The sequence below is a fragment of the Nostoc sp. T09 genome (assembly GCF_002154695.1).
Lineage (GTDB): Bacteria > Cyanobacteriota > Cyanobacteriia > Cyanobacteriales > Nostocaceae > Aulosira.
In genome coordinates, this window is the sequence record NZ_MTAV01000034.1 from 1 (window position 1) to 57,671 (window position 57,671).

The 57,671-nt window shown below is 40.5% G+C and carries 37 protein-coding genes and 1 pseudogene (1 of these 38 running past the window's edge); 18 read left to right on the forward strand and 20 right to left on the reverse strand.

Translation table 11 applies throughout. The features are described 5' to 3' along the window. The first annotated feature begins 599 nt into the window (after positions 1–599). Positions 600–1,658: a J domain-containing protein gene (locus BV372_RS09380; RefSeq protein WP_086686119.1), complete on the forward strand. Its 1,059-nt coding sequence runs from the start codon at positions 600–602 to the stop codon at positions 1,656–1,658. 40 nt (positions 1,659–1,698) lie between these two features. Here the strand turns inward: BV372_RS09380 and BV372_RS09385 are convergent, their stop codons facing one another. The 7 genes from BV372_RS09385 to BV372_RS09420 form a co-directional block, all read right to left on the reverse strand. Next, positions 1,699–7,302 (reverse strand): ATP-binding sensor histidine kinase, encoded by a 5,604-nt coding sequence (locus BV372_RS09385; RefSeq protein ID WP_086686121.1) that lies wholly within the window; start codon positions 7,300–7,302, stop codon positions 1,699–1,701. A gap of 158 nt (positions 7,303–7,460) precedes the next feature. After that, positions 7,461–8,237 carry an ABC transporter ATP-binding protein gene (locus tag BV372_RS09390; RefSeq protein ID WP_086686123.1) on the reverse strand — a complete coding sequence of 259 codons (777 nt, stop codon included), beginning with the start codon at positions 8,235–8,237 and terminating at the stop codon, positions 7,461–7,463. 310 nt (positions 8,238–8,547) lie between these two features. Further along, complete coding sequence (locus tag BV372_RS09395) at positions 8,548–9,858, reverse strand: response regulator (RefSeq protein ID WP_086686125.1); 1,311 nt, start codon at positions 9,856–9,858, stop codon at positions 8,548–8,550. A gap of 5 nt (positions 9,859–9,863) precedes the next feature. Further along, entirely contained in the window at positions 9,864–13,220 is a 3,357-nt protein-coding gene (locus tag BV372_RS09400) for a PAS domain S-box protein (protein WP_086686127.1), read from the reverse strand. A 625-nt stretch (positions 13,221–13,845) separates the two neighbouring features. Beyond that, a complete protein-coding gene (locus BV372_RS09410) occupies positions 13,846–14,856 on the reverse strand; it encodes an iron ABC transporter permease (protein WP_086686130.1) in 1,011 nt (336 codons plus the stop codon). Between the two features lie 258 nt (positions 14,857–15,114). Continuing rightward, on the reverse strand, positions 15,115–15,801 hold the full coding sequence (locus BV372_RS09415) for a pentapeptide repeat-containing protein (RefSeq protein ID WP_086686132.1): 687 nt from the start codon (positions 15,799–15,801) through the stop codon (positions 15,115–15,117). A gap of 693 nt (positions 15,802–16,494) precedes the next feature. Continuing rightward, a complete protein-coding gene (locus BV372_RS09420; protein WP_086686134.1) occupies positions 16,495–16,977 on the reverse strand; it encodes a hypothetical protein in 483 nt (160 codons plus the stop codon). A gap of 698 nt (positions 16,978–17,675) precedes the next feature. On the opposite strand from BV372_RS09420, the gene aroF reads away from it, so the two are divergent. Together aroF and BV372_RS09430 are read left to right on the forward strand one after the other, a co-directional pair. Continuing rightward, positions 17,676–18,548 (forward strand): 3-deoxy-7-phosphoheptulonate synthase, encoded by an 873-nt coding sequence (aroF, locus tag BV372_RS09425; protein WP_086686136.1) that lies wholly within the window; start codon positions 17,676–17,678, stop codon positions 18,546–18,548. A gap of 1,059 nt (positions 18,549–19,607) precedes the next feature. After that, complete coding sequence (locus tag BV372_RS09430; protein ID WP_179198027.1) at positions 19,608–20,273, forward strand: PEP-CTERM sorting domain-containing protein; 666 nt, start codon at positions 19,608–19,610, stop codon at positions 20,271–20,273. Between the two features lie 663 nt (positions 20,274–20,936). Here the strand turns inward: BV372_RS09430 and BV372_RS09435 are convergent. After that, positions 20,937–21,299 (reverse strand): hypothetical protein, encoded by a 363-nt coding sequence (locus BV372_RS09435; protein WP_086686140.1) that lies wholly within the window; start codon positions 21,297–21,299, stop codon positions 20,937–20,939. Between the two features lie 829 nt (positions 21,300–22,128). Between BV372_RS09435 and BV372_RS09440 the strand changes: the two genes are divergently transcribed. The 3 genes from BV372_RS09440 (at position 22,129) to BV372_RS09450 (ending at position 24,137) form a co-directional block, all read left to right on the forward strand. After that, a complete protein-coding gene (locus tag BV372_RS09440) occupies positions 22,129–23,274 on the forward strand; it encodes a serine/threonine-protein kinase (RefSeq protein ID WP_086686142.1) in 1,146 nt (381 codons plus the stop codon). Between the two features lie 126 nt (positions 23,275–23,400). Further along, positions 23,401–23,814 (forward strand): XisH family protein, encoded by a 414-nt coding sequence (locus BV372_RS09445; protein ID WP_086686144.1) that lies wholly within the window; start codon positions 23,401–23,403, stop codon positions 23,812–23,814. Further along, the gene (locus BV372_RS09450) at positions 23,802–24,137 is read left to right on the forward strand and encodes a XisI protein (RefSeq protein WP_086686146.1); all 336 of its coding nucleotides are present in this window, start codon (positions 23,802–23,804) and stop codon (positions 24,135–24,137) included. The genes BV372_RS09445 and BV372_RS09450 overlap by 13 nt, the downstream gene beginning before the upstream one ends. A 92-nt stretch (positions 24,138–24,229) precedes the next feature. On the opposite strand, the gene gndA is transcribed toward BV372_RS09450, so the two are convergent. Further along, the gene (gndA, locus tag BV372_RS09455) at positions 24,230–25,660 is read right to left on the reverse strand and encodes an NADP-dependent phosphogluconate dehydrogenase (protein ID WP_086686148.1); all 1,431 of its coding nucleotides are present in this window, start codon (positions 25,658–25,660) and stop codon (positions 24,230–24,232) included. Positions 25,661–25,884: 224 nt separating this feature from the next. On the opposite strand from gndA, the gene BV372_RS09460 reads away from it, so the two are divergent. Next, entirely contained in the window at positions 25,885–26,664 is a 780-nt protein-coding gene (locus BV372_RS09460; RefSeq protein ID WP_086686150.1) for a Ycf66 family protein, read from the forward strand. Positions 26,665–27,348: 684 nt separating this feature from the next. On the opposite strand, the pseudogene BV372_RS09465 reads toward BV372_RS09460, so the two are convergent. After that, a pseudogene (locus BV372_RS09465) lies at positions 27,349–27,768 on the reverse strand (hypothetical protein). Then, a complete protein-coding gene (locus BV372_RS09470; RefSeq protein WP_086686152.1) occupies positions 27,761–27,979 on the reverse strand; it encodes a hypothetical protein in 219 nt (72 codons plus the stop codon). The pseudogene BV372_RS09465 and the gene BV372_RS09470 overlap by 8 nt, the downstream one beginning before the upstream one ends. Before the next feature lie 174 nt (positions 27,980–28,153). On the opposite strand from BV372_RS09470, the gene ileS reads away from it, so the two are divergent. Beyond that, on the forward strand, positions 28,154–31,105 hold the full coding sequence (ileS, locus tag BV372_RS09475; protein ID WP_086686232.1) for an isoleucine--tRNA ligase: 2,952 nt from the start codon (positions 28,154–28,156) through the stop codon (positions 31,103–31,105). Positions 31,106–31,177: 72 nt separating this feature from the next. Here the strand turns inward: ileS and BV372_RS09480 are convergent, their stop codons facing one another. Next, on the reverse strand, positions 31,178–32,062 hold the full coding sequence (locus BV372_RS09480) for a ParA family protein (protein WP_086686154.1): 885 nt from the start codon (positions 32,060–32,062) through the stop codon (positions 31,178–31,180). 604 nt (positions 32,063–32,666) lie between these two features. Between BV372_RS09480 and BV372_RS09485 the strand changes: the two genes are divergently transcribed. Then, positions 32,667–34,145, forward strand: coding sequence for an AAA family ATPase (locus BV372_RS09485; protein ID WP_086686156.1), 1,479 nt, complete (start codon positions 32,667–32,669; stop codon positions 34,143–34,145). Continuing rightward, positions 34,145–34,870, forward strand: a complete 726-nt coding sequence (locus BV372_RS09490; RefSeq protein WP_086686158.1) for a ParB/Srx family N-terminal domain-containing protein — start codon at positions 34,145–34,147, stop codon at positions 34,868–34,870. The genes BV372_RS09485 and BV372_RS09490 overlap by 1 nt, the downstream gene beginning before the upstream one ends. Positions 34,871–35,111: 241 nt before the next feature. Here the strand turns inward: BV372_RS09490 and BV372_RS09495 are convergent, their stop codons facing one another. Then, complete coding sequence (locus BV372_RS09495) at positions 35,112–36,059, reverse strand: glycosyltransferase family 2 protein (protein ID WP_086686160.1); 948 nt, start codon at positions 36,057–36,059, stop codon at positions 35,112–35,114. Between the two features lie 551 nt (positions 36,060–36,610). On the opposite strand from BV372_RS09495, the gene BV372_RS09500 reads away from it, so the two are divergent. Then, complete coding sequence (locus BV372_RS09500; RefSeq protein WP_086686162.1) at positions 36,611–37,825, forward strand: glycosyltransferase family 4 protein; 1,215 nt, start codon at positions 36,611–36,613, stop codon at positions 37,823–37,825. 85 nt (positions 37,826–37,910) lie between these two features. Here BV372_RS09500 and BV372_RS09505 read toward each other — a convergent pair whose 3' ends face one another. Both BV372_RS09505 and BV372_RS09510 read right to left on the reverse strand, forming a co-directional pair. Further along, complete coding sequence (locus tag BV372_RS09505) at positions 37,911–38,243, reverse strand: hypothetical protein (RefSeq protein ID WP_086686164.1); 333 nt, start codon at positions 38,241–38,243, stop codon at positions 37,911–37,913. A 1,059-nt stretch (positions 38,244–39,302) separates the two neighbouring features. Beyond that, on the reverse strand, positions 39,303–40,067 hold the full coding sequence (locus BV372_RS09510) for a DeoR/GlpR family DNA-binding transcription regulator (protein ID WP_086686166.1): 765 nt from the start codon (positions 40,065–40,067) through the stop codon (positions 39,303–39,305). A gap of 413 nt (positions 40,068–40,480) precedes the next feature. Between BV372_RS09510 and BV372_RS09515 the strand changes: the two genes are divergently transcribed. From BV372_RS09515 to BV372_RS09525, 3 genes are all read left to right on the forward strand, one after another. Continuing rightward, a complete protein-coding gene (locus BV372_RS09515) occupies positions 40,481–42,400 on the forward strand; it encodes a transketolase C-terminal domain-containing protein (protein WP_086686168.1) in 1,920 nt (639 codons plus the stop codon). A 485-nt stretch (positions 42,401–42,885) separates the two neighbouring features. Further along, positions 42,886–43,332 (forward strand): hypothetical protein, encoded by a 447-nt coding sequence (locus tag BV372_RS09520; RefSeq protein WP_306298961.1) that lies wholly within the window; start codon positions 42,886–42,888, stop codon positions 43,330–43,332. Positions 43,333–43,482: 150 nt separating this feature from the next. After that, complete coding sequence (locus BV372_RS09525) at positions 43,483–44,298, forward strand: Uma2 family endonuclease (protein WP_086686173.1); 816 nt, start codon at positions 43,483–43,485, stop codon at positions 44,296–44,298. Here BV372_RS09525 and BV372_RS09530 read toward each other — a convergent pair. Together BV372_RS09530 and BV372_RS09535 are read right to left on the reverse strand one after the other, a co-directional pair. Then, on the reverse strand, positions 44,295–45,194 hold the full coding sequence (locus BV372_RS09530; protein ID WP_086686175.1) for an alpha/beta fold hydrolase: 900 nt from the start codon (positions 45,192–45,194) through the stop codon (positions 44,295–44,297). The genes BV372_RS09525 and BV372_RS09530 overlap by 4 nt on opposite strands. Before the next feature lie 47 nt (positions 45,195–45,241). Beyond that, positions 45,242–45,739, reverse strand: a complete 498-nt coding sequence (locus tag BV372_RS09535; RefSeq protein WP_086686177.1) for a HugZ family protein — start codon at positions 45,737–45,739, stop codon at positions 45,242–45,244. A 212-nt stretch (positions 45,740–45,951) separates the two neighbouring features. On the opposite strand from BV372_RS09535, the gene BV372_RS09540 reads away from it, so the two are divergent. From BV372_RS09540 to BV372_RS09555, 4 genes are all read left to right on the forward strand, one after another. Further along, complete coding sequence (locus BV372_RS09540) at positions 45,952–47,277, forward strand: Ycf66 family protein (protein WP_086686179.1); 1,326 nt, start codon at positions 45,952–45,954, stop codon at positions 47,275–47,277. Positions 47,278–47,300: 23 nt separating this feature from the next. Further along, positions 47,301–47,561 carry a Ycf66 family protein gene (locus BV372_RS09545; protein ID WP_256973138.1) on the forward strand — a complete coding sequence of 87 codons (261 nt, stop codon included), beginning with the start codon at positions 47,301–47,303 and terminating at the stop codon, positions 47,559–47,561. Positions 47,562–47,706: 145 nt separating this feature from the next. Next, on the forward strand, positions 47,707–49,191 hold the full coding sequence (locus BV372_RS09550) for a CIA30 family protein (protein ID WP_086686183.1): 1,485 nt from the start codon (positions 47,707–47,709) through the stop codon (positions 49,189–49,191). 97 nt (positions 49,192–49,288) lie between these two features. Next, positions 49,289–49,642, forward strand: coding sequence for a hypothetical protein (locus tag BV372_RS09555; RefSeq protein WP_086686185.1), 354 nt, complete (start codon positions 49,289–49,291; stop codon positions 49,640–49,642). 56 nt (positions 49,643–49,698) lie between these two features. On the opposite strand, the gene BV372_RS09560 is transcribed toward BV372_RS09555, so the two are convergent. From BV372_RS09560 to BV372_RS09570, 3 genes are all read right to left on the reverse strand, one after another. Next, the gene (locus BV372_RS09560; protein ID WP_256973139.1) at positions 49,699–50,751 is read right to left on the reverse strand and encodes a CHAT domain-containing protein; all 1,053 of its coding nucleotides are present in this window, start codon (positions 50,749–50,751) and stop codon (positions 49,699–49,701) included. 47 nt (positions 50,752–50,798) lie between these two features. Continuing rightward, positions 50,799–53,612 carry a GAF domain-containing sensor histidine kinase gene (locus BV372_RS09565; protein WP_086686187.1) on the reverse strand — a complete coding sequence of 938 codons (2,814 nt, stop codon included), beginning with the start codon at positions 53,610–53,612 and terminating at the stop codon, positions 50,799–50,801. 530 nt (positions 53,613–54,142) lie between these two features. Further along, on the reverse strand, positions 54,143–57,671 hold the 3' portion of the coding sequence (locus BV372_RS09570) for a non-ribosomal peptide synthetase (RefSeq protein WP_086686188.1). 3,632 nt of this gene lie beyond the right edge of the window; the window shows 3,529 of its 7,161 coding nt (coding positions 3,633–7,161); the start codon falls outside the window, past its right edge; its stop codon occupies positions 54,143–54,145.

The following is a 57,671-nucleotide window of genomic DNA, read 5'->3' on the forward strand; positions in this document are numbered from 1 at the left end:
GCCTCAAACCTAAGCATAAAGACTGTTTTACTTCTGAATTCTGAATTCTAACTCCTGAATGCTGCTGTATGTTTGATGCTTTTGTCTGATACAAGTTTTAACCTTGATAGATGGAAGCCTTAACTAGATGGCTGTAATCAGATTTGGTATAACCACAAATAGCACGCAAAATATCTCATACATCACCTCCTTAAGAATTATTTAGTGGGTGAATTTCTATTTCCTCGGATAGTATTTGCTCTGAAAAGTAGCTACAACTTCTTCCTAGATAATTCTGGAAAATCTGAGTAGATAGTAATCCTAAATCTTTGATAAAATTATTCCTGGCTCTGTAACCTTTACGTCCTCGTTAGTAGCTGGCGATCGCCAGAGCCTTGTTGATATCAAAAATTACTGGTAGTACGCCAATTTTCTAAATCGCTTACACAAATTACTTTTTCCTGCTTCTTTGTTCCTCTAGATTCCTATTTGGAGTATCCAGTCAGAGAAAAAGTATGACGCTAATCATGTATCATTTATAAAGTATTTTCTGTAAGTATTTACCCAAAGACTTAACAGTTCTGTTCTTTATTTAAACTTTAAACGTTTCTACGTCTTTTATGCCGCGAACAACCTCATCTACATCTGGCTCAGTCAAATCAACACCACTAGCTCTGTCTGAACTACATATCCGCTTAGAGGCTCTAGATAAAGAACATCAATCGCTACTGAAACAGATTAAGCGCAAGCGAACTGAACTGAAAAACTTTGTTGAGAAAATGCGTTCTCTAGCCACAGAAATATTTCAACGAGCTACTCCCAGCCTCAACAAAATGACAGACCTCGATCGAGAAATTCATTCTCTGTTTGAGGAAATATTGGCTACAAGAAAATTTGGTAAACAAACAGAGAAAAATATCAAAGCAGTTTACCGTAAACTCCAGTTAGCAGGAATCATCAGTCCAAAACGCGATCGCGAACTAGAAGAGCCAGACTTAGACGAGCTATTTGAAAATCTCCAGCAAGATAACGATTTCTCCCAAGGCGGTGAACAACGGTATCAAAATTGGGGAGGACAACAAGGATTTTCATCTGCTGCTGAAATCAACAAAGATGAATCTCGAAAAATTCGTCAGACCTTTCTTAAATTAGCTGAAATATTTCACCCGGATAAGGTAACAGACAGCGAAACGCAGATGTACCATACAGAAATCATGAAGGAAATTAATAAAGCTTACCAAGAAGGTGACTTGGCAAGGCTTTTGGAAATTGAAAAACAGCATGAATTGGGAGAATATATTGATAATAATAACGAAGATGATTTAACTCGAAAATGTAAGACATTAGAACAGCAAAATCAAATTCTTAAAAATCAATATGAGAATTTAAAGAGGGAACTGCGTCAGGCAAAAAATACTCCTGAAGGTGCGATGGTATCTGATGCTCGTAAAGCTGCTAAACAAGGTATTGACTCTATTGATATGATGTTAGAAACAATAGAAGCACAGATGACTATAGTTACTCAAATCCGCGATTTTGTGCAAGACTTTAAAGAAGAAAAAATAACTATTAAAGAATTTCTAGGCGGCCCAGCAGTTTTACATTCTTTGAACCAGGAAATGATGGAAGATATTTTAGAGCAAATGTTGTCAGAATTAGATAGAGTAGTGATTTTCTAAAGTATGGATATTTGCAGATATTTCCTAATACCTGAAACATTTAACGTCGAATCGGTAAGGTAATAATAAACTCTGCGCCTTTACCTGGTGTAGACTGACATTCTAACTTTCCTTGGTGCTTGTCTACAATGATTTGGTAACTAATAGATAATCCTAAACCCGTGCCTTGACCAACTTGTTTGGTAGTAAAGAATGGGTTAAATATATAAGGCTTAGTACTGGCGCTAATGCCAATACCATTATCAGCAATGCAAATTCTAATTTCATTGGAATTGCAGATTTCTGTACGGATGAAAATTTGGAGTTTGTTAGCAGCTTTTCCCCGAATAATTGACTGTTCCAAAGCCTCAATTGCATTTATTAGTAAATTTAAAAATACTTGATTGAGTTCTCCTGCATAACATTCAATAGCTGGAAGTTGGCTGTATTGTTTAATAACCAAAATTTCTGGATGTTCTGGTTTTGCTTGCAGGAGATTTTGCAAAATCATCAACGTGCTATCAATACCTTCATGAATATCAACGGCTTTGATTTCTGCTTCATCAAGACGTGAGAAATTTCGCAGTGACATGACAATATCTCGAATTCTTTCAGCACCAACTTGCATGGAATTGAGAAGTTTAGGCAAGTCTGCGGTGATGAAATCAAGTTCAATTTTGGCAATTTCGGCTTGTAGTTGTGGTGTAGGGCTGGGATAGTGTCGGCGATAGGTTTGTAATACAAACATTAAATCATCAATGTATTCAGTGGCTGGTGTGAGATTACCATAGATAAAGCTGATAGGATTATTGATTTCGTGAGCAATTCCTGCTACTAGTTGCCCTAAAGAAGACATTTTTTCATTTTGAATTAGTTGAGATTGAGCGGTTTGTAAATTTTTGAATGCTTCTTCTAATTGCTGTGTTTGTGCGTTTAATTGCGATGTCCGCTCGGCAACTTTTTCTTCTAAAGTATGGGAATATTCTGCTAATTGAAAGTTTGCCTGTTTTAGTTCTGCTGTTGTTTTCGATAAATTAGTGTAGAGTTGAGCATTTTGTAAAGAGATGGCGGCTTGCGCTGTTAATAGTTGCACAACTTCTAAACGATCGCGCGTGAAAACTCCTGCTGTCAGTTGATTTTCTAAATACAGCAAACCTATCCACTCACCTTGATTGATAATCGGAGTACACAACACGCTTCTCGGTTGATGTTGGGTAATGTAGGGATCGCTAGCAAATCGAGATTGTGTGGCAATATCATCAATTACTAAGGGTTCTAAGGTACGCTTAACGTAATTGATCACGGTAAGCGGTATCTCCTGACTTTCTTCTAAAGGTATAGCTGAGACATCTGTATGAGCGAAAATTTTACCTTCATCAAAACTCGCTATAGACGCGATCGCTAACTGATTATTTTTGGGCAACAAAAGTACAGATTTTTTCGCTCCAGCATTCTCCAGCATGACTTGCATGAAAATTGACAGGAGTTGTTCGAGTTGAATTTCTCCAGCGATCGCTTGTGAGGCTTTTAAAAATGCTGCAAAGTCTAATTGGGCTGAAAAATTGACGTTACTGCTAGAGAGAGTTGTTTGTTGATGATACTCTATGTCCAGCTGCGATGCAGCTTGATTTTGCTGCAACAGTTGGGGGTAAAGTGCTTCTAATCGCTTAACTTGTGCTGTAGCTCCCCACTGAGTATAGGCATTAACCGCCTCAGTTAAATAAAGTTGGGCAATATGAGTTTTATTTTTTGTCAGCCAAAACTTTGCGGCTAATTCATTAGCTAGCGCTAAATTTTGCGTAAATCCATTGACTTGGGCAGATGCGATCGCGCGATCGTAAAGATCCATCGCCTCTAATTCTTGTTTGCTAATCCGAGCCATCTCAGCTTGAATTAACAAATATTGATGTTCAAAGTTCTCTGGGCAATTATCTGCCCAAATTTTCAGCTGGTTTTGATGGGTAATTAGGCTTTGCCAATATTGGCGTTGTTTGGATGGTGAAACTTGACGATAAAGCGCAGCTAAAATCAAAGAATGGTTAAAGGGATAACTAGCCGAGGTTGTAAAACCTAAAATTGCTGGGAGATAGGCTTCTGCCTGGGTTATATGCTTCAAAGCCAGCTGATACTGTTCTTGCAAATAAGTCAATTGGGCTTGCAAAATGTGGGCGATCGCTATTGCCATTGGTGTGTGGCTAACATGATGGCGTTCTGAAGCATCTTGATAATTGCAGGAGCCAATTAAACCATCTATTACCTTTTGTACTTCCAATAAAATTTCAGATAATAAAGTGTTTTGCGTTTGTTGTGCAAATGGCAGAAATTTATCAATTTCCAAGCGAATACTATTTAGGTTAGTTCCCTGGAAATACTGATTGCATATATTCCCAAAAATATTGTAGCCAGCAAATTGTAACTCTCCAGATTCCAGTCCAGCTTGATACCCGTCATTATTGGTAGAAATTGCTAAATGAGTTGGCTTCATCCAATTATTTAACCAACTACCTAATAACAAATTAACTTGAGATTTCTGACCTTTATGATGAAATTTTTCGGCTATTTGAGTAGCGATCTCTCCAAACTCGTACCCTGTACGATAATCTCCAAAGAAAGAACCAAGAATTAAACCATAATTAGCATAAGCTTTGGCGGATTCGGCAACATTGCCGTATTGAATAGAGAGATTGACAGCCTTCACTGTAATTAAGATATATAAATCAAGTGTGGAAGTAATATAAGTAGGGGGATCTAAATTAATCAATAATTTAATTGCGTAACAATAATTGGGATTTAGATTTTCCGGCAAATCTAAAATAGCAGTTATTTTTTGATTTTCTAAATGGGCTTGAATTGCCGCAATTTCTGCATCGATAGCAGCGTTAAGATTATCTTCTGGTAAATTAATGTCTAATAGTGATAAAGCTTCTTTACCCGCTTGAATAGCTACAGAGTAATCGGCTTGAAGTGTACGCTGTACAATTAATAAGTTATATAATTCAGCTTTTTCTAGTGCTGATTGTGCCTGGAATAATGCTTGTTGAATAAATGCATATGACTGTTCAAAATTGCTGTTAAGATACTCAACTTCTGAACGCTCTTTGTAAAGGGCAAAAGTTAATTCATACTGTTGTAACCAGCTATCTTCAGCCAAGAACTGCATAGCGATCGCTAAATATTGTGATGCTGTAGCGTAAGCTGTAGAGGCTTTAGCTTTACGCCCCGCTTGTAAATTTAATTGAGTAACTTGCTCTTGCTCCTTGGGTTCAGTGAGCAATTGCCAGCCCATATTTAAGTGATTGGCAATCTCAAAAATATGCTCTTCCTGTTCTGCTATCGGAACATTTTGCAGCAGTAATTTTCCAATCTGCAAATGAGTGATTTGTTTTTGTGCATCGTCAATTAGAGAATAAGCTGCTTGTTGGACGCGATCGTGAAGGAATTCGTATACATAATCTTGCGAAGGCAGAACATCTTCTTCAGAAATAGATGCAGACCACTGCTGAATGTCAACTACTAAATGAAGTTCAGTCTTAGTTAAATTTAAGCTTGTATTTTCAGCAGAAAGTTTAGCCTCTGCCTGTATCTGCTCATTTTCTTGTTGAAAAAGTTTATATGTGTGACTAGTTGGAATAATTAACCCTTCAGCTAAAGCCGACCACAAATCACTTGCAGTTTTCTCTAGAGATTTCTCATAGACAATTGCTAGGGTTGCTAAGTCAAAGGTATTACCAATACAAGCTGCTAATTTTAAGACATTTTGTGTTGTGTGGGGTAACTTCTGCAATTGCAGAACCATAAATTCCACAACATTATCCGTTAAGTTTAAAGTCTGTACTTGATTCAAGTCATAACGCCAACTGCCAACCTCTGGTACAAAAGTAATATGTCCCTCTGCATGAAGTGTTTTCAACATTTGAATGCTAAAAAAAGGATTCCCCTGGGTTTTTTGGTAAATTAGTTGTGTTAGTGGTAATGCTTCTTCTAGTTTGCAACTCAAGCTATCTGCAAACAGGTGATTTAGATCTGTGGCAGTGAGAGCAGTTAAAGTAATAGTCGTTATTGCTGCTTGATATTCAGAATTGCGAATTTCTTCTAACGTCAGCATTAAAGGATGGGTATCAGAAACTTCGTTATTCCGGTATGCTCCAATTAATAACAAATGACTGATCTGCTTTTCACTGATCAGCATTTCGAGTAGCTTGAGTGATGCCATATCTGCCCACTGCAAATCATCCAAAAATATCACTAATGGATGTTCTGGGGTTGTAAAAACTTGAATAAATTTGCGAAATAAGCGATTAAATCGTTTTTGTGCTGCATTACCCAAAAGTTCTATTACTGCTGGTTGTGAACCAATAATTTTCTTAAGTTCAGGAATCACATCAATAATTACTTGAGCGTCATCCCCCAACGCAGCCAAAATTTTATTCTTCCATTGAGTAATTTGTGCATCGCTTTGGGTAAGAATCTGTGCCATTAAATCTTGCAATGCCTGTACAAAGGCAAAGAAGGGAATATTGCGTTGAAACTGTTCAAACTTACCTTCAATAAAATAGCCTCTGTGCCGGACGATGGGCTTTTGCACTTCATTAATCACAGCAGTTTTACCAATACCAGAAAAACCTGCTATGAGAATCAATTCACTTTGAAGTGATATATCGGAGTTTTGATTTATTTGCTCTTGATTGCCAGCAACTCGGTCAAATACTGCCAGTAACGTCTCTACTTCATTTTGGCGACCATAAAGTTTTTCTGGAATTAAAAAGCGATCGCTAATGTCTTTTTGCGCGAGTTGGAAGGGTGCTATCGCTCTTTTTTCTTGCCACTGACAAAAACACCACTCTAAGTCATACTTTAAACCGACAGCACTCTGATAGCGGTCTTCAGCATTTTTCGCCATCAGTTTCAGCACAATATCTGAAATTACTTGCGGGATTTCTTCTCTTCTGCCTTCTAATAATGGTGGTTGTTTAGCAATATGACAGTAAACTAACTCCATTGGATCGGATGATTCAAAGGGTAACTGTCCAGTTAATAACTCGTAAAAAGTCACACCTAGAGAATAAAAATCTGTGCGATAATCAATCCCCCGATTCATTCTTCCAGTTTGTTCTGGAGAAATATAAGCTAGGGTTCCTTCTAAAACATTAGGGTTTTGAAGTTGTTGGGTTTCTCGTGGTAATAAAGAAGCGATAGAAAAATCAATTAGTTTAACTTGCTTAGTTTGGGGATGAATCAAAATATTGGCAGGTTTAACATCTTTATAAAGAATGCGTTGTCGGTGCAGTTCACCAAGAGTTGCCGTAATTGCAATGGCTATGGGAAAAAATTCTTCTAGGGTAAATTTACCTGAGGTCGTATGTTGATTAAGGTAACTAGATAAAGAGATACCGCCATAATCTTCCATTACTAAAACATAGCCATTTCCATATTCTTCGAGGCTATATGGTTTGACGATACCGCTGAGATCAAGATTTGCAGTAATAGTGTACTGGTTACGAAACTGGATAAATTCGCTGAAATTGGGGGATTCATTCTGCATCATTTTCAGAATCACAGGGTGTAAATCTTGTTCTCTGATTCCCCGGTAGACAACTGTTCTCGTTCCTACGTAGATTTGTTCATCAATCCGGTACCCTGGAATTTTCAATAATGCAGTCAGCATATCTATGGAACTACTATTAATAATGTTTTAGCTATCAACTAGTGTTCCCACGAGGCTATGCTGTATAACAATGAATAATTCGCCGCCCAATTAGATACTTATCTAGTTGCGACTGTATTCCTTTATTAAGAGCAATTAGTAAATTTTACTCGCTTAACTTACACAGCAGCGATCGCACAAACTTGTAAACCAACAGGCGTATGAATAATTACAGATTCCACGCCAAAGACTTGGGCGATGGTATGCGGCGTGAGAACTGCTTCTGGTGTACCAACCTCCCACAAATGACCTTGTTTTAAAAAAGCAATGCGGGAACTATAGCGGGCGGCTAAATTCAATTCGTGTAACACTGTGACGATAGTTAATTCCTGTTGCTGATTAAGGTTTTTGAGCAATTCTAATAGTTGTAGTTGATAGCTAATATCTAAATAAGTTGTTGGCTCATCTAATAATAAGACTTGCGGTTCTTGCGCCAATGCTAAAGCTAAAAAGGCACGTTGTCTCTCACCACCGGAGAGTTGTTCAACTAAGCGATCGCTCAATTTTTCCAGTTGCGTTTTTGCAATTGCTGCTTCTACTTGCTGTCTATCTTTACCTGTTAATTCCCATTGCCACCAAGGTTGATGAGGTGTACGTCCTAAACTAACTAATTGCCGCACTGTTAAGCCGACAGGAACAGTTTGTTGTTGTGGTAACAATGCCAATTTCTGAGCAACTAAATTCGGTGGTTGCGAGTGAATCGCCTTGCCATCTAGTAGTACTGTTCCCTGTTGGGGGGAGAGAATGCGACTCAGCAATTTCAGTAATGTAGACTTACCAGAACCATTGGCACCCACTAAACTTAACCATTCTCCTGTTTGGAGAGTGAGGTTAATGTTTTGAATAATTGGGGTTGTAGTGTAACCACCAGTCAGGTTTTGTAATTCGAGTGGCATTTGAGGAATGTATAGCAGGATAGGGAACAGGCAATACTTTTAAAAGGCTTTTGCTACCTGTATTGTATGTAATGCAGGTTTACTAATCTATCTGGTAATCGCTATAAGTAAGTCGGTGCTAATATTTAAAGCTAAGTTAAGGAATATAAATGTAGTAAATGTAGGGTGTGTTATGCCGTAGGCTAACGCACCTTGAATCCTTGATTGTGCGTCGGTGCGGCGCTTGGCGACAACACACCCTACTTCTATCTGTATTGTATGTAATGCAGGTTTACTAATCTATCTGGCGATCGCTATACTATTCAAAAATTTACTGTTGAACTGGAATTTTGATCGCGAATTCCGTCCCTTTTCCTGGTGTAGATTGGCATTCGATACTACCACCATGCTTTTCTACTATAATTTGGTGGCTGATAGATAAACCCAATCCAGTTCCTTTACCTACAGCTTTAGTCGTAAAGAAAGGATTAAACAGCTTTGCTTTTACTTCTTCACATATTCCTGGGCCATTATCAGCGATGTGAATGGCAACCCAATCATCTTCGCTCATCATCGTGCGAATTTTAATCAGGCTAGGGTTTTGTTTAATATCTTCCAATGAACGCTGTTGATTATATTCATCTAGGGCATCAATAGCATTAGCAATAATATTCATAAATACTTGATTCATTTGTCCGACATAGCATTCAACTAGCTGAAATAAATTGTAATCTTTAACTACTTCGATTCCAGGATGCTCAGGTTGTGCTTTTAGGCGATGATTCAAAATTGTCAGTGTACCATCAATACATTCATGAATATCAACCTCTGCCAAACGAACTTCATCTACATGAGAGAAAATTTGCATAGACTTGACTATTTCACGAATGCGCCGTGCGCCAAAATTCATCGATTTGAGTAGATTTAACAAGTCATTATCAATAAATTCTATGTCGGTTACTTCTAGTTCTGCTTGAATGCGAGGGGTAGGATTTGGATATTCCTCTTGATACAGATGCAGAAGATGTAGCATTTCTTGAGTATATTCATTGGCATGGATGAGATTACCATAAATAAAATCCACTGGGTTATTAATCTCATGAGAAATTCCAGCAAACATCTGACCTAAGCTTGACAGTTTTTCACCTTGAACTAGCTTGATTTGTAGCTGTTTTAGATCATCATAAGCTTGATTTGCTTCGACAAATTTTTGCTCTAGCAAAGTATTTTTATGTTCTAATTCTTGTCCCAAGTTATGCAGCTTTAAATGCAATTTCACCCGTGACAAGACTTCTTGTTGCTGAAATGGTTTAGTGATATAGTCCACAGCCCCAACTTGAAAACCTTCAACTTTATTGGTGGTGTCAGAAAGTGCTGTCATAAAAATAACAGGAATATCTTGAGTTTGTGGATTTGCCTTTAATTGCCGACAGGTCTCAAATCCATCAATTTCTGGCATCATTACATCTAATAATATTAAATTGGGTAAGGCATATTTGACTCTTTCTAAAGCTACCTTACCGGATTTCGCTACCCATACTTCAAGACCAGCTTGATCCAAGGCATCAGATAAGACACCTAAGTTAGCAGGATTATCATCAACAATTAGAACTGTCGTAGTTTGTGCAGTTGCAAAATTCATAACGCTTACTTGTGAAATTGAAGTAGGGCTAGAATTTCTTGGTCTTGAAATCCTTTTGCTAGTTGGTGCAAATGTTGTGCGAAGGGAATATATTTGTGATCCATTTGTGTAATTAATGTTGCCTGTTTTATAATTCCCTTAAAATTGCCTTTCATTACCAACTCATAGAGAATTTCTATTTCTGATTGCGGTGGTAAGACGAGTTCAGCATTTTCCAGATTTAGCTGATTTTCAGGCTTTTTCTGTTCATAAATCCAGTCTAAATTGAGATAATGCCGCAGTTTTTGAAATAGTACACTCGCTTGTATAGGTTTAGCCATAAAATCATTGCCGCCTGCTTCTATGCTGCGATGTTGATCGCTTTCAAACACGCTCGCTGAAGAAACAATAATAGTAATGTCTTTATATGTTTCCGACTCGCGAATGCGCTTGATCAACTCGAAACCATCAAGTTCTGGCATCAGCAAGTCAGTAATTACGAGATCCGGTTGAAATTCCAAAATTTTCTGCCAACCCTCTTCGCCATCGGTGGCTTCAGTGACATCAAAACCGATGGGACTGAGCAAATTGTTAATTACTGAGCGATTTTCCCATTTATCATCAACAACCACAATCTTCGGTTTACGGTCTTTAATACCAATAATTTGACCATAATCGTCAGCTTGAGAGGTTTTCACCCACTCATCAGCTTCCGGTAAGTGAACCTCAAACCAGAAAATACTGCCAACACCTAGATCGCTCTGAACTTGAATCGTGCTGCCCATCAATTCCACAATTCTTTGGCTGATTGCCAATCCCAATCCTGTGCCCTCGATCTGTCGTCGGCGATCGCCTGCTTGCTCAAAGGGTTGGAAAATCGCTTGCAGTTTTTCTGGGACGATGCCTATACCTGAATCACGGACTTCAAAGCGAATTTTGCCTTCAGAAGCATAGCTAATGGTAAAGGTGACACTGCCAGCATCGGTAAATTTGATGGCGTTGCTGAGTAGGTTGATTAATACTTGTCGCAGTCGTTTTTCATCGGCACGGATCGCAACGGGTAATTCTAAAGCCAATTGATGACGGAACTCAATGCCTTTAAGTTCTGCACGAATGCGACACATCTCAGCTACACCTTGGAGGAATGCGGGGAAGTGGAAGTCGCTAGTCATAAGTTCCACTTTCTGGGCTTCGATTTTCGACAAATCGAGGATGTCGTTAATTAAGGTGAGCAAATGAGAACCGCACTGGTAAATTACATCAATGCGCGATCGCTCATCTTCATTCAGGTGTTTAGAACGCTGGAGAATTTGCGCATAGCCGAGAATACCATTCAGGGGAGTGCGTAACTCATGGCTCATGTTGGCAAGAAATTCGCTTTTGGCATGACTGGCGGCTTCCGCTGCTTCTTTGGCTTGGGCGAGGGCAAGTTCAAATAGCTTGCGTTCGGTAATATCGTTGTTAATTTCCAGTTGAGTAGAAGGCTGTCCTTTGGCATCGCGCTGTAGCGTCCAGCGACTTGCTACAATGATCTGCTGACCATTACAAGTAGTGTGGTGTAGTTCGCCTTCCCAATGTCCCTGCTCTAAAAACTCGCTCAAGATTGTATCTAGTGGTTTGGGAAAGTCTGTTTGCAGGAATGTGTGAATGTACTGCCCAATCACTTCTTCCCTTTTCCAACCGTAGAGGACTTCTGCGCCACGATTCCAGTATGTAATTCGGTCGTCTAGATCTCGAATGATGATACTGTCGCTGGCTGAGTCTAGAACTTCTAGGGTTTGACGTAGTGCATTTTCGGCTTGCTTGCGTTCAGTAATGTCAGCGTTAGATCCTACCCACTCACGAATGCTACCATCTGCTGCTAAAATTGGCACTGCCCGTGTACTCATGTAGCGGTACTCGCCATCATAACGGCGTAAACGATACTCAACTTCATACAGTATTCGATTGCTAAAGGCATTTCCCCAAACCCTGGCCGCGTGAGGTTGATCTTCAGGATGAATAGCATTTAGCCATCCCCACCCGTCTTTCATTTCTTCAAAAGTCTGTCCGGTAAATGCACTCCATTGGGGTTGCTCAGTGACAAATTTGCCTTCTGCTGTGGTATGCCAGATAATTTGGGCGGTAGCTTCAATTAGGGAACGAAATCGTTCTTCACTTTGTTGTAGTGCGCGTTCAGTTTCTTTGCGATCGCTAATATTTCGTGTGGTGGCGATGACGCCCAGGATGTTGCCATGAACATCTTGCCAAGGAGCCTTGGTAGTGAGAAAGGTGCCGCTGATTTCACCATTAGAAACATCTTCCTCATAAGTTTGAGTCACACCTGTAGCAAGAACCTGGCGGTCTTTTGCGATAATTTCACGGGCAACATCTAATGCCAGTATTTCAGTATCATCTTTGCCGATAATCTCCTCAATTGGTTTACCCATGAAGTTGGCTAAATTCGAGTTAAGAGCAACATGACGCCCTTGACAGTCTTTGACGACAATAAAATCTGGTGTACTTTCCAAAATCGAGCGTAAAAGTGCGTTGTTCTCGCGTAGGGCAACTTCAGCTTGTTTGCGATCGTGGATGTCGTTGCAAATACCTACCCATTCGCGGACACTACCATCTGGTTCAAAAAGCGGGATACCCCGCACCTGCATATGACGATACTCGCCATCACATCGTCGCAGACGATATTCTACTTCATATGCACTACCTGTTTTAATGGCTGTTTCCCAAGCCTCGCCAGTTGCTAGGCGATCGTCTGGATGAATTGCATCTAGCCATCCCAGCCCCAAAAATCCCTCTACTGTTTGCCCTGTAAAATTCCTCCAGCTAGGATTATCATCAGTAACGTTGCCATCAGATGGCACTACCCAAACGACCTGAGAGGTTGCAGTAACGAGAGACCGATAGCGCTCTTCATTGTGGCGCATGGCGATTTCTGCTTGTTTGCGCTGGGTGATGTTTTCGCTAAACATCATAATGCCGCCGATTTCACCGCTTGCCATATACCAAGGGCGAATTGACCAACTTACCCACTCTATCGAACCATCTGCCCGCGGGTAGGGATCTTCATCACATTGTTCAATTGCTCCTGCTAAACAACGTTGGTGAATGGACTTCCACTCTTGGGGGATATCAGGAAATATCTCATAGTGAGAGCGTCCAATAATATCTTTGGGTAGACTATATTCTTCCAGCCATTTGTGACTCACAGCAAGATAGCGCATTTCTTGGTCTAATATGGCGATCGCAACGGGAGCATATTCAATAGACTGCTGCAAGTGTACTTCGCTCTGATGCAGGTTGATTCCTGCCTGATTGCGATTTGTATTAATATTCTCTTGTTGCTGGGCACTGTTTTGGGAATTTTCTGATGGTAAGAGATCGCTCATCTTAAACTTTGGCTCTTGCTGGAATTTAGTATTGTTACTCAGGAGTCAGATTCGTCATTTAAGATTGGTTACGTATAACCATCAGTGTTTGCTCTCCTGTAAGATACAGAATTCCCTCTGAACGCGAACAAATAACAGAATTAAGCAAACTTAACGTGAAGCGTATTACTGTCAGGGATCTCATTGTAGATGCGATGTCTTCTTTACCCTTCGGGAACGACTGCGTCGAACGAGACGCTGCGCGTAGCTTGCTTCCCCGTAGGGGTACGACAAGCCCTTCGGGTTCGGTAGTTGCTTCAAGTCGGGGAACCCGCCCAACGCACTACCTCACCGCTCCGCGTCTACGCCCCATAGTGAATTAAAATTGCAGGTCGATGCAATCGCATTGTCACTCGATGCAATGGCATTGTTACTCGATGCAATCGCATTGTTACTCGATGCAATGGCATTGTCACTCGATGCAATCGCATTGTTACTCGATGCAATCGCATTGTTACTCAATACAATCGCATTGCATGTCGATACAATCGCATTGTTACTCAATACAATCGCATTGCATGTCGATGCAATTGCATTGTCAACCTCAAAATTATGGATAATCACCTGCAAACAATATTGTTCCCTGCTAATTCAACCCCGCAGAACGGCGATAAAGTAACCAGATAAATAACGGTGAACCCAGCAAAGCAGTGACGGAGCCTACAGGTAATTCTATGGCTCCCAATCTAGAGAGTAAATCGGCAAATATGAGTAACCATGCACCTGCTAATGCTGAAAGCGGTAAAACAAAACGGTGATCTGTGCCAACAATTAAGCGGACGCCGTGAGGAACTACAAGACCGACGAACCCAATCAAACCGCTGATGCTAACTGCACCTGCGGCGAGTAAAGTAGCAACACCACCAATTAAAAGACGCGATCGCGTTAATGATACTCCCAAACCCAAAGCCAAATCATCTCCCAAAGCCAACACGTTGAGCGATCGCGCCAGCAAACATCCGCCCAGCAATGCCACAATAATGTAAGGGCCAGTAGTGGTAATTTCTTTCCAACCTCGTCCATTTAGGCTACCAACCAGCCAGTTAAGTGCAATTTGAATTTGACCGTCTTCGGCTAACAGCAGTAATGTACTTTGTACTGCACCAAATAAAGAACTCACAGCCACTCCGCCTAAAATTAAGCGCTCAACCGCAATTCCTGACCCCGCACGGCCAAGGAAAATAACTATAGCCGAAGTCAAAATTGCTCCCACCCACGCCGCCAGAGGAATAGCAGCCGGGAAGATTTGCAACACTACCATAACTATGACAATTAACCCTGCACCTGCGGAAATACCTAAGATAAAAGGATCAGCAAGACTATTGCGCAACATTCCTTGCAGTAACGCCCCTGACATTCCCAAAGCTGCACCAACAATCAAAGCAGCAATAATCCGCGGGAGCCGCAAATCCCAGAGAATTGTCTGCTTAACCGGATCGCCTTGGTGAAGAATTGCTTGCCATAATTCACTTCCACTCAAAGGTACTGCGCCTTGCGAGAGGGAAAGCCCTAAGGTCACTACCAGTGCTGTAACTAAGAGTAAAATCGCCCAGAGTAGACGGTGTTTGGTAAAGATTGTCTGCAATGATTTATTCATCTCAACGATTAAGGATGAGTCTAGCGCCCATTGGTGTCAACTGAAGTTTAAACCCCTATCCGAGATATATTTGACGCCAAATTTTTACTACCAAACAAAACATGGGTGGAGCGATCGGCAGTTATTGTAGCTAATTTGGGGCAATTATCTGATAGCGTTTCTATGACCTTGGGAATGCAGACATCACCTTTTTGATAGAAAGCAGTATCAACTATTTTCAATTATGTTTCTTTCTATGGAGTGAGTGACAAAAGCAGATTAAGTGTGAACTGCACCATCAGGCATAATGGCTCCACTTAAATTAGCTCCAATGAGTTTAACCAGAAGGCGCTCGCCAGAGCGAATCCGCGCACCTGTTAAATCAGCTCCCCGCAAGTCAGCGCCACTGAGGTCTGCTCCAATTAAATTAGCAGAGCGCAAATTTGCCTCTCGGAGATCGGCTAAAAGTAGGTTAGCCCGAAATAAATTTGCCTCCGATAAATTTGCACCCCTTAAATTAACTTTGTGCATAAAAGTATCGCTGAGATTTGCGCCACTCAAGTTCGCAAAACTCAGGTTTCTTCCCGATAAATCTTTGTTGCTCAAATTAGCCCGACTAAAGTCTTGACCACTCAAATCGGAGTTTTTCTGTGTTGGTTGATGGTTTGTTTGCGGTGGCTTTTGTGGTTGAGGAGGTGATGGTGAAGAAGGCGGTGAATAAGGCTTGGAGTAAGTTTGTGAGTAAGTTGCTCCTTGATGCTTAACTTTTAGAGAACGCAATTTATCACGTGCTTCATTAATTGCTTTAATTTTGTCTTGTGCCTTTTGTTGTAAACGGAGATTGTCTTGCGGAATGCGATCGGGGTGCCACACAAAAACCAAATCTTTATAAGCCTGGTTCACTTCCTCAAGTGTTGCACCAGGCTCTAATTCCAAGGCTCTATAATACCGTTCCAACTCGCTCATAAGATGTTTTAGTGGACAATCAAGTTAATTATGAGTGATGCATCCCTCTATTGGCTTAATTCTTTATTAAATCTCTATTTACTTGTACTATTTAATAACACATATACTTTGAGTTTTTGAGCGCCAATAGAAGTAGTTTTAGCAATCTGACTAGCTCAATTAATATATTGAGCCACAGTAGCCTTCCTTTCAAAAAAAGTTATATTAATATGCTAACTGATACAGTACGGCAATTTTATCAGGTGTATTAGCTATTGTAAAAGCTACTTGTATAGTGTTTTTGTTGTATTTATCTACTCCTTTAACATTATCTAAAAATGATCGCAAATAGTTTTGTTGTTGAATTTGACGATTAGTGGTTAGTGAAACTCCTATGATTGTAAATAATCAAGCCATATACGATCTTTGCTGAGTGCTGATTCTGAGCGTAAGCGCAGAATAGGCAAATTTGACCCTTTTGCCAAACCTGAAACGAGAGACGGGGTATTTCTGTTGCAACTGCTTGTATAGTGAAGTCTTACAGCAGAATACTTTCACACAGTTATTATACAAGCCAATAGTGACGAACTCAGTCCATCAATAACCTTTCTGCTAGCAAACCACTCTTAGCAGCTGGCATAATTGGGCTGTTCTGGGATTTTCCCTTTAGTCAATAGTTATAATTAATTTTTCTCTATCTTCCTATCTCTCCATCTATCCATTTCTCCATCGATTTATAGCTCTTAAATATGCTGCAACTGGAATTTGATAAACCTCAATAAAAATCCAAACAATAATTGCTAAATGTAACAGAAAAGTTAATATAGTCCAGATATATGGTATCCAAGTAATAAATTGATGTGGAGATGGAGGAAAATTGTAAGCCACAATGCCAATCAAAGTTGTGGGCAAGAGTATAAAAGCAATTGCTGCTAACCCATAGCCCCAACCTAATTCCACGCCTTCTAACTGGGCTTCTGTCCAACTAAAACCATTCCAAGACCAAACTAGCGGCGGTTGGCGGGAAGGCATCTTGATTTGCTGTTGTTCTAGGTTGACAGTAAAAATCTCTTGGCAGAAGTCACAAGCCATAGCTTCCATTAATGGCATCCGAGTAATCTTACCTACACGGCAGACTGGGCAAGGGTAAGCTCCTTGAGAGTCGAAAGATGTGGCTAAAATTTTAGAACGAGGCATCATAAAACCTAGTGGCAATAATAATGTGATTGGGCCGCCGCGGAATTTGACAAGAATGATGAATTGCTAGATTGTTTAGAGTTCATCAATATCCTGTTACCCATGACCCAAAAATAGTTGTAAGTTTATATAATTTCTACTGTTACAAGTCAGGAAAACGTCTTGACAGGCGCAATAGTACTGAGTTTAACCCTTTTTTAAGAGTTGTGGAGCTATTGACTCCACCAACTGGGTCTGTTATCGTGACTTATATATAAGGATTACATCAAAATTATCTAGTTGCGTACACTAAAAATGTTCAACAGCAAATCTTACTTTTATTTTTGGTTTAAGGCGGTTCACCGGCGGTGAATTAGTTTCCTAATGGAAACCGCCAGGTGAACCGCAGAGCAAACTCTGCGGTTTTTGTTTTTTTGGAGCAGGCGCACAGGTGGCGCGCCACCCGCTACGAATGAAATAAACAAGTTAATCCTGTTCGCTGTTCCCTGTTCGCTGTTCCCTTTTTTCTTTAAAGCATTTCATCGTCATGATCTATTTCGGTAGTTGGTTTTATGGTTTTTACTTTTGGCCCAGAGCAAGTTCCGGGTAAATAGCGTCATGTCGATGATTTAGAACGCGCCCGGAACTCTCAAGCTGAGATTCCGGGCTTTTTTGTTATCAACCTCACTCTCATAACCTCATACAAGGAGAATCTCACAATGATTAATGCTCAACTCGCTGCTCAATCTCACCCTAGCCACCAAACAATCGTCAAACTCTCAGAAACAGTCAGCTTCGGAGGAGAAGAAATAGTAATTATCGGTGGTCCCTGCACAGTTGAAAGCTTAGGGCAAATGCAGACAGTCGCGCAAAAGTTAGCTGCTGCACCTGTACAAGCTTTGCGTGGCGGCGTCTACAAACCTCGCACATCTCCTTACGCTTTCCAAGGAATGGGAGAAGAAGGACTGGAAATTTTGGCAGCGGTGCGATCGCGTTACAATATCCCAGTTGTGACTGAAGTTATGTCAATTGCCCAAATTGAAATAGTTGCCGCCCATGCTGATATGCTGCAAATTGGTAGCCGTAATATGCAAAACTTCGATTTGCTCAAAGCTTTGGGACAAGCCGGCAAGCCGATACTACTCAAGCGAGGACTGGCGGCGACAATTGAAGAATTCGTCATGGCAGCCGAATATATTTTGAGCCACGGCAATCCTCATGTGGTACTCTGCGAACGAGGCATTCGTAGCTTTGATAATTATACTCGCAATGTGCTGGACTTAGGAGCCGTAGCTGCTCTCAAGCAAATCACTCATCTACCCGTGATTGTAGACCCATCCCATGCTGTAGGTAAAAGGGAATTAGTAGCACCTATGGCTAGAGCTGCTGTTGCTTGTGGGGCAGATGGATTAATTATAGAGTGTCACCCAGAACCAGAAAAATCTGTTTCCGATGCACGTCAAGCACTATCTTTAGAAGATATGGTGAATCTAGTTAATAGTTTAAAGCCTGTAGCCGCAGCAGTTGGGCGGAATATCTCAGAATCAATCGGGGTGGGTTTAAAACCTGCCCCGATTTTTTGTGCTGCTTAAATTTTGCTGCCAAGCGATGTTTGAAAATATTAATTTTAGAGGCATAGGATGCTATGTCTCTAAATTGTGTCTAGATTTTACTGAGTATAAAGACTTAAACCACCGCTTTTCTTCATCTTGGCATTATCATCTGTTGTGCCTTTTGAAGAAATAGTATCCTTGTGAACTTATAACTCTCAATCCTGCGCAATTTTCAATATAGCAATTGGATTATTGCGATCGCAGTCTGTATTACCAAGTAGGTATGCTAACCGATTTCTACAGTTTGAAGAGCATGATGCTTTAGTTAACCTGCCTTTCCAAAAATTCTGCCATTAGCATTAAATCATAAAGCACAGTTCGCTTGCCTATTCCTAGCCTAGCGCCAAGATATAGCACTACGGATGAGTTTTGCTGTCTTGCATAGCCACTAAAAGATTGAAAGCGTATCAATAAAATACAAAGCAGCACTAAATACTTTGCCTTACAGGCAATTTATAGAGATTTCATCATTCTAAAGATAGGGAATTGATTTAAGCTTGGTCAAATAAACTATTCTTTATCCTAGCTTCACAGATAATTGTAATTTTTTAATTAGCCTTTGTATAATCTAGAATTTCCTGATGATGCTTTAAATACTTGAAGTATTGAAGGGTGTATTTTATTTACTGTGCTACAACAGAATGAACGTCAGTCATGCTATTCATAGATATTGGTGTTGTAATTACCTGTATAATAGCTGCTTTTTATACTTTCAAGCTTAAAATACTGACTTAATATTTTCTTGATAAAACCAGACATTATACTTAAAAGACTTAGTATTTGAGGTATTAGCAAGACTTTATACGAACTTTATGGACTAATGTATTGTTTTTACAATTACTTTATGTAAGTCCAGAGGAAATACTTAGATAATAAAAATATCTGAAACAATGAGGTTAACATGTCCTTGTTATTGCTAGTAATAGCAAATACAAATAAGCAAGTGAATGTTTACTACCACCCGAAAAGCTAATGTTTGCACCTCATTAGGACAGTTTGCAGATAGCAAAAACCTAGTAATTCTGGATGGAGAAAATTATGAATTTCAAATCAATAGGCTTAGGAATAGCTTTGACTTGTGGCACATTAACCTTAGGTAGCACTGTTGGTGTATCACAGGCTCAAGCGGCTACAGTGGGAAGTGCAAATTTCGCGGGACTTTTGAGTTTTAAGAATCAATCTCAGGTTAATCCGGATACTGAAACACTATATTTCAGTAATCCAGGAAATGTTTTGAAAGCTAAGGGTATATTTGCTGGTTCCACTACTGTTACCATAGGCACTGGCAACCCCTATAGCCTGCTATTGAATAAAATTTCCAACTCCAGCCCTACATCAGCTCTATACACAGCAAATTTAGCTTCCATAACTGACCCATTCCTTACTTTTAGTAATGGGATAAAGTTTCAAGTAACTGGCATATCCAACTTTCTGAGAACGACCAATTCGGACACTACGAGCATTAGTAACCTTTCGATCGCTGGAAAATTCTACAATGGTGTAAATGCCATAGCTGATGGAGCTATCACTGCACAACAGAAAGATGGTGATCTGGATAATGTTGGCAGTTATTCATACAGCATAGTTGCTAAAGATGTTCCTGAACCTTTAACTATCTTAGGTTCAGCAACGGCTTTAGGATTTGGCACTGTCTTGAAGAAGAAATACGCCAAAAAGCAGAGTAAAGAAAAGGTAATGGCTTAATCACCTTTTCAAGAACTGTCCTTAAGCATACTGAAACGCTGGTTGAATATCTAGCTTTTTGCTTGTTGCATCTAACCATTTATTTATCTACCCAAACAAATAGTACCCTTAGTCTCTCAACAGAGCTTAAGAGTAGCGATTGAGTTCCCTATTTGGTATTAGTACAAAATTTCCCCAGATTATTATATTGTTATCAGGTTTATCCAGGTGTTACCAGCAAATGATTCAATTCTTCACAAATATGAAATGTTGTACTAAACCATCATTCAATAAATTATGAAGTACAAGGTGCATTTTTCTAAAGCTTATTCACCCAGCGTAAAAATTAGCTAAATCTAGAAGGAATTAGAAAATTTGAAGTTTGAATTATGTTAATTCATTAGACCCATCAAAAAATTAACTTAGTAAAAAAATAGAAGATAAAATTTTATTGTTATACGTCTTTGTATTTCAGCTATATAACTTTAGCGGATTGTACAGCATAATAAATCATGCTGACGCTCAAAATTTGAAAATCCTATTTTAGTTGTCTAAACCATTATCAACTTTGAAAAGACCTGATAGCTAAGTTGATTGAAGCCATATGAGCAATCTTTAAAACTCTTGTACAAACCGGGTTATAAATTTCTGGACAAGTCTATTAAGCATCTAGAATTATTGCCGTCATCGATGAGGCTTGCTAGCTAACGAAGCACTACCAAGAAAACTGGACAAACCCACTAGCATCCAGCCTAAACAGATATGCTTTCGTGACTGCCAATCCTCTTGCTTGCTGATTATCTCTGATTTGGTATTAGTATCGATAATTTCTAGCCCCCAACATCCCAGCGCACTTATCCCGAAAAGGCTAGCAATCAAGACAGAGGAAATTGTGATTGTTTCTAGAATGCGATCGCCCAGAGTTTGTTGTATGATAAAACGCTTGACAGCACGGCGATTCTGAATCATAGCCAACTCAACTTTGTCTACAGGCTTTATATACTTTTGTTGAGTCGGATGAGCAGCAATTTGTTTGTTATTAACCATTTGTTTCCACCTTTGTGTGTTTCTAGGGTTTCAATGTAAACAGCGGAATCTAACCGCTTATTTGATTTAAAGGACATGAACTCTAGATGGCTTTTATATCTTGGCTTCTGTGAACTAGAATCTGTTGAAAGCAGTACAAAGAAATACCTCTTTATTGTAAAAAAATCTTGTTATTTAAGTAAGCTTTTTATTAAGCTGCGATGGAAATTGTAGGATAAATACTGTTATATTGTATTTCATTAAGGCTTTGAAACTTACCTAAAAATTTTATAAAGTATCAGCATAGCTGGCACTACATTCTCCAGATAGATAATTATAAATTGTTGTGCACCACTGCTATTCTTTTTTATAAAAGAAAATAAGTAGTTACACACTACCCCTAAGAGGATGTTTGAAAAGTCCTGCTGTCGGTAGCAAAACGTTTGTAGATCCCCCTAAATCCCCCTTAAAAAGGGGGACTTTGAGTCCAGTTTCCCCCCTTGAAAAGGGGGGTAGGGGGGATCTAAATGTGCTTAAAAACACTACAAACCACTTTTCAAACAACCTCTAAATGTTTTGGTTCATTGTTTGCAAAAACCAAGCTAGTACCTCACCTAAAAGGCTTGATTTGCTCTTCCCATTGATTCATTTATGACTTTGTTTCATATTTATTCTGTAAAAGCAGCATCTGGTCACTACCTCGCATTCTTATACCAGATGAACAGACACACATGAGTCATACCGAAGCCGTAGATTTCGGTCATGCTGCTTTGATGCTCAAGCTGTTACACTCAACAATGGCGATCGCAGTGCACAATAAAGACAAATAAGAGCGATTTTTAGCGCCACCATGAGCTACTGCCTTAATCCCCGTTGCCCAAAACCGGAAAATTCTGATGATGTCAAGTTTTGCCTGACTTGTGGAGCTAAGTTACTCCTTAAAGAACGTTACCGCGCTATTAAACCTATAGGGCAAGGTGGTTTTGGTAGAACTTTCTTGGCTGTAGATGAGGATAAACCCTCGAAACCGCGTTGTGTGATTAAGCAATTTTACCCCCAAGCCCAAGGCACTAATACTGTGCAAAAAGCTGTAGAGCTATTTACCCAAGAAGCCGTGCAGTTGGATGAATTAGGCAAACATCCCCAAATTCCAGAACTACTGGCATATTTTACTCAAGAAGACCGACAGTATCTTGTACAAGAATTTATCGATGGAAAAAACTTAGCGCAGGAATCGGTAGAGCAAGGTGCTTTCAGTGAAGTACAAATACGGCAGTTGCTCAATGATTTATTGCCAGTATTGCAATTTTGCCATTCTAAACAAGTAATTCACCGCGATATTAAACCCGAAAATATTATTTTACGTGCAAGCGATCGCAAATTAGTTTTAGTAGATTTTGGTGCTTCTAAATCTGCGACCAGCACCGCCCTTAACCGAACTGGTACAAGTATCGGTAGCCCAGAATATGTCGCCCCAGAACAAATTAGAGGACGGGCAATTTTTGCCAGTGATATCTACAGCTTGGGTGCTACTTGTATTCGGTTATTAACTGAGCGATCGCCTTTTGATTCTTATGATATTAATAATGATGCTTGGATTTGGCAGCAGTACTTAAAAACCCCTTCAGGTAATGAGTTGAGCCGCATTCTCAACAAGATGCTAGAAAGTATCCCCATTCGTCGCTATCAAACAGCCGATGAAGTTCTCAATGATCTGCAAAAGTCGCCATTAGCGTCTACACCAGCCATATCAGCCAAGCCTGTTACTATTTCGCCATCTACACCTCAACCTGCTGGAAACAGCAAATCTCACAGTCAAATTGATCAAGAATTAGAGGAGATGAAAACTCAATTTCTTGGCGGCGTTAAGCCTCAAAAAAATTCAATTAAACCGCCAAATCCAACTTCTCAAACTCCTAGTAAAAGCATCATAGATGATGAGCTAGAAGAATTAAAAGCCAAATATCTTGGAAATAATAACACACCAAATCAATGAGAACTACAGATAAAAAAGTTTCTATTACATCATACATCTTGAAAATCTGTTCTCGATGCTTCAAAGAAATATCATATTCCACAAACAAATTGAGAAGTTAGGAGTTTCAAATATACTAATCTAAGTATGGCGCGAGATTTATTCCATGACATTGTTAGATCAGCCCTAGAAAAAGACGGGTGGACAATTACAGACGACCCGTTAAGTATTCGTTGTGGTGGTGTAGACGTGCAAATTGATTTAGGTGCAGAACGCCTCATTGCCGCCGAAAAAGCCGGGGAGAAAATAGCAGTTGAAATCAAAAGTTTCGCTAGTGCCTCAAAAATATCAGAATTTCATACAGCCTTGGGGCAATTTATCAACTATCGTTTTGCCCTGCGGACAGAAGATCCAGAACGAATTTTATATTTGGCAGTCCCTTCTTTAATTTATAACGATTTTTTTAGCTTGCCCTTTACCCAAACAGTAGTACAGGAAACTAAACTTCTACTGCTGATTTACAACATTGAAACGGAGGAAATAGTGCAATGGCTAAATTAGATCAATATCGGCTGATAATTCAGCAATTACTGGACAAATATGCACAGTATAAACCTAGTTATGGCGATGTAGACGTCGAGCCGATATTTGATACACAACGTGACCACTACCAAATTATCAGCGTTGGTTGGAATCAACAAAAACGAGTTTATGGCCCTATCATGCACCTGGATATCAAAAATGAAAAGATCTGGATTCAGCAAAATACTACTGAAGTAGACATCGCTACGGAATTAATAGAAATGGGTGTACTTAAACAGGATATTGTCATTGGCTTTCACACACCAAAAATGCGGCAACTGACTAGTTTTGCTGTGGAATAATATTTGTGTCTTTATGTTTATGACAAAAAAAGTGACTCTAATATCTAGAGTCACCAGCAAATAATCTAAGAATTTAGAAAAGCGAAAGTTGATTATTTCTCAGCTTCAGCAATGGGAACCCACTCAGTGTGGAAGCTTCCAGGCTTATCAGTACGCAGGTAGGTATGCGCGCCGAAGTAGTCGCGTTGTGCTTGAGTCAAGTTTTGAGGCAAGCGATCGCGGCGATAGCTGTCAAAATAATCTAAAGATGCACTAAATGCTGGGACTGGAATTCCCAATTTGGCGGCTGTTGCTATCACTTCCCGCCAAGCGGTTTGTCTGTCGAGAATTGTTTGCTTAAATTCCGGGGCCAATAGCAAGTTAGGCAATGCTGGATTTTCGTTAAAAGCCTTCTTAATCTTATTCAAGAAGCCAGCGCGAATAATACAGCCACCTTTCCAAATCCGCGCCATTTCGCTCAGGTTCAAATTCCAATTATATGTTTTTGAAGCTGTAGATAGCAGTGCCATCCCTTGAGCGTAAGAACAGATTTTTGAGCAATAGAGAGCATCCCGTACCTTGTTAACAAAGTCTTTGACCTGCCCATCATACTTACCACTAGGCCCTGTCAAAATCTTGGATGCGGCTACCCGTTCGTCTTTAATCGAAGAGATAATCCGGGCATTAACTGCGGCTGTGATGGTGGGAATCGAAACACCCAATTCCAATGCAGTCTGCACAGTCCAGCGTCCGGTTCCCTTTTGGCCTGCGGCGTCAACAATTAAATCGACTAAGGGTAAATTTGTTTCTGGGTCAATGTAGGGGAAAATATTGGAGGTAATCTCAATCAAAAATGAATTGAGTTCGTCGGTGGTGTTCCATTCAGTGAACACTTCATGCAGTTGATTGTGGTCAAGTCCAGCAGCACTTTTCAGCAAATCGTAGGCTTCAGCAATTAGCTGCATATCGCCGTACTCAATGCCGTTGTGTACCATTTTGACGTAGTGACCAGAACCACCAGGTCCAATGTAGGTTACGCAAGGGCCGTCATCGACTTGAGCAGCAATTTTGTTAAAAATTGGTGATAGATACTCATAGGAGCTTTGTGTACCTCCAGGCATTAGTGATGGGCCATTCAAAGCACCTTCTTCGCCACCACTGACGCCCATACCGAGAAACCGCAACCCAGCGGGTTCTAATTCTTGGGTGCGTCGTTCTGTATCTTCAAACCAAGAGTTACCACCGTCGATAATGATATCGCCTTCATCTAGCAATGGTTTGAGTTGAGCAATCACCGCATCGACTGGCTTACCAGCTTGCACCATCACTAATATTTTGCGAGGACGTTCTAGTGCAGCTACGAATTCTTCCAGGGTAAAGGCGGCTTTTACATTCCGTCCTGGCGCACGTTGCGCCATAAAGGCATCGGTTTTTTCTCTGGACCGGTTGTAAACTGCAATTGGGAAGCCATTACGCTCGACGTTTAGAGCGATATTTTCGCCCATAACGGCTAAACCAATCACACCAAAGCTTTGTAGTGTCATAAACTATGTTTGGCTAACTCTTGCAGATCCTTTTATCTTTAGGGTAGTCCGAGATTTTCGCTTCTCTTCTAAAGAAGAGATTAAGAAAGAGTGAATCTAGACTGCAAAGATACACAACTAACATAGATAATTAGTTGTAATTTGTATCTAAATCAACAATTGACTTGCAAAATTTGCAAAATTGAAATATCTAGTCAAAGGACACAGTAAGGAGTAACCAAATAATGCTGGCATATGTCCTAGCTTTGGCGGTGGGCCTTGGAAGCTTAGCCATTTATTTAGCAGCTTTCTTCTTCCCAGAGATCCATCGCAAGAATGATTTTATTTGGAGCGGTATAGGGCTATTTTATGCTCTGATGTTATGGGTTTTTGCACAACGCATTAATGGCGGTCTTTTGCTGGGTCATGTGGCTAGTGTCGCACTTTTGGGTTGGTTTGGCTGGCAAACTTTCTCATTACGTCGGCAGGTAACACCACAGGCACAACAAACACAAGTGCCCAGTTCAGAGGCTGTAAAAACTTCAATTCAGCAACAGGTTACTAAGTTGTCTCTACCAGAACGGCTGGCCCAGTTGCAAAAGGGTGTTGGTAATACCTTTAGTGGAGTAAAAGATAAATTCCAAAAAACTCCAAAAAAAGCACCTGCAACATCCAAATCTAAAGCTCAGTCTCTGGTAGAAATTATCGACAACACTACTGCTACAACACAAACCCCAGTAGAAGAAGTAGTTACCACCGCTGATACCAACTCTCAAACTCCCATATCAGAAAAACCAACTGATGAGGTAGTCACCACTACTATCACGGCAGCGACAACTGAGAGTATCCCAGAAGTCATTCCACCAAATCCCCCATCTCCCGAATTGGTGGAAGCAGCACAAGCACATTCTGAGACTGAGAATAAAGAACCAATTCCTGTTGAGGAAATTGCGCCGGATGCGGTACTTGCTCCCCCAGCGGAAGCCCCACCAGATCAAATACCGCCAAACGATCAGGTGAGTTGAATCGAGTGAAACCCAGCATTAACTTAAGATGATGTTGGGTCTTAGAGCCTTCCACAAAATAAATGATTCAGCATCTGTCATTGCGAGCGAAATGAAATAAAGTGAAGCAATCACAAAACCCTTGCGATTGCTTCATTCTGCTTCCCTTCGGGACGCTTCTCTACGAGAGGCTCCGCCAACGCGAACGCTCCATTCGCAATGACAAATGTATATTCAATGTTTGGCAAGTCTCTACTGCTGAGGAATGGATAAATCAAATCATGTCTATCCCATTTTGAAGTTTAGACTTAATTGAATAAGCGATCGCCTCATACAAATCCTAATCATTGGTAACGAAAATCACGACATTCATAACGACAGCTTTGATGTTCGTAACGACAAGCGCGACGTTCATAACGACAGCTTCAACTTTCTTTACAAAATTACGACGTTGGTAACGACAAGCACGACATTCATAACGACAGCTTCAACTTTCTTTACAAAATTACGACGTTGGTAACGACAAGCGCGACGTTCATAACGACAGCTTCAATTTTCTTTACAAAGTAGGAGTTTTTCCTCTAGACAGCTTCTGCATTCAAAGTATCAGCGAATGATGTGATGACGACAGATGTTTGGAGAATCAAGCAGACGCTAATCTGTGGATGTAATGCGATCGCGCTTTACAAAAAGGCATATCTCCGCTCATGATTTTTTAGGGCTAATTTCAAACGCCAATTCAGAACGGTAGAAACACACATCAAACGCTAAGAAGAAATTCATGTGACCTAAAATTAAAGGGGCATTTCTGTCTTTTGTCCAAGCAAAAGCTAACTCTACTGGAGGAAATTGCTCAACATTTGCTCTCAAGACCAACGCCCGCGACTCAAATCTAGCTAAATTAACCCCTAAGGGAACGGACAGCCTTTGACGTTCCCAAACTGCTCCCAGCCTTAACCCAATTTCATAAGGTAATACGTTGACAGTAGAACTAGTATCTAGCAAGCCTGACACAGTTAAAGAACGATTCTGATAAGTTCAGATTAGCGGTAAATAAGGTAGCGTACTCAATGCACCAAATTGTGGTTCTACCTCAGTGAAAGCAAATCTGACTTTATCAGCCATGTGTTCTTGCTTTTTCCTCTGCCAGCGCCTTTGCTAAAACAGCAGCAGCTTCAAAAGAATTATGTAAGCCTTGACTACCGACTTTGCCTTGAGCATCCAATGGGACTAAACTTGATTCCTGCAACAATTCGCCTAGCAAAAAATGTGTGAGCAAGAGTTTATCAGAGTAGGGTAATTCTTTCAGGAGGGCTATCAGTTCTGAGAGAGGCATCAGATAAAGCTTTAATGAATTTGGGTTACATCAATTTTAGAGCATAGTTTTTGAACAGAAATGCTTGGGCTTACTCACCCATCCCTGTCAAGCTGAATAAAATAGCGAATTTTGGTCTTCATGTCATCTTCTATAATTGATAAAACCTGGACAACTAATCTTAGGCATGAGACTGTGACAGAAGCAGGAAGTTACAAAGATACTGTAAATCTACCCAAAACCAACTTTGATATGCGGGCGAACGCGCTCAAGCGTGAGCCGGAAATCCAAAAATTTTGGGAAGAAAATAAAATTTACGATCGCCTTTCGCAAAATAATCCCGGCGAATTATTTATACTGCACGATGGGCCTCCCTACGCTAATGGCTCACTTCATACTGGTCATGCCTTAAATAAAATTCTCAAAGATATTATTAACCGCTACCAACTGCTACAGGGGCGTAAGGTTCGTTATGTGCCGGGTTGGGACTGCCACGGCTTGCCGATTGAACTGAAAGTTTTGCAGAATATGAAGTCAGCAGAACGGCAAAATCTGACGCCTTTACAACTGCGGCAGAAAGCGAAGGAATTTGCCCTAGCAGCAGTAGATGCTCAACGCCAAAGTTTTAAACGTTATGGTGTTTGGGGTGATTGGGACGATCCTTATCTGACTTTGAAGCCAGAATATGAAGCGGCTCAAATTGGTGTTTTCGGTCAGATGGTGCTAAAAGGCTACATCTATCGCGGTTTGAAGCCGGTTCACTGGAGTCCCAGTTCTAAGACTGCGTTAGCTGAAGCTGAATTAGAATACCCAGAAGGGCACACTTCCCGCAGTATTTACGCTGCTTTTCCTGTAACGGGTTTGTCTGAGGCGCTAAAACAAACTCTGGGAGAATACTTACCGAATTTGGATGTCGCTATCTGGACAACCACACCTTGGACAATTCCAGGTAACTTGGCTGTAGCGGTGAACGCAGACCTCAACTATGCTGTGGTGGAAGTGGAACCCCACCCCCCAACCCCCTCCCCGCAAGCAGGGAGAGGGAGTGAGGAATTACTTTCCCCCTCTCCGTTAACGGAGAGGGGGACTGAGGGGGTGAGGTTCCGCTACCTGATTGTGGCGGCTGATTTGGTGGAACGTTTATCTTCTACTTTAGGAGTTGAGCTAACTGTAAAAGCCACATTCAAAGGGAAAGATTTAGAACATATCACCTACCGTCATCCTTTATTTGATCGTGAAAGTCCGGTGGTTGTGGGTGGCGATTATATTACCACTGAGTCCGGTACAGGATTGGTACATACTGCGCCTGGTCATGGTCAAGAAGACTACATTGTTGGTCAGCGCTATGGTTTGCCTATCCTTGCACCAGTGGATGATAACGGTAACTTCACCCAAGAGGCGGGACAGTTCGCTGGGTTGAATGTGCTGGGTGATGGTAATCAGGCGGTAATTGATGCGTTGGCTGCGGCTGGTTCTTTGTTGAAGGAAGAACCCTATCAGCACAAATATCCTTACGACTGGCGGACGAAAAAGCCAACGATTTTCCGTGCGACTGAACAATGGTTTGCTTCTGTAGAAGGATTTAGAGAAGAAGCACTAAAAGCGATCGCCTCGGTAAAATGGATTCCAGCCCAAGGTGAAAATCGCATCACGCCAATGGTGGCGGAACGTTCTGATTGGTGTATCTCGCGTCAGCGGGCTTGGGGTGTACCAATTCCTGTTTTCTACGATGAAGAAACTGGGGAACCACTGCTGACTGAAGAAACCATCAACCACGTCCAAGCAATTATCGCCGAAAAAGGTTCTGATGCTTGGTGGGAATTGCCGGTAGAGGAATTGTTACCAGAACAATACCGCAATAATGGTCGGTCGTACCGCCGAGGTACAGACACAATGGATGTCTGGTTTGATTCTGGTTCATCTTGGGCAGCTGTTACCAAGCAGCGTCCAGAATTGCGCTACCCCGCAGATATGTATTTGGAAGGTTCCGACCAACATCGCGGCTGGTTCCAGTCAAGTTTGCTCACCAGTGTAGCGGTGAATGGCATTGCACCTTACAAAACTGTGTTGACTCACGGCTTTGTTTTGGATGAACAAGGGCGAAAGATGAGTAAGTCACTAGGGAATGTGGTCGATCCTCAGGTGATGATTGTCGGTGGTAAAGACCAGAAAAAAGAACCCCCCTATGGTGCTGACGTGTTGCGGTTGTGGGTGTCGTCGGTAGATTACACCTCAGATGTGCGTATAGGTAACAACATCATCAAGCAGCTAAATGATGTCAGAGGTAAGATTCGCAATACAGCGCGGTTCTTATTGGGTAGCTTGCATGACTTCGACCCCCAAAAGGATGCAGTAGCTTTTGAGGAATTGCCAGAACTCGACAAATATATGCTGCACCGCATCACCGAGGTGTTTGGTGAAGTAACAGAAGCCTTTGAAAGTTTCCAATTCTTCCGCTTTTTCCAAACAGTGCAGAATTTCTGCGTTGTGGATTTATCCAACTTCTATTTAGATGCTGCCAAAGATAGACTGTACATCAGTACGCCTGATGGTTTCCGCCGTCGCAGTTGTCAAACAGTGCTGAAGATAGCTTTAGAGAATTTAGCACGAGCGATTGCTCCTGTTTTATGTCACACGGCCGAAGATATTTGGCAACATCTCCCTTACAAAACACCTTACAAATCGGTGTTTGAAGCCGGTTGGGTGCAGATAGACCAGAAGTGGCACAATCCCGGAATCGCAGAATTTTGGCAACAAATCCGGCAACTGCGTACTGAAGTGAACAAGGTGCTAGAGCAAGCTAGGATAGAAAAATTGATTGGTTCTTCTCTAGAGTCGAAAGTACTGCTGTATATCAATAACGAGCAGTTACGTTCCTCTGTAAAAGCACTTAATCCAGATAAGGGTAACGGTATTGATGAACTCCGCTATCTGTTTATCACCTCCCAAGTAGAAGTATTGGATACTCCCGAAGCACTGCAAGGGTTGAAATACAACCTACAGTCAGATAGCTGGGGAATTGGTGTAGTAAATGCAGATGGTGAAAAGTGCGATCGCTGTTGGAACTACTCCATCCACGTGGGAGAATCAAAAGCACATCCCCTACTTTGCGAACGTTGTGTTGCAGCCTTAGCAGGGACGTTTTAAAAATTAGCCGTGAGTGAGGAGTGAAGAATATAACTCTTAACTCCTCACTCCTGACTCAGCACTCAGCACTGACTATAGCTTTTGCAACAACTCTTGAGTTAACTGAAGAAATGCTTTAGAACCAGGTGATTGGGGACTCATTAAAACAGCCGGCATAAAGCTATCAACAGCCTTAGCCACATTGACATCAATTGGGATTTGGTTCTTACAAATTTTTTCTACACCAAAATCTTCAACAACCCGATGCATGACTTGTTTATAGTATCTGCCAGTGAGGAGATTTGCACTCGACATACTGAAGACAATACCCAGCATTTTTATATTGATTTTTGCTTCATGTTCGTGGCTGTCTTTTAATTGCCCAATGCGTCTTTCCAACAATTGAATACCTACTACAGATAAAGGTTCTGGTTTAGCAGGTAAAATATAGAAATCGCTGCAAGCTAAAGCACTACGAGTTAAGAGATTATAGCCAGGGGCACAATCCAAAATGATAAAATCATACTCTTCACGAACTGGCTTTAAGATGTTATTAATCAACACCCTTTCAAAGCGATTCCAAATATTTTCAAAGTCCTGTTCACCCAAAGCAACAGATTGTTGATGCAGCATTTCTGAAACAACAAACTCATCGTATAAATCGATATCTCCTGGCAATAAATCCAACCCTGGCAAATTACAAACCTGGGTGTGAACGATATCCTGAATCGTCAACTTCGCATTCGGTTCCGGAGTGATAACTTGATCTATCAGATATCGAAACGTCTTTCTGTTTTTACGACGCTTGGCAAATTCCAAAGGCGACATCAGGCTAAGTGTCGCACTAATTTGACTATCTAAATCTAAAACCAGTACCCGCTTGCCATGATATTTAGCTAAACAAGTAGCTAAATTGACTGTAATGGTGGTTTTGCCGACACCACCTTTCATATTTGCAGTTGCAATTACATATCCCATTGGTTAAGTCCTTTGATGCTGCATCCCCATGTAGGTAGCGTACATCTCTCCTGATATATGGAAATTTTCGTTAAATTTAATATTTCTGGAATACACAAAGTGATTCCAGTGACATGACTGTGATTGAGGCAGTCAGAATTATATAGCAAGCCGACTTAAGTTGCAGAATCTTCGCAAATATTAAGTAAATACTTATAAGTTCACATTCGTCAGCCAAGAGACGAGTTAAAACTTTCTTCAGGACAAAAAACTTTTTTTACAGATGAGACTTAAGTAAGAATAGCCTAATTTCGTAATTACGAGCGTAAAGCCTTCCGCATAGCTACCCTGCGGGTTCTCCGAAGGAGTACGTTTAGCCCTGACAATGTTCCAGTAGGCTAGGGCAACAATCACAAAGCTTTGTTTCTGCTTGCAATTGCTGTAAGCCCTAACAATCTAAGGCTAACTGTTGATAAATATAACTTATAAAATCCCAATAATAGTCTGTCATTATTTTTTACATTTAATCAACGATTTTTTTACTTAAAACTACTGAGTTGATGCCATAATCAAGCAGGTATGAGCATCTTTACCATGATTGCAATTTTCTAGATGGAGTAAGAGATTGCCTTTTAATCCTGAACTGTGCCGCAATGAAAGCGAAGTTGAAAGTAAACTCATCGTTCAATATTTGTTACCACAGCTAGGGTATACTCCTGACACCTGGCATCAAGAAGTTATCCTTGGTAGCATCCGCTTGGATTTCTTAGCATTTGCAGCGCAAGTGGTTCCCTTTGTTTTAGATGCGAACTCGCCGCTGAGTGTTGTGATGGAGGCAAAGCATCCAAAGCACAATTTAAATAATCACGTTCTCCGACTTAGGCATTATTTAACCAGCTTAAATGTGCGCTATGGATTGCTAACTAATGGTAAGGAGATCAGAATTTATGAGAAATCGCAATATGATATTGAGCTAGTTTTTCAGTGTGCTGGCAAAGACATTGAGACAAATCTAGAGACAATTATCAACTTAATTGGTAGAGAAAGTCTGAAAGAAAGACATTTGATAAATAATTCAGCAAATCAAATATCTGACAATAGTTTTCCGAGCGCTCAATCTAATGTCGGTTACAGCCAAGTTAATTTAAAACCAGAACTACCGATAATTAAACCACAAGTTATTCAAGTAGATTCTCAAGTCATTTCTGAAATTAAGAGGCAAGATACAATGAAAACAATTGCAATTTATCATCATAAGGGCGGTGTTGGTAAAACTACAGTTGCCATTAACTTAGCAGCAGCATTTAGTAAGAAAGGGAAAAGAGTACTTTTAATTGATATAGATGCTCAGGCAAATACAACCTTTGCCACAGGCTTAATAAAGTTTCAATTTGAAGAAGATGATGATTTAAAAGATTGTAATGTTTCTCATTTGTTAGAAAAGACAGACTTTAACTTCATTCCAGATATTGTTCGTAAATCTAAATTTTTTAATGATCCAGAAGTTGATATTATACCTTCACACATTACTTTAATTGCAAAACAAAATAATCTAGTCCAATATGGAGCTAGTCGAAATAGGCTAGCTAAAAAATTAGAGAAAGTAAAGAATGAATATGATATTGTAATCATTGATACTCCTCCATCATTAGACTTATATGCACAAGCTGCCTTAACTGCTGCTGATTACTTAATAATTCCTTCAGACTTAAAGCCATTTTCAAATCAAGGTTTGCCCAGTGTTCAAAGCTTTATTAAACAAGAAATTAATGAAAATAAAGAAGGTTTAGGAAAACCACCTCTTATTATTATGGGTGTTCTTCCATCTAAAATTTCTACTAATGCTCAGTATCTGAAATATACTTTTGCAAAACATAAAAGTGTAATTACTGATCGTTACAATATGCCAATTATGGATAGTATTATTTCAGAAAGAACAGCTTTATCAGCTTGTGTTAACAGAACTATATCTGTAGGCAATATGGAGATTCCTGATCCTAAATCTATTCTTGACTTTGCTATTAATGAACCTTCGGCTAATCAAGCTGCTGCTGAGTTTGAGTTTCTGGCTATAGAAGTTTTAAGAAAAATGGAGATGAAATAATGACTGAGTTTTTTATGTTAGATGTTTCAAGCATTACGTCTAGTGTTTCTCGTTCAAATTTCCAAGAAGCTGACTTAGAAAATCTTGCAGACATGATATTAGAGTCTGGAGGAATTCTCAAACCTCTAGTTTTAAAAAAAATAGGATTTGAAAAATATGAAGTAATTGATGGACATTTTGAATACTATGCATCTGTAAGAGCTAAAGAAAAAAACCCTAATGAAGGTGAAATGGTCAATGCCTTAATTATCTCGCCTGAAAAGGAAGAAAAAGTATTAAAGCAAGCCTCAGCTCTTAGAGGGATCGAATCTAATGATAAAACAGTAAAAAGTTTAACTGAACCAACTCAGTCAACTCAGCCAGAATCATTGCGTCTAGCAAATCTGGAATTACGCCTTGAAAAACAACTCAATGAATTAAAATCAGGAATGGCACAAGAAAGGCAAAGAATAGATGATAAGTTTAAGAAAATTGAAAATCTAATTCCCCAACAAACTGATCCGCTAAACTTACTTAACACTTTAGACAAAGATCAGTTATATGTGAAGTTACAACGCTCTCGAATTACTGGAGCAGAAACCCTGGCTAAAGCTATAGTCGATGCTCGTCTTAGTAAAAAGAATAAGCAAGGTTTTGATGATTATCGTGATGTTGTTCAATCAGTTAAAGGATTGGGTGAAAAGAAAATTTTGATCATTATTGATGAATGGTCAAGAAATAAATAATTAATCAAATAGTTGATACACACAATAATTCTTGAAGCACACACATACTACTATCTTAGGTACATATAGGATTCATACTTGATTTTTGAAATATACGTAGGGTGGTCACTGCCCACCAGATGAAGGTTTTGGTGGGCGATGCCCACCCTACATATACGTATATTTTTTCAATAATCAAATCGGATTTCTCTATCAGAATAAACTTTAGAGAGCAGATTTACGGCTCTACTTGTGAAACACTCTAACCTCGCACTTTTCGCAGTGCTTTAAATCCTTTACTACGCAACCTACTTGGTAATAACGACAACCCTAACCCAGTCCAGGCTTTAGTATTGGAAAAAGACTTACCAGCTAAAACTAGTTCTCTACCAGTTTGCATTTCACCTTTTTCAATTAAACGCAAACCTAATATTAACTGAGCTTCAGTAAGCCGAGTTTTTCTGATTGTCTCTAATTTTTCAGACTCAAACTTATAACTTTCTAAATACCGAATCTTATCAAATAAATAAGGAATAGCTCGATTAATGCCTTGCTGTTCTGCATGACAGCGATATTCCATCAATAATTCTGGCAGATAATAACCTTTTTTTCCAGCCAAAGCTAACCGTACAAATAAATCATTATCTTCACAATTTTGCATATTGGGAAGCATAAATCCTAATTCTTGCAATGTCTGACGCCGAAATAATGTTGCGCCAACTTGGAAGCTTTGGTAAATAAAAACAACCTCTAGTAAATTCTCGACAACACCAGCAGATAATTTTTTCCTACCCCAACGACGAGAATTTTCCTGCGTTACCTTATCATCTCGGACATTATCAATATCAATGATCCAATGATCAGTGCCCACAAAATCTATGCTAGAGTCTTGCTCAAGAATGGCAACAGTACGTGCTAGAAAATCAGGCGTAAGTCGATCATCGTCATCAAATTTTATAAAATATTTGCCACTAGCTGCATTAAAGCCAGAGCGCATATTATTACTTTTACCAATATTTTGCTGATGACGTATATACTGAATGCGGTTATCTGTGTACTGTGACATCAATTCAGGCGTACCATCGCTAGAACCGTCATCACAAATAATTAATTCAAAGTCCTGGTAACTCTGCTTGATTACGCTCTCAATAGCGTAAGGTAATAGATTAACTCTATTAAAGGTAGGAATACAAACACTAACTTTAGCCACAATGATAATAAGTATTGTTTAATTAGAAGTAATTACACGAATCAATAAGTTTAGTCTATTTAATATGATTTGTATCTTAACACGCGAATGTAATATTTTACCCTAAGAATATCTCTCAAGTGGAAAAACACTTAGTAAAGTCCATAAAATAACTTGTAACCCAGGATTGCTAACATACCTTGGTAAGTATATTTAATTAACAAGACTCATTAGATTTATATATTGCCATAAAATTTTCCGTATATACAACACTTTCAATGGTGATATACAGTAAATTCATCATATTGCTAGGCAATCGGGAATTAGCTTTTTATGATCTTTAATTTACTAAAGTTTCACAAAAAATATAGCAATCCTATTTCATTTGTGGAAAAACAAAGTACATTTATTCCCTGTTCCCTGTTCCCTGTTCCCTGCCTCAAGGAGTAATTTCACAACTCCTACACGGATTGCTATATCTAAGGGATATTCATGATGACAATCAGCAATGATTGAGGTCATTGTATATATATATGATTATGTTTCTTAGTGTTATTACAGACATTAGTTAGATGAATATCCTAATGCTATCTTCTACGTTTCCCTATCCACCAACGCGGGGGGGAACCCAAGTCAGGACATTTAATTTACTCAAGTATCTGAGTCAAGGCCATAGTATTACTCTTGTAACTCAACGCGATCGCTCTGTCACAGATGCAGAAATAGCAGGATTAGAAGATTGTGTGGATCGTCTAGTGGTTTTTGAACGTCCCCCAGAACCGGGAACATCCGCAGGGATACTAAAGAAAGTCCAGCGCTTTAGCTCATTTTTGCAACAGGGGACACCGCCGAGTGTACTCAACCGCTACTCAATTGAAATGCAAGAGTGGATTGATAACGTTGTACAAGCAGGAAAATATGATGTTATTACTTGCGAACATAGCGTCAATGAGATTTATGTGCGATCGCATTTTCAAAAAGAGCTAAGAACTGTAGTCAATATTCATAGTTCTCTCTACGGTAGCTGTCATAACCAACTCGCAACTGGGATTTCCGAAAATACATTGAGGGATAAAATTAATCTGCCACTTTTACGTCGTTACGAACAAAGCTACTGCTCTAAGTTTTCCGCCCTTGTGGTGACTACAGAAGAAGACAAAATTCAATTGCAAGAATTAAACCCTAATAGTGAAATTACAGTTATTCCTAATGGGGTTGATTTAGTTTCCTTTCCTTATAGAATCGCCGATCCAGGAGGACATCGCTTAATTTTTATCGGTGCAATGGATAATTTAGCAAATATTGATGCGGTGTGCTTCTTCAGCCAAGAAGTATTACCAGAAATCCAGAAACATTACCCCGATACAACTTTTGAGATTGTTGGTGCTCATCCTACACCAGAGGTTTTAGCACTGAAAAAACAACCAGGAATTACCGTGACTGGGCGTGTACCCTCAATGGTGGAATATTTACATAAATCAACCGTCTGCATCGTGCCAATGCGGACGGGTTTTGGGATTAAAAATAAAACTTTAGAAGCAATGGCAGCTGGGGTGCCAATAGTAGCAAGCGATCGCGGTTTAGAAGGACTAGCGGTAGATGGTGCTGGTACACCTCTACGAGCGCTAAGAGCAAATGTACCAGCCGAGTATATCACAGCTATTATTCAACTATTCGATCATCCGCAACTACGATATGAATTGTCTTGCTCTGGCAGACAACTGGTAGAAACAGAATTTACCTGGGAAATTGCTGGTCAACACTATGAACAAGTATGTTGTGGGTAGCGCTCATAAGGACAAGATGAAGTGTGAAGTATAAACTTTAAACCTTCATTATTCATCATTTTTCACTTGCTCATTCATAATCTAATTACTGTTGCATCGAAGGTACAGCAAAAATTCGGCTGGATATTGGAACACGTAAATTAGAAGTTTTAGCTGTTGTAGTTAGAGCAGCAGTGGTAGAGGAAGTATTAGAATTTTCAGACAAGATATCTGCTTTGTTATTTGTAGAACTCTTCAAATCACTTGGTTGAGATGGCACGGTTTTATCTATGCCAGTAGCTAGCTCTGAAGATATAGGGCTAATATTCTGACCATTGCTGTTATTTGATTCTGGCTGGCTTTGTGCTTGACATGGAGTTAAAATGAAAGCAGAAGTTGATGCTAAAAGTAGGGCTATCAGGTGGCAAGATTGATGCATTTGTTTAAATGACGCGATAAAAAATTAAGGATTGAAAAGTAGAATCACACTTCCTAAAAGAGCCAACTTATCTGGGCAGCAATTGTAAATTGATAAAAATACATACGAAAATGCCAGGAAAATTGTTATTCCTGATTTTCATGTTTTTTATTGATTTGGTTTAAAAATTGCTGCGCTCAAAAATCAAACATGAGATTAAATCTCTCAAATTCATTAACAACTAGGCTATAAAGCAGTAATTGCTGAGTTGTTAATTGAAGAGCAACTTTGTAAATGACAACACCCGTTGGTCACATATAGTGTTTTGTCAGTTAGGCTGGTGTAACTGTAGATAATATACTTGTATAGTCACTTTATATAAAAGAGAAATTTTACTGATTTTTATCTTTGTAAGTATTTAGTTAGAATGACCAACAAATTTATATATTTAATGAAGTAAAGAAGAAAATATATAAGTTTTTGAATAAGAAATTCTCCAACAAGCGTTGGAAAATATTATTCGCTACGATAGAAACTAAGTTTGCTAGCACTGACTATAGTAAAAAAAGCCAAAAAAATGTATGTAAAATTTTCATCTACAATCTTCAAACAATTGTAAAAAGTTCAGTATTTTCGCCGCTTTAGCCTCACTAGAAATTATGGATTTACCACTAATCTAAATTAGATATTTAAAACTCTGTAAGCAAATGTTTATAAAGAAGTGTAAAGAGTTGGAATGCTGTGAGCGCATCATTGGCAGCATGGTTTATTTAATGTTGAAACACCTCAGAACACCTCAATTTGGAGGTTCATAATCGTTTACAAACAACCTCTAAGATGTTGCCATAGTAAAGGTAAAGGTAATCCTAACTTTAAACTTATTGCTCTTGGTGGTGCTTAAGTAAATACTTGAGCTTTTTCTTCATATACAGCAAATTTCAAGTTAGTGAAGTAGAGATCCTAAGCCTCAAACCCTAGCATAAAGACTGTTTTACTTCTGAATTCTGAATTCTAACTCTTGAATTCTGCTGTATTTTAGAGTGGGTGGTCAATAGCGATCGCATTTATCAAATCTGGAGATTATTCGTACTCGTCACGGATAATGGTCAAACCTAAAGCTTTGTAAGCAGACAGCATTTGGTTAGATACTGTCGGTGCAGTTACAAGGTAAGTCAGTGCATGAATCGATTCGACTACATAGGGAGCAGCTGTGTCTAATTTTTCTGTTGTCACTAATCCTACTACCTCAGCCGATCCAGCAATCATCGCTCGTTTAACATGAGCTTCGTCCAAGTTCGGTACACTAATCCCCACCTCCGGATGCAAACTACACACCCCTAACATGCACAAATCTGCACGAATCATCCGTAATGACTCAATTGTGACAGTACCGACATTCACTAAAGCTTTTTTATAGAGTTTGCCACCTAACATCACAACTTCTATATGAGGATGTTCGGCTAATGCGATCGCAATTGGCGGACTATTAGTCACGACTGTAGCTTGCAAATCTAGAGGCAAATGACGGGTTACTTGTAGAGTTGTCGTTCCTCCATCTAATATTACTACCTGTCCTGGACAGACTAATTTTGCGGCTGTGCGCGCGATCGCGTCCTTTTCTTTTGGTGCTTGCTTTTGGCGATCGGCATAACTCGCGGTAGCTGGCGAAGTCAGCAGTGCGCCACCATGCACGCGTTGCAATAGTCCTGCTTCTGCTAGTTCTCGCAAGTCCCGACGAATCGTATCCTCGGAAACCTTAAGCACAGCGCTGAGTTCCGTTGACAGTACCTTTTTATCACGACGCAGAATTTCCAAAATGAATTGTCGGCGTTCCGCAGTTAACATAATTATTTTTCCTGAAATTGCGTTTTTGGGCTTGAAACTGCACGTTTGTGAGTTTATACTTATTACATCAGATTCAATTTAGTAGATTACAAGAAATAGACCTAATCCCCAATCTTTTACTTACAAGGAAAAGGGATCAATTAGCCTATCTATTTTCTGGTCAATTCACTTAAAAATAGCGGTAATGTGCAGTTTTTTGTACGTTTATCCGTAACTTCAATTGAATTCAAGCACATTCAGGCACAGTTAAATGTATTAATTTTGGCACTTGCGCGCGTGTCAGCTTAAGCCACATGGTTCAATAATGGTTCCTAGTGGGCTGCTTTTGCTTGGGAAACAATTGGATATTTATTTTTCGTGATTTGCTCATGCGGTTGGTCTGTCCAAATTAGTCCCTATTTCAGAAATAAGCCATGACTATTGCTAAAACCCAATTTCCTATTGATCTCGGTGCTTATAAATATTTGGCATTGAATCCAGCGAATGCCACACTGACGGCGGAACAGCGACAAACACTCAAAGCAAACATTCAACTCTGCCGGGATGCAATCGTCTTTTTTACAGCAACAGGTGCGGCTAGAGGAGTAGGTGGTCATACTGGCGGGCCATACGATACAGTCCCAGAGGTAACGATCCTTGATGCTTTCTTCCGGGGAGCATCAGAGCAATTTGTACCAATTTTCTTTGATGAAGCTGGACATCGGGTTGCAACCCAATATTTGATGGCAACGCTGCACGGTGAATTACCAGCAGAGCAACTCCTACGCTATCGGGAGGCAAATTCCCATTTACCAGGACATCCAGAATTAGGACTGACTCCAGGTGTGAAATTTAGTTCTGGACGACTGGGACATGTATGGCCCTACGTCAATGGTGTAGCAATGGCTAATCCTGGCAAAGTGGTTTTCTGCCTGGGTTCTGATGGCTCTCAGCAAGAAGGTAACGATGCGGAAGCTGCCCGTTTAGCTATTGCCCAGCATCTCAACGTCAAGCTAATTATTGATGATAATGATGTAACGATCGCCGGACATCCTTCTAAATATTTACCTGGTTTCACCGTCGCCAAAACCCTAGAAGGTCACGGGTTGAAGGTGCTGCAAGGAGACGGGGAAGATTTGGATGATTTATACCGCCGCCTGTGCGAAGCCGTGAATACACCCGGCGCGATCGCTGTGATCAACAAACGCCCCATGTGCCCCGGTATTGAAGGCTTAGAAGGTTCAACTCACGGTCATGATGTGATTTCCGTAGATTTGGCAATTAAATATCTCGAATCTCGCGGACAAACTGCGGCTGTTGAATACCTGAAGAGCATCCAGAAACCCAAGCAAACCTATACATTTCTGGGTTCCAGCGACAAATGGGGAGCTAACCGCAATGTTTTTGGTGAAGCTGTAGTAGGTGTCCTCAGTCGCATGAGTGAAACAGAACGCAAAGAAAAAGTCTTGGTTATTGATAGCGATTTAGAAGGCTCCTGCGGTCTGAAGAAAATCCATGATACATACCCCGAAGTCTTTATTCCCTCTGGCATTATGGAACGGGGTAACTTCTCGGCTGCGGCTGGATTTGGGATGACCCAGGGCAAGCAAGGTATTTTTGCCACTTTCAGCGCCTTTCTGGAAATGTGCATTTCCGAAATCACGATGGCGCGGTTGAATTACTCCAACGTTCTGTGTCACTTTTCTCACGCAGGTATTGATGACATGGCAGATAACACCTGTCATTTCGGTTTAAATAATATGTTTGCCGATAATGGCTTGGATGATGGCTATGAAACAAGGCTGTACTTCCCCGCAGATGTCAACCAAATGACAGCCTGTGTAGAAACTGTGTTCTCTGAACCTGGATTGCGGTTTATTTTCTCCACCCGTTCCAAAGTGCCTAATATTTTGAATAGTAACGGTAATGACTTCTTTAGCAATGGTTACAAATTTGTCCCTGGTAAAGATGAAGTTATCCGGGAAGGAACACAAGGCTACATCGTGAGTTTTGGTGATGCTTTATACCGTTCTCTTGATGCGGTAGAACGTCTGAAGCAGGAAGGATTAGATGTAGGTTTGATTAACAAGCCGACTTTGAATGTAGTTGATGAAGAAGCGATCGCCAAAATCGGGAAAGCACCTTTTGTTCTGGTTGTAGAAGCCTTCAACCGCCGGACTGGCCTAGGTAGCCGTTTCGGTTCTTGGTTGTTAGAGCGCGGATTGACTCCTAAATATGCTTATCTTGGCACTCATCAAGAAGGTTGTGGTGGTCTATGGGAACAGTACCCACATCAAGGAATCGATCCAGTAAGCATTATCAACAAGGTAAAGGAGCTAGTCGGGACAAAGTAATCGTTGGGTTGAATCACACTTAACTTAAGCGATCGCGAAATCACAGAGCATAGGCTAAGAAAGTCTCCAAGACCTGACTATAAACAGATAGCAGACTTGGAGATCTGACTGAATTTGCATCTGAGACTATCTGCAAGTGCAGACATCTCTATGCACTGATGCTTGCCAAAAGTAGCGATCGCATTGAGGTTTCTTACACCATCACTCTTGTTAAACAGTGCATCCACATTTGCTGTCATCCCACGCAAGAATAAGGGTTTGGAAATTCGATTTGAGAGCGATCGCTATTTAGAGAAAAATCTTTTTAATGACAAGGCTTCTAGCCTGCGGGCGTTTAAAAATATAAGTATTGGCAGCAAAATTAGAGTGTTGTAGCACAGGACGATAAGACACTTATGTACCTATTTATAGAAAACCTGCTCTTTTTTATAGTAGCTACATTTTTTACTGTGGTTGTGGGCTGGCTATGGAGGAATGCCAAGCCTATGATTTTACTTAAACCACTGCCAGGGTGGTATAAAATTTGGTTTTCTACAGTGCAAATTGGTGGAATTGTTCTACCCCTAATAGTAATGCTGTTGTGGGGTGTGGTATGGAGCTACGGCAGTGTATTAACTGTATTGCTTTGGTATTTTATTATGCTAGGGTTACAAATTCTCTCTGAAAGCATAACACTAAGGCAGTTTCAATCAGTCACTTGGGTAATGGTTCCTTACTTATACTTGCCTTATCGCATCTGGCAGCTTTATGAAGGCTTGACACTCGTGGGTTCGGAACCTGAACTGATGTGGGTACGAAATTTATTGCTGTTAGAAATTGTGCTCTGGACAGCCAACTATGCTTTAGATGTGTCCCAGATGCCAAGATTGTTTAATTGGCCCATCAAAGATAATTCTGAGGTTAATATTAACGCCGAAGCTGAAGTTGATTGATATACCAATTCACCGTAACTCAGCTACAGTTCAAAGGAACTAGGTATTAGTGGTTAGAAGGGAAATAAGAAAGAAACAATAACCAATGCCCATTCTCCAGTTCAAGTAAGATAGAAATATCCGCAATGGCTAGCCAAAACCTTAAAAGCCATGTCAGAAACCCTAGCAGCACCAGATGTAAAATTCCCGCCTACCCAAGCGGAACTACCATATGACGACGGTATCCCGATGGAAAGCCAACGACATAAAATGCAAATGGAATTGTTAATTGATGTCGTAGAGACTTGGCTGGAACAACGGGAAGATGGATATGCAAGTGGCAATATGTTTGTCTACTTCAGCTTGGCACAGTTAAAAAACCAAGATTTCAGAGGCCCAGATTTTTTTGCTGTATTGGGAGTCCCCAAGGGAGAACGTCGCAGTTGGGTTGTTTGGGAAGAAGGTAAAGGCCCGGACGTAGTGATTGAATTGCTCTCTCCAGCTACCGCAGCCACAGATAAAGATGAGAAAAAGCTAATTTATCAAAATCAGATGCGTGTCCCAGAATACTTCTGGTTTGATCCCTTCAATCCTGATGATTGGGCTGGTTTTTCTCTTGGTAGTGGAGTATATCAACCAATAGTAGCTAATGCAGAGAATAAATTGGTGAGTCAAGCATTAGGATTAGCATTACTACGTTGGCAAGGGACTTACAAAGGTGTGAATACAACTTGGTTACGTTGGGCAACTTTGGATGGGGAGTTATTACCAACAGCAGAGGAAAAGGCACGCCAATGGGCTGAACAGGAACGCCAACGGGCTGAACAGGAAACTCAACGAGCTGAACAGGAACGCCAACGAGCTGAACGCGCTGAATTGCAGTTGCAGCAAACAGCAAGAAATTTACTGCGATCGGGTATGACAGCAGCACAGGTAGCTCAGATCACGAGTTTGTCTGAATCGGAAATTGAAGAACTGAGTATTTAGGGGTTTGCGGATTTTAAATACTTTTGTAACAGAGCAATTACTACCTCTGGCATTTCTAGATGAGGTAATATTCCTGTATTGGCGATCGCATAAAAATCTTGAATCACCCTTGGATTTAAATTTGCTAACCTTCTGCCCAATTTGATGCTAGTAAATTGTGCTTTTTCTCCCCAAAAAAACACAGTCGGAATTTTGAGTTGCTGAAGATATAAACTCAAGTCAAAGTAAAGGTCGCCCCGCAAAAATGCTAAGGCTGCAAACTTGGCATTGGGCTGTTGTGCAGAAGTTAAATAAGCTTGCACCATTTCTCTTGAAACTTTTTCTGGTTTAGCAAACAGAAAATTTTGGAGAAAGTTACGCACTGCAAATTCATTTTCTGCACCAAGGGCATAGATTAAATTATCCAACAATGGTGTATTGATCAGTGGCAGGGGCAATCTCCGTCCAGAACCTTGCCCAAAATCATCAAAACCAGAGGGAGAAACTAGAAACAATGCATCAAATAAATCTGGTTGGGTAATAGCCAAGCGAATAGTGAAAGCCGCTGTCAAGGATGAAGCGACAACTGTCACAGGTTGGCGACAAGTCTTGATAATAAATTCTGCGATCGCACTCAGATAATCCCTAATTTGATAATCCCAGACTGGATGCGCAGATTCTCCCCAACCAATTAAGTCTGGGGCTAATATGCGGTAACTAGAAGCAAATGCTGGATAAACTTTAGACCATTCGTATGCAGACGCACCGCCTCCAAAGTTGTGCAGAAACACTAAAGTGGGTAAATCTTCAGTGTCAGCAATCGACCAGGGTGCAGTCGTTTGGGTATAGTAAACCATTGCTCCCAATGAGGTATTGATGACTTTGTGCCCAAAGCCAGGAGGTTGAAACTGAAGCATAAAATTATGTGTGCGGTATCAAGTTATAAATTACAAAGGACGAAATTCTAGCCTTTATCTCCTGTAATCTGAACAAGTTGCTGGAGGTTATCACCACTGATGTGATAAGCTGCTCCAAAACCAACTATAAAACGGCCTTCACTCGGAGTTAACTGGAAAATCCGAAAGTCAGATAAACCGCGTAAAACTTCGACAATTTCACCAAAACGTTCTTGAAATTGCTCAACAATTTTATTCCATTGGTCAGTTTCGCGTTCTATCACAGTAGCCGTACAATCAAAACTTAACCGGCGACGAGCAAAAATTTGATTAGTCTGAGCTTCATTCTCAATAAATAAAACACAAACATGAGGATTGGCAGAGATATTTTTGGTGTGAGTGGAAAGACCGCTGACGTAGATATAAATATTTTGGGAATTATCCATCACAAAGGGAGCATAACTAGCGTTGGGTATTCCCTGGGCGTTAACGGTGCTAATAATTACACTCTGAAATTGTTCAGTAAACTTTTCGTACTCAGCTTGAACTTTTTCCAGTTGGCTCATAAGGAAATTACCGTTGGATGAGTAACAATTCATTCAGTATCCTAACGTTCTTCAGCGCTAGAAAGGAATGCATAAAGATTTGGCTTAATTGTAGCTATATCCCAAAGCAGTGAGAACACAGGCTGTAGCAACACTTTAATACTAAGTGATAGCAACTATTCCGTTATCATGTAGCAAGATCATGTTATCAAAACACTTGTGTTAGCCACACCATGCTAGGAAAGCTATTAGATGGGCGTTACAAAGTTATCCAAGTTTTAAGTGCTGGAGGATTTGGAGAAACATACATTGTGGAAGATACCCGCCGACCGGGTAACCCGAAGTGTGTTCTTAAGCTATTAAAACCTGCCACTTCTGATCCCAATTACTTGCAAATTGCCAGACGCCTGTTTAATAGCGAAGCAGAAATCCTAGAGCAGTTGGGTAATCATGACCAAATTCCGCGTCTTTTGGCTTACTTTGAAGAAAATGAAGAATTTTGCTTGGTGCAAGAGTTGATTGTGGGACATCCACTCAGCGCGGAAATGCAACTTGGTAAATGTTGGCATGAAAGCCAAGTTATCCAGATGCTACAAGATGTTTTAGGAATTTTAGAGTTTGTTCATAGCTACGGAGTGATTCATCGCGATCTCAAGCCTGATAACTTAATTAGGCGAGACTCTGATGGCAAATTAGTGTTAATTGATTTCGGCGCGGTCAAACAGATGCAAACGCAAATAGCAGCATCACCTAGCCAAACAGCCGCTACTGTAGCTATTGGCACTCCTGGTTATATGCCAGCAGAACAGGCCCAAGGGAAACCACGCCACAACAGTGATATTTATGCCGTCGGGATGGTTGCTATCCAAGCCTTAACAGGAATGTCACCAAGACAATTACCCGAAAATCCAGAAACGGGTGAGATTGTCTGGCAAAACTATACACAGGTTTCGCTACGACTGGCAGATTTTGTGCAAAAGATGGTACGTTACCATTACCGCGATCGCTATCAGTCTGCTACAGAAGTCTTACAAGATCTTCGGGAATTAGTAAACTTTTCTGCGCCAACTCAACCTTTAACTTCACCACCTGTTAGCGCCTCTGCACCAACTCAACCAGTAAATTCTCCACCTGTAAGTCACTCTTTACCTACACAACCGCCAACAACTGCCATACCTGTTGGCGATCGTGGAGAAGCCTTGCAACCAGCATCTCAAGTTACAGCCGTAAGTTCTCTTAATCAAGCACTAGCTGTAATTAGATTTATACCTTTTGTAGGCGCGGCTGGATTATTTTTCTTTAAGTCAACTACCTGGATTGTTTTGTTAGGTGTTGGTCTGGCAGCTTTTGGCGCAGGGTTATTTTTTCTGCGTTCTTGGTATTCTAAGGTTGCACGAGACTATGACGCTGTCTTTGCTGTTATTTTCTGCATTTGTGGCATACTGCTGTTATTTCAAAATCAATATGTCAAGCCAGAAATCCAAATGAGTCAATTTTTATTAGCAGGAATCGGTATTTTCTCACTAGCAGAATGTATCCGCCTGCGAGGACTTAGGTAAAAAAGACCGATTGATACTAAATTATGAAGGATTCAACCAATTTCATCGGCAGTATCTTAATACTTGCAGCAATGGCTTTATCTGCTGTCCCTTTTGTGAAACCTAAAATCTTTAAACGTCAAGATGTTTTGTTAATTATAGGCTTCTTAATTGCCGGAATAAATCTTCTACTGCAAGGCAAATATTTAGATGAATTACCGCAGTTTAGTTTAGTTCTGCTAGCAATTTCTGCTTTATTTTACACAGTTGAAAGTTTTAGATTGCGGTTGAGAAATCCGAAATAATCATCAGCCTTTATGAGTAAATATTCAATAGGGTGCATTACAAGCTGCTTTAATCCAGTCTACAATCTAAAGCATAAAAAATGTCTATACTTATTCTTCAGTCTTCTTCTTAAGCTAGACTTAAGAAAGTTATGAGGACGCGATCGTGGCTGACAAAAATCGTTCTCAATGGGACTTAGGCAGGTTCATTGAAACTTTGACATATTTCGAGGTCATTCCTTTCCTGAACTGGGTACAACAGTTAATCCAAGGTCGTCCCAAGGATGAGAAATATCAACCCAATGGAGGAAGAACTGTGGGTGCAATATTAGTAGCAGGCGCAACAGGTGGTTTAGGTAAACGCGTCGTGCGGCGATTATTAGAACGTGGTTATCAAGTGCGATCGCTTGTTCGCGACATCGACAAAGCTAGGTCAATTTTGGGTAATGATGTTGACTTAGTAGTTGCAGATATTACTCAACCAGAAACTTTGACTTCTGTTGTTATGGCTAATATCCAAGCTGTGATATGTTGCACGGCGGTGCGGGTGCAACCAGTAGAAGGAGATACAGAAGATAGAGCTAAATATTATCAAGGCATCAAATTTTATCAACCAGAAATCGTTGGTGATACACCTGAAAATGTAGAATATCTAGGTGTAAAAAACTTGGTAGAAGCAGCAAAAAAATATCTCAATAAATCTCATGAAAAACTAATATATGATTTTACCAATCCATCAGATGAATTACGAAATATCTGGGGAGCTTTGGATGATGTTGTGATGGGTGGCGTGAGTGCGAGTAATATGCAATTTGTAGAAAATACAGCTTTGTTTGCTGGTAATGTTTCTACCGCCAACTCTGGAGGATTTGCTTCTGTTAGAACTAAAAATTTTGACCCAGCCTTCAATTTAGCTGGGTACGACGGTGTAGAACTGCGCGTTAGAGGTGATGGTAAACGCTATAAATTATTTCTGCGGACAGACACGAAATGGGATGGACTTGGTTATAGTTATTCTTTTGACACCGTAGCTAATACCTGGATAGATGTTCGCATTCCTTTTGCCGAGTTAATTCCTGTATTTCGCGCCAAAATTGTCAATGATGCACCAGCAATCGACTCTAGCAGAGTTTGCTCATTGCAACTGATGTTAAGCAAATTTGAATATGATGGCGCATTAAATCCTCATTTTGCACCTGGTGGCTTCAGTTTGCAAGTGGAATCAATTAAAGCTTATGGTAGAGCAAATTTACCAAAGTTTGTATTAGTTAGTTCTGCGGGTGTAACTCGTCCCGGACGCCCAGGTATTAATCTAGATGAAGAACCTCCAGCAGTCAAATTAAATGACCAATTGGGAGGAATTTTAACTTGGAAATTAAAGGGAGAAGATAGTTTAAGAGAAAGTGGAATTCCTTACACAATTATCCGACCTTGTGCTTTGACAGAGGAAGCAGGCGGTAAAGAATTAATCTTTGAGCAAGGTGATAATATTAGGGGCAAAATCAGCCGTGAGGATGTTGCCGAAATCTGCCTGGAAGCGTTATTACAACCAAAAGCTTGCAACCTCACATTTGAAGTTAAAGAGGGAGAAAATAGCAATAACTCTATCGATTGGCAGAGGCTATTTTCTAACTTAGAACATGATAAATAAATCAAGACAAAGGGGAGAATTAAGATAAGAAAATCAAAAGAAGCTAGTAGATAGTGATATTTTTCCTCTATCTACTTAGCTAAAGGAGTAAATGATAATGTTTAAAATTAAAAAATTATTATTTGCCGCAATTTTTGCAATTGTTCTTTGGATGGGGCTATTATCGAATACTGCTTCATCACAACAAATAGATTCTCGCATTTATAATTTGGAAGCAGACTTGCGTCGTGTTGAGTCGCAGGTAAGCCAGATACAGTCTCAACTAGGGCAAACTCGTTTGTCTCCATCCCCAAGAACCACACTTACCCCTCGACAGCCAACTGGCTCTAGAGGCAACGTATCACAAACAGAACGCGACCGCATGTTTGATCGCCTCGCAACTTTAGTGGTTGAACTGAAGCAACAAGTCAACAAATTAGAGACACGAGTCTCAAAGCTAGAGTCACGTTAAAGAATTTTATAGAGAGGCTGGGGATGGACTCGCTATGCAAAGTTACATTGTTTAACTCAAATTGTTTTTTTATAAATAACAGGAGTTAAATTCTCCGCTATACCATGTAATTGAATTTCGGTACAGCCAAACTTGTAAGCTTTCTCTATTGAACGATTAGCACCTAGTGCTTTGTAAAAACCAACAGAAAATGCGATCGCGGCTTGATCGCCAATTAAATGGTTCATCCCAATTACAAACGGAATGTATTTAGCAATAGCTTCCGCCTGAGTTTGGGAATAACAAGCATTCAAGACTACACAATTTACTTGGTCTTCTACAAGTTCAAATAATGAAGCTAGAGCATCAGGCTTGAGAGGTTGAATTTTACCTAACTCATTTTCTACATACAATTCACCAGTATTGATGCCATGCCCAGAAAAATGTACGATATGAGGCTCAATATCCAGTAACGCCTGACTAATATCGCCTGGACGTACTGATAGACGTTGTTCTAGCAAAAATCTCCCTCTTTGTTTAGCTAGTTGCAATCTTTGTTGAATCTCTCGTAACTCCTCTCCTAAGCGTAATCTAGCAGTATCTGTGGGATCGGATGCTAAAAACAAGATTTTTAGCGGATTAGCTGTAATTACAAATTGTTTATCATCAACAGTTGAACTATTTAAAATTTCGTTATGATTTGATGATTTTTGGAGTTCATTATGCAAAATATTCTGAACTTTATTGATAAACTTTTTGCTGTCAAAATCACGTTTGCTAAAGAAATCATACGCTTTATATTCCATCAATAAATCACGAACATCCTGCGTATTTACTACGGGTGTTCCACTGACGGCAATAGCTGGTATCTGCCGAGAGTAAGCAAGTTCAACTAAATGTATTCCTAGCTTCTGACGGCGAGCAATGGATGAATCTCCCAAACCAATGTCAGTAATCAGCAAATGCCAATCGCTATCTCTAAAAGCTTTAGAAGCTTCATCAAAAGTCCGGACAATCTGAATAATATCTTTAGGATGACCAATATTGCTTAAAGCTGTACGAATCTTGCCTTCAAGGATATCTTGCCAATCTGAGTCATCTTCAACCAGAAGAACTTTGAAAAATATCATCGGTTCCTCCTTGCCACCACTTATGGTATTTAATGCCTAGCTTATGCTTAAGTTTCTGGTTTGTAGATTGGCAAGAGCATAGTAAAATTAGTCCCTTGAGTCAGTACACTATTCACATTTAAATAACCTCCTAAACGTTCCACATACAATTTTGTCCACCAAAGTCCAAAACCCATACCTCTCCTCGCTGTTTTCGTGGTGTAATCAGGCTGGAAAATTTTTTCCAGGTTTTCGACGGCGATGCCTACGCCAGTATCACATATTCGCACTTCTACCCAACACTGTATTTCTCTTTGCACATTAGTGCCAATAATTGAAACCCTACCGCCTTGGGGCATAGCTTCTACGGCATTTTGAATTAGGTTATCAAAAACATATATTAATTGTTGTTCACCACCTAAGACCTTTGGTAAGTCAGTTGGTACCTCAATATTTTGAGTAATGTTCGCAGGTATGGACATTCTAGCCAGTGCATTTACCACTATCTCGGATACATCGATGGCATGAGGCCTTTCCTGTATCCAAATTTTCATGCGATCGGCACCTTGCAAAACCCTATCTGCTCTTGATACAATTCGCTGCGCTTTACTCTTGCTGTTCTCATCACCCTCATCCAGAATATCTTGTGCCCAGACTCGGATCGCACCAACATCATTATTCATACGATGCACTAATGGGCCAGCCAAATCACCCAGAGTAACCATTGTTTCCATATTCACCAGTTGCCTTTTGTTTTCTAAGTTCTGGATACCAATCACTGCTTGGTCTGCTAAGGCTTCTAACATTCGCTGATGTCTCTGGTTGAAAGCTGAAATATACTGGCTTTCCACATTCAGTACACCTAATAAGTGCTTATCTTTGTCTAGAAGTGGCACACATAACTCGGAATGAATATTGGCAAAGTAAGCTTGGTAACGCGAATCAGTTTGGACGTTATTTACCAATGCCGATCGGCGATTTCTTGCCACCCAACCTGTAATCCCTTCGTCTATGCTATTTCTTCTTTCGATAGGGTCAATAGTTAAATTCACAGCATACTTGGCTTTAGTAACTAGCTCCTGCTGGCTAGGATCTAGTAAGCGAATATTTCCGACATCAGCCCCACAAATCTGCACTGCTCGCTGTACAATCAGCTTCAGGAGTTCCTTTTGATCTAAAGTAGTGATAATTTTGCGATCGATATCGTTGAGAGTTGCTAACCACCGTTGATTTTTGATCGCGATCGCAGCTGAAGAAGCAAGAGTTTCAATCATCTTTTTCTCATCTTCAGAAAAACTGTGAGGTCGGCGGTAATTAATAAACATTACTCCGACTATATCTTTATCAACTTCTAGCAGTACACCAGCTACAGAATGGATTTTCTCTCTATGAGTAAAAGCTGAATTCTGAAATATCGGTTCTTTTTCCAGTTGTGGAACATAAACGTTTTCTCCCCGCTGAATCAGCAAAAATGGCACATTTTGTCCAATAATCTCATCATGCATCTTCTGCTCTTGTCTTAATCTTCCTGCTGTCTTAGGAGGAGTTGTAAATTGCCTTTCAGTCTGGATATATTCGTAGATATTAACTACATCTGCTCCTAGGACATTTAAAGTATTCCAAGCGACACGATGTAGGAGATTATTTTCTGGTATACGACCAAGAGATTGGGTAACAGAGTAGAGTGCAGCTAGCTGGCGTGCTTCATCACGCATTTGTTCGATTCTGATGGTGTGCCAAATTGCATCAATAGCCCACCGCCGGACAAATAGTTCTACTAAGCGTAGCTTACGTGTAGACAATATATACGTGCGCCGAAATACAACATAAAGTATTCCTTCTTTGTTCTCAACCTGCAACGGAAAAGCCGCCATTGCTTTAATCCCAGCCGAAAAGGCTTGTGGGTTAAGCTTGGCCATTTCCAGTTTGTCATGACCTTGAGATAAGTCTGGGATAAACTTGTACTTTCTTTCCAGAATTGCTTGTCGTCCCAGTCCATTATGACGCGGTGGACAGGCTTTTAGAAATTGCTTACCAATGCCGCGAGAAAATACTTCATAAGTGTAACGACCCGGTTCTGCATTTGGCTCATATAAAAAATGCAGGGTGGCTGCATCAGCATCGAGAATTTGTTTGGCTTTCTCCGCTATCGTTTCCAAAACCCGAGGTAGTTGTGCTTGCCAAATATCCAAAGATTGCCGAGCAATATATTGCAGCAATCGCGATAATATTTGCTCCTCAATTCGTCTTTCTGGAGAACTATAACCTGCTTCTACTGTACCAATGACTATTACCTCTGGATTACGTCCCTCAGGTTGCAGGTCTGGTGGTAGACGTAATTGGTAAACCTCATGCTGTCTTTCTGTACTCTCGTCAAATTGAGGGCCTATCTTCTGCCATTTACAGCGCTCAAACCAATTTTTGAGGACTCTGCCGTTATAATCCTGAACCAGCACAATGGGCGTAAATACCCGAACCAACCTTTCATGACCATACTCCTGATAAATCCAGCGATCAAAGCGTTTGTCCCATCCAGAAATAATCTCAGTTTGCTGAGTTTGGACTATATCTGCCTGAATATCTCTGAGTTCTGGGTCTGGTTCTAGGTAATGTTTGGCCAAATTAGCCCAAACTACTCCAGTGCCACTCCCATGTACGCCTTCAATAATATTCTTTTCTAGAGAAATTAAAGATATGTTAGCGAAATCAAAACCCAGTGCCAGGATGTTTTGACAGACTGCTTCTAGAATATCTTCCAGCTTAAACAGTTTTGAGGTAGCTCGTTCTACCTGGTCTAAAGCCTCCAAAATAGATGTCTCAAAAGCTTTTAACTGTGATTTTCTCCGAGCACCCACCATAGCACCTCTCTTTCTTTGCCTCATGAGTATAATGCTAGACAATAGCTTGGTTGATTATCAAAGTTGTTGCATCTAATATCCTAAATTTACAAGCTGAGACTTTGAGAAAATACAGGTTCGAGGCATGATTGCTTGCCTTTACGCTGGAATTTTATACTCACAAAGATTTAAGCAAGATGCTTGTTTATCAATAGGACTGGACAAAAATATTTGTAATATCCTTTCATACTTTAACTAGAGAAAAATAAGTAATCTTTGTAATCAAGGAAATTAGGAATAGTACCTCAAAATTGGTTGATAATTGCAATTAGCCTTGAAAAAGCAATCGATAAATACAAGACAGGAAAACCCTTTCATGTTTTAAAAGAAAAAGATGAAAGTTGAATAAGCAAGCAACAAATACATAAGTAAGGACGTACAGCTAGCTGTACGCCCCTATAAATGATTGATATGTTGCAAAGATGGTTTGATTTGGTAGAAATTTTTAATACCAAGTTGTAATCAAAAGTAGTATCAGTCACTGCGATCGCAGAAAAGCAATCTCATTACCAGACTTATCTTACTGCTACAGATCGTGCCATTTCCTCCTCAATCTTGGGCGTTGATTCTGCATCTACTTTGTCCAAGCAATTCCGCAATTTTTCCGCAACTACTTGTATATGGGGTTCATGCATGACAGTGGTGTGAACACCAGGAACGTAATGAAGTTCCACACCACCAGCAACTAGCTTACCCCAGCCCCACTCTGGGTCAGTATCTAACCCTAAATTTTGATCCCTAGTTCGCAAGAGAGTCAATTGACCAGGATAGATTGATGGTACATAGTTCTTACGAGCTTGATCGTTAGCCAAAGCTACATCCAAAAGTCGCAGTTCTGCAAGTGAGCGTTTAATATAACGCAGGTAAAACCTATTTAAACTGCTCGCTTTTCCTGTCTCTAGATGCCAAGCTACTCTTGCCCATACATAATTTATTTGTTCTTTAAGATTCAGACTCAAAAGGTTACGTACATGGAGAAACAGAGAATTACCTGAGTTTGCAGTTGGTTTAGCATAACCGGGAGCTGACATATCAAATATAGCCAGCAGAGCAATCTTTTCACCCTGTGCTTGTAGTTGTTGGGCAATTTCAAAAGTTATGATACCGCCTAAAGAATAGCCACCGAGATAATAGGGTCCATGAGGTTGAATCTTGCGAATTTCTTGAATGTAATTAGCGGCCATTTCGGTTAAGGAAGTTACAGGTGCTTGTTGCGGATTAAGCCCCTGTGCTTGGAGACCATAAACTGGTTGTTCTGGGTCCAAACAACCCGCCAAATCTCGATAGAAGAGAACATTACCCCAAATTGCATGAGTTAAGAATAAAGGTGGTTTAGAACCACTAGGTTTAATTGCTACCAGCGATGACCAAGAATCAGATAATTCTTCCAGTTTCTGCTCTTCGCCTGGGCTAATTATTTGAGCTAAAGCTTCAATAGTTGCTGACTGGAAAAGACTCGCTAAAGGCAAATGTTTACCAAATGTCTGTTCAATTTGCCAAAACAGTTTAACTGCTAGTAGCGAATGTCCGCCTAGCTCAAAGAAATTATCTCTAACGCCAATAGACTCCACACCTAAAACTTGTTGCCAAATTTGCACAAGCTGACGTTCTACTTGATTGCGAGGCGCAACAAAGGTGGCTTCTGGTTCTTGTCTAGATAATTCTGGTACTGGGAGAGCACGGCGGTCTACTTTACCGTTCGGGGTCAGAGGTAAAGTGTCTAGTAAGACAAAAGCTGAAGGGATCGTGTACTGTGGTAACTTGCTGGAGAGGAAGCGCCGCACGTCGCTAATGCTAGGTGCTGCATCCTTTGCGGTAATATAAGCCACTAAGCGTTTGTCACCTGGAATATCTTCACGGGCAATGACTACAGCTTGGAATATATCTGAATGTTGAGTTAATACGCTCTCAATTTCCCCAGGTTCAATACGTATCCCGCGGAGCTTGATTTGATGATCTTGACGACCGAGAATTTCTAGTAAGCCATCTGGACGATAGCGGCCGCGATCGCCTGTATAGTAAAGCCAGTCTTGTTCGTCATTACCAAAGGGATTTTGGACAAACCGAGCCAGGTTTTCTGCGGTAGCGTTGATGTATCCCTTACTGCGGAATGGCGTCCGAATCACAATTTCGCCCAACTCACCAATGCCACAAAGTTGATTACGGGTTGTAAACACTAGTGCTTGGGTTTGGGGTAGCGGTAATCCGATGGGCTGCACTCCTGATGTTGGTTCCTCAGGCACTCGGTAAGAACACTTGGCTAGAGTTGTTTCTGTTGGCCCATAAAGATTGACAATTTCCCCTGATGCTGGGAATGCTTTGCGCCATTGCTGTACAAGTGTCTGTTTGAGTGGTTCTCCCGCAAAGAACAACCAGCGTAAGTTTTGCAACGAGACATCCGCTGGGACATTCACTAACCACGATTGGGCTAGAGAAGGCACTGTATGCAGTACAGAAATTTGCTCTTGTTCCAGGTAACGCAGAATTCTTACGGGGTCTAGGTTATCCCCTGGTTCTGGCAAACACAAGGTGGCACCACTAGTTAGAGGTAAGAAGATATCTCTGAGGACAACATCAAAGGAAAGTCCGGTTAATTGCGCAACTCGGTCTTGCTGTCCAATGTTAAAGGTCTGCCGTTGCCAAGTGAGAAAATGTGCCAGTCCTTTATGACACCCCAACACACCTTTGGGAATACCTGTGGTACCAGAGGTAAAGAAGATATAAGCGGCATCATCTGCTTGGATTTGTGGTAGTTCAATAATTTGATTTTCATCTTGCGTTAGATTTATGACTGCTCCCGTCTGTGAATCCACGCAGATAAGAGTGAGAGATTGCCATAGCTCGTTAGCTTCTGGATACTCACCATCGATATAGATGAGATATTTCGCTTTCGCCGTTTGTAGCATGAGTTCTTGGCGATAGCTGGGCAGTTGCGGATCGATAGTTAAAAGCACACCACCACTCAAGAGGACGCCAATTGTACTGGCAATCAGCCCAAAGCTCTTTGTTCCAAAGACGGCGACAACATCGCCTGGCTTGACTCCAGTTGATAACATTGCTCTGGCGATAGTTGTAGCGCGATCGCCTAATTCTTGATAACTCCAATTGCTAGAGCCTTGACGCAGCGCTGTCTGTTGTGGATTTCTATCTACCCAAGAAGTAAATAGTGCTGTGACTAATTCGTAATCTGGCTGTGGCAAGATTGCACTTGGTTGTGGCAGCAAAGATTGCGATGCTGGTGTCACCAAAGAATAGGAACTGATTGGCTGCTGGGGAACTGCAACTATCTGACTCAGTAAATGCTGGAATTGCTGCAACATTTCCTGCATCCTTTCGGCATTAAACAGGTCAGCATTGTAAACTAATTGCAATTGAATTCCCTGTTGTTGTTCGAGGACATACAGAGTTAAGTCAAACTTGGAAGGAGCTTCCACTAAGGAAAGAGGTTCAACAGCCAGCCCCGGAAGTTCTAGATGCATATCCCCCAAGTTGAGCATATTAAACCAAACTTGGAATAGAGGGTTGCGGCTGGTATCCCGTTCTACATGCAGTTCTTCTACTAGTTTCTCAAAGGGCATATCTTGGTGCGCATAAGCTCCTAATGCCACTTCTCGGACTTGAGCTAGTAGGTCAGCAAAACTAGGGTCTTCAGCAAATTTAGTCCGCAAGACAACTGTATTGATAAAAAATCCAATTAGCTGTTCAATTTCCGCACGGTTGCGACCGGCAATTGGCGAACCGATGAGAATGTCTTCTTGTCCGGTGTAGCGATGCAGTAGAGTGCCAAAAGCTGCCAATAGGGTCATGAACAAAGTTACACCTTGTTGACGCGACAGGGTGGTGAGCGATGCACTCAGAGTTGAGGATAAACTCAATGCTTGACTCGCCCCACGATAAGTTTGAATTGGGGAGCGAGGTCGGTCGGCGGGTAATTCTAAGACAGTGGGCGCACCTGCTAGTTGATTTTTCCAGTAGTCTAGTTCTGTTTCCAGCAGCGTCCCAGATAAATATTGACGTTGCCAAACAGCAAAATCGGCATATTGG

What these genes read in the sequence shown, in the direction of transcription:
- BV372_RS09380 (WP_086686119.1), top strand. Translation starts at nt 600, where the DNA reads ATGCCGCGAACAACCTCATCTACATCTGGCTCAGTCAAATCAACACCA.
- BV372_RS09385 (WP_086686121.1), bottom strand. Translation starts at nt 7,302, where the DNA reads ATGCTGACTGCATTATTGAAAATTCCAGGGTACCGGATTGATGAACAA.
- BV372_RS09390 (WP_086686123.1), bottom strand. Translation starts at nt 8,237, where the DNA reads ATGCCACTCGAATTACAAAACCTGACTGGTGGTTACACTACAACCCCA.
- BV372_RS09395 (WP_086686125.1), bottom strand. Translation starts at nt 9,858, where the DNA reads ATGAATTTTGCAACTGCACAAACTACGACAGTTCTAATTGTTGATGAT.
- BV372_RS09400 (WP_086686127.1), bottom strand. Translation starts at nt 13,220, where the DNA reads ATGAGCGATCTCTTACCATCAGAAAATTCCCAAAACAGTGCCCAGCAA.
- BV372_RS09410 (WP_086686130.1), bottom strand. Translation starts at nt 14,856, where the DNA reads ATGAATAAATCATTGCAGACAATCTTTACCAAACACCGTCTACTCTGG.
- BV372_RS09415 (WP_086686132.1), bottom strand. Translation starts at nt 15,801, where the DNA reads ATGAGCGAGTTGGAACGGTATTATAGAGCCTTGGAATTAGAGCCTGGT.
- BV372_RS09420 (WP_086686134.1), bottom strand. Translation starts at nt 16,977, where the DNA reads ATGCCTCGTTCTAAAATTTTAGCCACATCTTTCGACTCTCAAGGAGCT.
- aroF (WP_086686136.1), top strand. Translation starts at nt 17,676, where the DNA reads ATGATTAATGCTCAACTCGCTGCTCAATCTCACCCTAGCCACCAAACA.
- BV372_RS09430 (WP_179198027.1), top strand. Translation starts at nt 19,608, where the DNA reads ATGAATTTCAAATCAATAGGCTTAGGAATAGCTTTGACTTGTGGCACA.
- BV372_RS09435 (WP_086686140.1), bottom strand. Translation starts at nt 21,299, where the DNA reads ATGGTTAATAACAAACAAATTGCTGCTCATCCGACTCAACAAAAGTAT.
- BV372_RS09440 (WP_086686142.1), top strand. Translation starts at nt 22,129, where the DNA reads ATGAGCTACTGCCTTAATCCCCGTTGCCCAAAACCGGAAAATTCTGAT.
- BV372_RS09445 (WP_086686144.1), top strand. Translation starts at nt 23,401, where the DNA reads ATGGCGCGAGATTTATTCCATGACATTGTTAGATCAGCCCTAGAAAAA.
- BV372_RS09450 (WP_086686146.1), top strand. Translation starts at nt 23,802, where the DNA reads ATGGCTAAATTAGATCAATATCGGCTGATAATTCAGCAATTACTGGAC.
- gndA (WP_086686148.1), bottom strand. Translation starts at nt 25,660, where the DNA reads ATGACACTACAAAGCTTTGGTGTGATTGGTTTAGCCGTTATGGGCGAA.
- BV372_RS09460 (WP_086686150.1), top strand. Translation starts at nt 25,885, where the DNA reads ATGCTGGCATATGTCCTAGCTTTGGCGGTGGGCCTTGGAAGCTTAGCC.
- BV372_RS09470 (WP_086686152.1), bottom strand. Translation starts at nt 27,979, where the DNA reads ATGCCTCTCTCAGAACTGATAGCCCTCCTGAAAGAATTACCCTACTCT.
- BV372_RS09480 (WP_086686154.1), bottom strand. Translation starts at nt 32,062, where the DNA reads ATGGGATATGTAATTGCAACTGCAAATATGAAAGGTGGTGTCGGCAAA.
- BV372_RS09490 (WP_086686158.1), top strand. Translation starts at nt 34,145, where the DNA reads ATGACTGAGTTTTTTATGTTAGATGTTTCAAGCATTACGTCTAGTGTT.
- BV372_RS09500 (WP_086686162.1), top strand. Translation starts at nt 36,611, where the DNA reads ATGAATATCCTAATGCTATCTTCTACGTTTCCCTATCCACCAACGCGG.
- BV372_RS09505 (WP_086686164.1), bottom strand. Translation starts at nt 38,243, where the DNA reads ATGCATCAATCTTGCCACCTGATAGCCCTACTTTTAGCATCAACTTCT.
- BV372_RS09510 (WP_086686166.1), bottom strand. Translation starts at nt 40,067, where the DNA reads ATGTTAACTGCGGAACGCCGACAATTCATTTTGGAAATTCTGCGTCGT.
- BV372_RS09515 (WP_086686168.1), top strand. Translation starts at nt 40,481, where the DNA reads ATGACTATTGCTAAAACCCAATTTCCTATTGATCTCGGTGCTTATAAA.
- BV372_RS09520 (WP_306298961.1), top strand. Translation starts at nt 42,886, where the DNA reads ATGATTTTACTTAAACCACTGCCAGGGTGGTATAAAATTTGGTTTTCT.
- BV372_RS09525 (WP_086686173.1), top strand. Translation starts at nt 43,483, where the DNA reads ATGTCAGAAACCCTAGCAGCACCAGATGTAAAATTCCCGCCTACCCAA.
- BV372_RS09530 (WP_086686175.1), bottom strand. Translation starts at nt 45,194, where the DNA reads ATGCTTCAGTTTCAACCTCCTGGCTTTGGGCACAAAGTCATCAATACC.
- BV372_RS09535 (WP_086686177.1), bottom strand. Translation starts at nt 45,739, where the DNA reads ATGAGCCAACTGGAAAAAGTTCAAGCTGAGTACGAAAAGTTTACTGAA.
- BV372_RS09540 (WP_086686179.1), top strand. Translation starts at nt 45,952, where the DNA reads ATGCTAGGAAAGCTATTAGATGGGCGTTACAAAGTTATCCAAGTTTTA.
- BV372_RS09545 (WP_256973138.1), top strand. Translation starts at nt 47,301, where the DNA reads ATGAAGGATTCAACCAATTTCATCGGCAGTATCTTAATACTTGCAGCA.
- BV372_RS09555 (WP_086686185.1), top strand. Translation starts at nt 49,289, where the DNA reads ATGTTTAAAATTAAAAAATTATTATTTGCCGCAATTTTTGCAATTGTT.
- BV372_RS09560 (WP_256973139.1), bottom strand. Translation starts at nt 50,751, where the DNA reads ATGATATTTTTCAAAGTTCTTCTGGTTGAAGATGACTCAGATTGGCAA.
- BV372_RS09565 (WP_086686187.1), bottom strand. Translation starts at nt 53,612, where the DNA reads ATGAGGCAAAGAAAGAGAGGTGCTATGGTGGGTGCTCGGAGAAAATCA.